Origin of the sequence: Caballeronia sordidicola (genome assembly GCF_000729995.1) — a bacterium.
In the GTDB taxonomy this organism is placed as follows: domain Bacteria; phylum Pseudomonadota; class Gammaproteobacteria; order Burkholderiales; family Burkholderiaceae; genus Caballeronia; species Caballeronia sordidicola_A.
On record NZ_JNFG01000001.1, the window covers coordinates 115,343 to 173,013 of the forward strand.

The 57,671-nt window shown below is 61.2% G+C and carries 49 protein-coding genes, 1 other RNA gene and 1 pseudogene; 28 read left to right on the forward strand and 23 right to left on the reverse strand.

Features of this window, described 5'->3' with window-relative positions:
• Positions 1-140 precede the first annotated feature (140 nt).
• Positions 141-839, forward strand: a complete 699-nt coding sequence (locus FH08_RS0100510; protein ID WP_031356430.1) for a Bax inhibitor-1/YccA family protein — start codon at positions 141-143, stop codon at positions 837-839.
• 94 nt (positions 840-933) lie between these two features.
• Here FH08_RS0100510 and rlmD read toward each other — a convergent pair whose 3' ends face one another.
• The 6 genes from rlmD to surE form a co-directional block, all read right to left on the reverse strand.
• Complete coding sequence (gene rlmD, locus FH08_RS0100515) at positions 934-2,295, reverse strand: 23S rRNA (uracil(1939)-C(5))-methyltransferase RlmD (protein ID WP_051887610.1); 1,362 nt, start codon at positions 2,293-2,295, stop codon at positions 934-936.
• 199 nt (positions 2,296-2,494) lie between these two features.
• Complete coding sequence (locus FH08_RS0100525; RefSeq protein ID WP_031356432.1) at positions 2,495-3,271, reverse strand: 3'-5' exonuclease; 777 nt, start codon at positions 3,269-3,271, stop codon at positions 2,495-2,497.
• 39 nt (positions 3,272-3,310) lie between these two features.
• Positions 3,311-4,405, reverse strand: coding sequence for an RNA polymerase sigma factor RpoS (rpoS, locus tag FH08_RS0100530; protein ID WP_031356433.1), 1,095 nt, complete (start codon positions 4,403-4,405; stop codon positions 3,311-3,313).
• Between the two features lie 11 nt (positions 4,406-4,416).
• Positions 4,417-5,418 carry a peptidoglycan DD-metalloendopeptidase family protein gene (locus FH08_RS0100535; RefSeq protein ID WP_031356434.1) on the reverse strand — a complete coding sequence of 334 codons (1,002 nt, stop codon included), beginning with the start codon at positions 5,416-5,418 and terminating at the stop codon, positions 4,417-4,419.
• A 5-nt stretch (positions 5,419-5,423) separates the two neighbouring features.
• Complete coding sequence (locus FH08_RS0100540; protein ID WP_031356435.1) at positions 5,424-6,632, reverse strand: protein-L-isoaspartate(D-aspartate) O-methyltransferase; 1,209 nt, start codon at positions 6,630-6,632, stop codon at positions 5,424-5,426.
• Positions 6,629-7,387: a 5'/3'-nucleotidase SurE gene (gene surE, locus FH08_RS0100545; protein ID WP_031356436.1), complete on the reverse strand. Its 759-nt coding sequence runs from the start codon at positions 7,385-7,387 to the stop codon at positions 6,629-6,631. The genes FH08_RS0100540 and surE overlap by 4 nt, the downstream gene beginning before the upstream one ends.
• A 196-nt stretch (positions 7,388-7,583) precedes the next feature.
• On the opposite strand from surE, the gene FH08_RS0100550 reads away from it, so the two are divergent.
• On the forward strand, positions 7,584-8,558 hold the full coding sequence (locus FH08_RS0100550) for an NADPH:quinone oxidoreductase family protein (protein ID WP_031356437.1): 975 nt from the start codon (positions 7,584-7,586) through the stop codon (positions 8,556-8,558).
• 286 nt (positions 8,559-8,844) lie between these two features.
• Here FH08_RS0100550 and FH08_RS0100555 read toward each other — a convergent pair whose 3' ends face one another.
• The 6 genes from FH08_RS0100555 to ffs all read right to left on the reverse strand — a co-directional run bounded on the left by FH08_RS0100555 (position 8,845) and on the right by ffs (position 15,010).
• Entirely contained in the window at positions 8,845-10,050 is a 1,206-nt protein-coding gene (locus FH08_RS0100555; protein WP_031356438.1) for a CaiB/BaiF CoA transferase family protein, read from the reverse strand.
• Between the two features lie 80 nt (positions 10,051-10,130).
• Entirely contained in the window at positions 10,131-10,355 is a 225-nt protein-coding gene (locus FH08_RS0100560; RefSeq protein ID WP_031356439.1) for a DUF1653 domain-containing protein, read from the reverse strand.
• Positions 10,356-10,399: 44 nt separating this feature from the next.
• Positions 10,400-10,996, reverse strand: a complete 597-nt coding sequence (gene recR / locus FH08_RS0100565) for a recombination mediator RecR (RefSeq protein WP_031356440.1) — start codon at positions 10,994-10,996, stop codon at positions 10,400-10,402.
• A 35-nt stretch (positions 10,997-11,031) separates the two neighbouring features.
• Positions 11,032-11,358 (reverse strand): YbaB/EbfC family nucleoid-associated protein, encoded by a 327-nt coding sequence (locus tag FH08_RS0100570; protein ID WP_031356441.1) that lies wholly within the window; start codon positions 11,356-11,358, stop codon positions 11,032-11,034.
• A 392-nt stretch (positions 11,359-11,750) separates the two neighbouring features.
• Positions 11,751-14,609 carry a DNA polymerase III subunit gamma/tau gene (locus FH08_RS0100575; protein WP_031356442.1) on the reverse strand — a complete coding sequence of 953 codons (2,859 nt, stop codon included), beginning with the start codon at positions 14,607-14,609 and terminating at the stop codon, positions 11,751-11,753.
• A gap of 302 nt (positions 14,610-14,911) precedes the next feature.
• Positions 14,912-15,010: signal recognition particle sRNA small type (ffs, locus tag FH08_RS49955), an RNA gene on the reverse strand.
• A 394-nt stretch (positions 15,011-15,404) separates the two neighbouring features.
• Between ffs and trxA the strand changes: the two genes are divergently transcribed.
• From trxA to FH08_RS0100635, 12 genes are all read left to right on the forward strand, one after another.
• Entirely contained in the window at positions 15,405-15,731 is a 327-nt protein-coding gene (gene trxA / locus FH08_RS0100580; protein ID WP_031356443.1) for a thioredoxin TrxA, read from the forward strand.
• Between the two features lie 379 nt (positions 15,732-16,110).
• Positions 16,111-17,376 carry a transcription termination factor Rho gene (rho, locus tag FH08_RS0100585; protein WP_031356444.1) on the forward strand — a complete coding sequence of 422 codons (1,266 nt, stop codon included), beginning with the start codon at positions 16,111-16,113 and terminating at the stop codon, positions 17,374-17,376.
• A gap of 174 nt (positions 17,377-17,550) precedes the next feature.
• The gene (locus tag FH08_RS0100590; RefSeq protein WP_031356445.1) at positions 17,551-18,030 is read left to right on the forward strand and encodes a MerR family transcriptional regulator; all 480 of its coding nucleotides are present in this window, start codon (positions 17,551-17,553) and stop codon (positions 18,028-18,030) included.
• On the forward strand, positions 18,030-19,577 hold the full coding sequence (locus FH08_RS0100595) for an MFS transporter (protein ID WP_031356446.1): 1,548 nt from the start codon (positions 18,030-18,032) through the stop codon (positions 19,575-19,577). The genes FH08_RS0100590 and FH08_RS0100595 overlap by 1 nt, the downstream gene beginning before the upstream one ends.
• A 36-nt stretch (positions 19,578-19,613) precedes the next feature.
• Positions 19,614-20,444: a zinc-dependent peptidase gene (locus FH08_RS0100600; RefSeq protein WP_031356447.1), complete on the forward strand. Its 831-nt coding sequence runs from the start codon at positions 19,614-19,616 to the stop codon at positions 20,442-20,444.
• Between the two features lie 185 nt (positions 20,445-20,629).
• Entirely contained in the window at positions 20,630-20,884 is a 255-nt protein-coding gene (locus tag FH08_RS0100605; RefSeq protein WP_031356448.1) for a type B 50S ribosomal protein L31, read from the forward strand.
• A 318-nt stretch (positions 20,885-21,202) separates the two neighbouring features.
• Positions 21,203-22,966, forward strand: a complete 1,764-nt coding sequence (locus FH08_RS0100610) for an ArnT family glycosyltransferase (RefSeq protein WP_031356449.1) — start codon at positions 21,203-21,205, stop codon at positions 22,964-22,966.
• Between the two features lie 2 nt (positions 22,967-22,968).
• Entirely contained in the window at positions 22,969-24,348 is a 1,380-nt protein-coding gene (locus tag FH08_RS0100615; RefSeq protein WP_031356450.1) for an MATE family efflux transporter, read from the forward strand.
• 131 nt (positions 24,349-24,479) lie between these two features.
• On the forward strand, positions 24,480-30,461 hold the full coding sequence (locus FH08_RS0100620; RefSeq protein ID WP_031356451.1) for an Ig-like domain-containing alpha-2-macroglobulin family protein: 5,982 nt from the start codon (positions 24,480-24,482) through the stop codon (positions 30,459-30,461).
• 7 nt (positions 30,462-30,468) lie between these two features.
• Positions 30,469-32,679: a penicillin-binding protein 1C gene (pbpC, locus tag FH08_RS0100625; RefSeq protein WP_031356452.1), complete on the forward strand. Its 2,211-nt coding sequence runs from the start codon at positions 30,469-30,471 to the stop codon at positions 32,677-32,679.
• Between the two features lie 343 nt (positions 32,680-33,022).
• Positions 33,023-33,631 carry a ComEA family DNA-binding protein gene (locus FH08_RS0100630; RefSeq protein WP_031356453.1) on the forward strand — a complete coding sequence of 203 codons (609 nt, stop codon included), beginning with the start codon at positions 33,023-33,025 and terminating at the stop codon, positions 33,629-33,631.
• Between the two features lie 214 nt (positions 33,632-33,845).
• Positions 33,846-34,295, forward strand: a complete 450-nt coding sequence (locus FH08_RS0100635; RefSeq protein ID WP_031356454.1) for a YidB family protein — start codon at positions 33,846-33,848, stop codon at positions 34,293-34,295.
• Positions 34,296-34,412: 117 nt separating this feature from the next.
• On the opposite strand, the gene clpB is transcribed toward FH08_RS0100635, so the two are convergent.
• A complete protein-coding gene (clpB, locus tag FH08_RS0100640) occupies positions 34,413-37,010 on the reverse strand; it encodes an ATP-dependent chaperone ClpB (protein ID WP_031356455.1) in 2,598 nt (865 codons plus the stop codon).
• A 343-nt stretch (positions 37,011-37,353) separates the two neighbouring features.
• Positions 37,354-37,845, reverse strand: a complete 492-nt coding sequence (locus FH08_RS0100645) for an Rrf2 family transcriptional regulator (protein ID WP_031356456.1) — start codon at positions 37,843-37,845, stop codon at positions 37,354-37,356.
• Positions 37,846-38,083: 238 nt separating this feature from the next.
• Here FH08_RS0100645 and FH08_RS0100650 point away from each other — a divergent pair, with 238 nt between their 5' ends.
• Positions 38,084-38,695 (forward strand): group III truncated hemoglobin, encoded by a 612-nt coding sequence (locus tag FH08_RS0100650; RefSeq protein ID WP_419177972.1) that lies wholly within the window; start codon positions 38,084-38,086, stop codon positions 38,693-38,695.
• 92 nt (positions 38,696-38,787) lie between these two features.
• Here the strand turns inward: FH08_RS0100650 and moaE are convergent, their stop codons facing one another.
• Genes moaE through glp form a run of 3 tightly spaced genes read right to left on the reverse strand, consistent with a single transcriptional unit; the run spans position 38,788 to position 40,821 of the window.
• Positions 38,788-39,267 (reverse strand): molybdopterin synthase catalytic subunit MoaE, encoded by a 480-nt coding sequence (moaE, locus tag FH08_RS0100655; RefSeq protein ID WP_031356458.1) that lies wholly within the window; start codon positions 39,265-39,267, stop codon positions 38,788-38,790.
• A gap of 1 nt (position 39,268) precedes the next feature.
• A complete protein-coding gene (gene moaD, locus FH08_RS0100660) occupies positions 39,269-39,526 on the reverse strand; it encodes a molybdopterin converting factor subunit 1 (protein WP_031356459.1) in 258 nt (85 codons plus the stop codon).
• Positions 39,527-39,576: 50 nt separating this feature from the next.
• Positions 39,577-40,821, reverse strand: coding sequence for a gephyrin-like molybdotransferase Glp (gene glp, locus FH08_RS0100665; protein ID WP_031356460.1), 1,245 nt, complete (start codon positions 40,819-40,821; stop codon positions 39,577-39,579).
• Positions 40,822-41,152: 331 nt separating this feature from the next.
• Between glp and FH08_RS0100670 the strand changes: the two genes are divergently transcribed.
• The 6 genes from FH08_RS0100670 (at position 41,153) to FH08_RS0100700 (ending at position 46,449) form a co-directional block, all read left to right on the forward strand.
• Positions 41,153-41,698 carry an NUDIX hydrolase gene (locus FH08_RS0100670; RefSeq protein WP_031356461.1) on the forward strand — a complete coding sequence of 182 codons (546 nt, stop codon included), beginning with the start codon at positions 41,153-41,155 and terminating at the stop codon, positions 41,696-41,698.
• Between the two features lie 15 nt (positions 41,699-41,713).
• Positions 41,714-42,463: a leucyl/phenylalanyl-tRNA--protein transferase gene (gene aat / locus FH08_RS0100675; protein WP_031356462.1), complete on the forward strand. Its 750-nt coding sequence runs from the start codon at positions 41,714-41,716 to the stop codon at positions 42,461-42,463.
• Between the two features lie 269 nt (positions 42,464-42,732).
• A complete protein-coding gene (locus FH08_RS0100685) occupies positions 42,733-43,605 on the forward strand; it encodes an arginyltransferase (protein WP_031356463.1) in 873 nt (290 codons plus the stop codon).
• 119 nt (positions 43,606-43,724) lie between these two features.
• The gene (locus tag FH08_RS0100690) at positions 43,725-44,765 is read left to right on the forward strand and encodes a quinone-dependent dihydroorotate dehydrogenase (protein WP_031356464.1); all 1,041 of its coding nucleotides are present in this window, start codon (positions 43,725-43,727) and stop codon (positions 44,763-44,765) included.
• Between the two features lie 131 nt (positions 44,766-44,896).
• A complete protein-coding gene (locus FH08_RS0100695) occupies positions 44,897-45,688 on the forward strand; it encodes a cystine ABC transporter substrate-binding protein (protein WP_031356465.1) in 792 nt (263 codons plus the stop codon).
• Between the two features lie 101 nt (positions 45,689-45,789).
• Positions 45,790-46,449 (forward strand): amino acid ABC transporter permease, encoded by a 660-nt coding sequence (locus FH08_RS0100700; RefSeq protein WP_031356466.1) that lies wholly within the window; start codon positions 45,790-45,792, stop codon positions 46,447-46,449.
• 39 nt (positions 46,450-46,488) lie between these two features.
• On the opposite strand, the gene lepB is transcribed toward FH08_RS0100700, so the two are convergent.
• From lepB to FH08_RS0100735, 6 genes are all read right to left on the reverse strand, one after another.
• Positions 46,489-47,190, reverse strand: coding sequence for a signal peptidase I (gene lepB / locus FH08_RS0100705; RefSeq protein ID WP_031356467.1), 702 nt, complete (start codon positions 47,188-47,190; stop codon positions 46,489-46,491).
• 88 nt (positions 47,191-47,278) lie between these two features.
• Complete coding sequence (locus FH08_RS0100710) at positions 47,279-48,259, reverse strand: Gfo/Idh/MocA family protein (protein ID WP_031356468.1); 981 nt, start codon at positions 48,257-48,259, stop codon at positions 47,279-47,281.
• Positions 48,260-48,635: 376 nt separating this feature from the next.
• Entirely contained in the window at positions 48,636-49,403 is a 768-nt protein-coding gene (locus tag FH08_RS0100715) for a FadR/GntR family transcriptional regulator (protein ID WP_031356469.1), read from the reverse strand.
• Between the two features lie 358 nt (positions 49,404-49,761).
• Positions 49,762-51,330: a mannose-1-phosphate guanylyltransferase/mannose-6-phosphate isomerase gene (locus tag FH08_RS0100720; RefSeq protein WP_051887585.1), complete on the reverse strand. Its 1,569-nt coding sequence runs from the start codon at positions 51,328-51,330 to the stop codon at positions 49,762-49,764.
• Positions 51,331-51,983: 653 nt separating this feature from the next.
• Entirely contained in the window at positions 51,984-53,090 is a 1,107-nt protein-coding gene (locus tag FH08_RS0100730) for a glycosyltransferase family 4 protein (protein ID WP_031356471.1), read from the reverse strand.
• Between the two features lie 329 nt (positions 53,091-53,419).
• Positions 53,420-53,950: a GNAT family N-acetyltransferase gene (locus FH08_RS0100735; RefSeq protein WP_031356472.1), complete on the reverse strand. Its 531-nt coding sequence runs from the start codon at positions 53,948-53,950 to the stop codon at positions 53,420-53,422.
• Positions 53,951-54,175: 225 nt separating this feature from the next.
• Between FH08_RS0100735 and FH08_RS50150 the strand changes: the two are divergent.
• The 7 genes and pseudogenes from FH08_RS50150 to FH08_RS49250 all read left to right on the forward strand — a co-directional run.
• Positions 54,176-54,404 (forward strand): annotated as a pseudogene (locus tag FH08_RS50150) (acyl-CoA dehydrogenase); the annotation flags it as partial.
• Positions 54,405-54,661: 257 nt separating this feature from the next.
• A complete protein-coding gene (locus tag FH08_RS0100745) occupies positions 54,662-55,672 on the forward strand; it encodes a DUF1839 family protein (RefSeq protein ID WP_235210250.1) in 1,011 nt (336 codons plus the stop codon).
• 43 nt (positions 55,673-55,715) lie between these two features.
• Complete coding sequence (locus FH08_RS49235; protein WP_152602694.1) at positions 55,716-55,979, forward strand: hypothetical protein; 264 nt, start codon at positions 55,716-55,718, stop codon at positions 55,977-55,979.
• Positions 55,963-56,424 carry a hypothetical protein gene (locus FH08_RS49240; RefSeq protein WP_152602695.1) on the forward strand — a complete coding sequence of 154 codons (462 nt, stop codon included), beginning with the start codon at positions 55,963-55,965 and terminating at the stop codon, positions 56,422-56,424. The genes FH08_RS49235 and FH08_RS49240 overlap by 17 nt, the downstream gene beginning before the upstream one ends.
• Positions 56,421-56,750, forward strand: a complete 330-nt coding sequence (locus FH08_RS51575; RefSeq protein ID WP_152602696.1) for a hypothetical protein — start codon at positions 56,421-56,423, stop codon at positions 56,748-56,750. Before FH08_RS49240 ends, FH08_RS51575 begins: the two co-directional genes overlap by 4 nt.
• On the forward strand, positions 56,686-57,072 hold the full coding sequence (locus tag FH08_RS49245; protein ID WP_152602697.1) for a hypothetical protein: 387 nt from the start codon (positions 56,686-56,688) through the stop codon (positions 57,070-57,072). The genes FH08_RS51575 and FH08_RS49245 overlap by 65 nt, the downstream gene beginning before the upstream one ends.
• Before the next feature lie 88 nt (positions 57,073-57,160).
• Entirely contained in the window at positions 57,161-57,394 is a 234-nt protein-coding gene (locus FH08_RS49250; protein WP_051887593.1) for a hypothetical protein, read from the forward strand.
• Positions 57,395-57,671 lie beyond the last annotated feature (277 nt).

Below are 57,671 nucleotides of genomic sequence, written 5' to 3' on the forward strand. Positions count from 1 at the left end.
TTCGCGGCAAATCGTCCAACGAGCCCGACCGACCGACAAAAGCCGTGTATTCGCACAGCACAGCGTCGGCGTTTTAGGGCAAAACAAGCCGGTGTTTTTGGAACCAGATGGCTTTACACAAGTTTAGGCAAGGAGAAACCATGAACGAATCCCCTTACGGTTTTGGCCGCAGCGGTAGCGTCACGTCGTCCGAAACCCGCAACCGCGTACTGCGGAACACCTACTGGCTGCTCGCGCTGTCCATGGTCCCAACCGTGTTGGGCGCTTGGGTCGGTGTAGCAACAGGGTTCTCCCTGTTCGCGGCAACCAGCCCGGCCATGAGCTTCATCGCCTTCATGGCAATCGCGTTCGGCTTCATGTTCGCCATCGAGCGCACCAAGAACAGCAGCATTGGCGTGTTCGTGTTGCTCGGCTTCACGTTCTTCATGGGCCTGATGCTGTCGCGTTTGCTGAGCTTCATTCTCGGCTACACGAACGGGCCGCAGCTCATCATGATGGCGTTTGGTGGCACTGGTGTGATCTTCGCTGCCATGGCGACGATCGCGACGGTCAGCAAGCGCGACTTTTCCGGTCTCGGAAAGTGGCTCTTCATGGGCGTACTGGTATTGCTGCTCGCCGCGTTCGCGAACGTGTTCCTGCACCTGCCGGCCTTGATGTTGACGGTATCGGTGCTGGCTATCGTGATTTTCTCGGCGTACATGCTGTTTGACGTCCAGCGCGTGGTGAATGGCGGAGAAACGAATTACATCAGCGCCGCACTCGCGATCTATCTGGACTTGTACAACGTATTCACGAACCTGTTGATGCTGCTCGGTATCTTCGGCGGCAACCGGAACTGATTGCGCGTTAATTCTGCTTCGCTCGCAAAAAACCGGCCTTTTCGAAGGCCGGTTTTTTTATGCTCGGAAAGCTGGGAGATGCAAAACCCCGGGATCAATCTCGCTCGAACAGCGCAATCGATTCAACGTGCGATGTATGCGGAAACATGTTCACCACACCCGCGCCCTTCATGCGATAACCGGCATCGCGCACGAGCACGCCCGCGTCCCGGGCGAGTGTTGCCGGATTGCAGGAGACGTACACAATGCGCTTGGGCAACACGCCCTCACCGCTGTGGGCAATCTCCCCCAGCGCCTTTGATACCGCCAGCGCACCCTCACGCGGTGGATCGATGAGAATCTTGTCGAAGGGACCTAGCGCGCGAAAATCGTCGGCTGTGATCTCGAACAGGTTTCGGCATGCGAACGACGTATGCTCATGGACACCATTTGTCCTGGCGTTTTCCAGCGCACGTTCTGTGAGGCCCGCGCTACCCTCTATTCCCACCACCTCACGTGCCACCCGCGCGAGCGGCAGCGTGAAGTTGCCGATACCGCAAAACAAATCCAACACCCGATCCGTGCGCTGCGCGGCAAGCAGCCGCAACGCGCGGCTGACGAGCACCCGGTTGATCTGATGATTGACCTGGGTGAAATCGGTTGGCTTGAACGGCATGCGGATACCGAATTCCGGCAGCGTGTAAGCCAGTTCCTGCCCGAGAGGATAAAACGGATAAGCCGTTTCCGGTCCCTTTGGCTGCAGCCAGAACTGGACACCATGGGTATCGGCGAACGTACGCAGCAGCGCTTCATCCGCTGGCGTCAACGGCTCGAGTACCCGCAGGACCAGCGCGGTTGTCTCAGCGCCAACTGCCACTTCAATCTGCGGCAGGCGGTCGCGAATGGACAAATCCCGGACGAGCGCGCGCAGCGGCATCAATAGCGCCGACACATTCGGGTGCAGGACGTCGCACGTTTCAATATCGGCGACGAAACTGCTCTTTTTCTCGTGGAATCCCACCAGCGCGCCGCCCTTTCCCGCGATCAGCCGCACCGCCAGCCGCGCCCGGTACCGGTATCCCCACGACGGCCCGTGAATAGGCCGGTAGATCGTTTCGGCGTGGAGCTTGCCGATGTGCTGGAGGTTGTCCTCGAGGACGCGTTGCTTGACGGCAATCTGCGCCCGCACATCGAGGTGCTGCATGGAGCAGCCGCCGCATTTACTAAAATAGGGGCATTTCGGCCGCGTGCGCATGACGCTTTCACGCAGGATTTTTATCAGCAGCGCCTGCTCGAATGCGGCCTTCCTACGAAAGCTCGCGTACAACACGCGTTCACCCGGCAGCGCACCTTCCACGAAAATAACCTTGCCTTCCGAGCCGTCCTCGGCCGTCGCGCGGCCGACACCTTGGGCGTCCATATCGAGCGATTTGATTTCGATCTCGAGCGGTGCAGCCGAAGGGTCCAGAGGAACGATCCGGACCGGCGGATTCCAGCGATTACGCGATTTTTTTCGAGCGTGAGACACCTGCGGACTTCCTGGCTAAAGAGAAAATAAAGTGAAAAGAATGAACAATCGGGAAGTGGAAGACGAAACGAAAAGCGGGGCCAACACCCCGGAAAAGAGCAGCAAAGGCGAGATTGTAGACGATGCCGGGTGAGCCCCGGCGCGGCGCTCAGTCGTCGAATGCCGCCAGATATTCAGCCCAATGGGACGCCGGTTCAAGCGCGAGCGCATTCTTTACAAAGCTGATCTCGTCGGCATACTCCTCAGGGGAAAACCCGCCGCGCATCAGTTGAAAACGGCAGTACATCAGGTACGTGTTGACCACGTCCGTCTCGCAATAATTGCGGATCTCTTCTATGCGTCCTTCCGAGTACGCCTGCCAGACCATGCCCCCGTCCATGCCCAGCTTGCCGGGAAAACCGCACAGCTTGGCGAGCGCATCGAGCGGCGCGCTCGCGCGCGCCTGGTACATCGCTAGCACGTCCATCAGGTCGGTGTGGCGCGCGTGGTAACGGCTGAGGTAGTTGTTGTAGCGAAACTCGCGATCGTCGTTGCCCTGGTCCCAATAGCGGGACGCCGCCACGCCGTGCACCATCGCTCGGTAGTGCAGCACGGGCAGATCGAAACCGCCGCCATTCCATGAAACGAGCTGCGGCGTATATTTTTCGATCACGCGAAAAAACGATTGGATCAGCGACGCCTCGGAATCGGTCGTTGCGCCGAGCGAACGCACGCGAAAACCCGTGTTATCTCGAAACACGCACGAAATGGCGGCAATGCGCTGCAGATGGTGCGGCAGGAAGTCGTTGCCTACCTTTTCGCGGCGCGCGGCGAACGCATGCTCCGCTACTTCGATGTCGGTCAGCGTGGCGGGAAGGGTGTCGAGACGGCGAATACCGTCGACATCGGGAATCGTCTCGATGTCGAATACGAGAATTGGAGTCATTACTTTTTTAAGGACAGCATTGCAAGGACGACGCTGCGCCTAAAGCACGGCGTCTTTTCGCACACCGTTCGATGCAAAGAAACGCTTGAGCCGGACCAGCGCTTCCTGCTGGATCTGGCGCACGCGTTCGCGCGTCAGACCCATTTCGTCGGCGAGTTCTTCGAGCGTGGCCGGCTCAATATGGTTCAGGCCGAAACGGCGCTCGATCACGTGCCGGTGTTTGTCGGAGAGACGGGAAAGCCACAGCTTCGTGAGCGTTTCAAGTTCACGATGTTGAACTTCCGAATCCGGCGACTGGCTCGCGTCGTCGGACAGCAAATCGAGCAAACTGCTCGCCGGATCGAGATCGAGCGGCGCATCCAGCGACGCCGTGTGTTCATTGAGCGCGAGGATGTCTGTCACTTCCTCGGGCGTTTTGCCAGTGAGATGCGCGATGTCATCGATACTCGCGTCGCGCCGGTCCGGCGCAATGGCCGCCGTCGAGTTCGCCGAGCTTTTTTCGAGATGACGTTTCGCGCGCAGCACCTGATTGAGTTCGCGTATCACGTGCACGGGTAAACGCACAGTGCGCGCCTGATTCATGATCGCGCGCTCGATGCTCTGCCGGATCCACCACGTGGCATAGGTCGAAAACCGGAAACCACGCGTGGGATCGAATTTTTCGATAGCGTGCATCAAGCCGAGATTGCCCTCCTCGATCAGATCGAGCAGCGGCACGCCACGGTTCAAATACCCCTTCGCGATACTGACCACCAGCCGCAGATTGCGCTCGATCATGACCTGGCGCGCTTCGAATTCGCCGGCTTTCGCCAGCCGCGAATAGCGCTGCTCTTCCTCGACGGTCAGCAACGGTTTCACGCTGATGCGATTCAGATAATGCTGGATTGTGTCGGCCGTGAGTTCGGCCTGCAAAATAGACTTGAAGTCGTCGACGTCAGGTACGGAATCAGCCGCACCCTCGACGGCATCCTTGCAGTTTACGCCACCTTCTTCATCTGAATCGAGCTCGGCGTCGGCCGTTTCGCTTTCAGATTCGTCTGCCTGGCTCGAAGCGCCGTCGTCCACCGTTGTCTGCGTGGGTCGGCTGATTGTCTCAGTCTCGGCTTGCGGCGGGCGGCGCTTCGATTTAGGCATGATGATTTCGCTTATTGCGGCGGCAAATACTTCAGAGGGTCGACAGGTTTGCCCTGCCGGCGAACTTCGAAATGCAACATCACACGGTCCGAATCACTGTTGCCCATCTCGGCGATTTTCTGCCCTTTTGTCACCGCGTCTCCTTCTTTTACCATCAAAGCACTGTTATGTGCGTACGCGGTAAGAAAAGTTGCGTCGTGCTTGATGATGACCAGATTTCCATAGCCGCGCAGACCGTTGCCGGAGTAGACGACCCGTCCATCGGCCGCTGCATTGACCGGATCTCCGCTTGCGCCGCCAATGTTCAAACCTTTGTTCTTCGCTTCGTCGAACGTGCCGAGAATCGGTCCACGCGCCGGCCAGATGAACGCCGGTTGCGCAGCCGGAACCGCGGCCGCGCCATTGTCGACACCCGTTCCCGGCGGCTGCGTCATGGCCAAGCCTGGCGCCGCTGTGCCCGGCATGGCCCCCATGCCGGAAGACGTACCGTAATTCGGTGCCGGCGGGGTACTGCCGTTTGCGTACCCATTCGTGCCAGGCGCCGTACCGGGGGCCGCCGCCGAATTCGCTCCGTACGTATTGTTGAGCGGCTGGGCCTGCACCCCACCGCCAACAATCGGAGCGGTAGAAACGCCCGGTGTTGCAGCCGCGAGATTGGCGCCCGGAGGCGCCACGCGCAGCAACTGGTCGACTTCAATCTGGTTCGGGTTCGTCATGTTGTTCCACGACGCGATATCCCGATAATTCTGGCCGTTTTCCAGTGCGATCCGGTATAGGGTGTCACCCGGCTTCACCCGGTAGTAACCCGGCGGCGGCGGACCCGGCGGCAACGCGGCTCCATCCTGGGCGGTCTGCGTGCCGATAGCGGATCCAGTCCGGTCGACGACGGGCGCCTGATCCATCCGGGTCGCGCAGGCGGCCAGTGCGGACAGCGCCACGACGCATACACCGCGCTGAACCACCGACAGACCGGGGTTCGCGCTCACTTCTCGTTTAGCACGCAACATACTCATCGGTGTCAAATCACTCCGGATTTTAAGGGTACAAAGAAAACCCGATCGAGCTGCGACTCGCGCCACTGAGTGGGCGAAACGCGCTCGACGAGTGTCAGTATCTGCGCTTGCGCCGTCTGGGATCCGACGGGCGCAACAAGTCTGCCGCCTACAGCGAGTTGATCGAGCAACGCCTGCGGAACGTCGAGGCCGGCACAGGCAATCACAATGGCGTCGAACGGCGCGACCGCCGGTAATCCGAGGCGCCCATCGCCGTAATGCAGACGGATGTTCGGCACACGCAATGGCCGCAGGTTCAGCTTCGCCCGCTCGGATAACGGCCGGATCCGCTCAATGGAATACACGTCAGTTGCAACCTGCGACAGCACGGCCGCCTGATACCCGCAGCCCGTGCCGATTTCCAGCACATTCCTGAGCGTGCGCCCGGTGGCGACCAGCTCGATCATCCGCGCGACCACCGACGGCTTCGAGATAGTCTGATGATGACCGATGGGCAGCGCCGCATCTTCATAGGCCTGCGTGGCAAGTCCGGGATCGACGAACATATGGCGCGGAACGGCGGCCATGGCGGCTAGCACGCGTGCGTCCGTAATGCCGTTGGCACGCAGCCGTTCGACCATGCGCTCGCGCACTCGTTCCGATGTCAGCGCGTGGGTGCTTTGCTGCCCGGCCTGTGATGCAGTCTTTCGGACGGCGCTCGATTTGACCTCTGGCTGCGGCGCCGGTTGTGACTTCGATTTTGCATCCAGCTTTATGTTCGTCCTGGACTTTGGCTGAGCATCGCGTGTGTCGTTCGGACGCGCACCCGAGCGCAACGCGCCAGGCTGATGATGCGCGACCACCGTGGAAGGCTTCGACGCAGCATGCAATCTTGCTGCCGAACGATGTCCATCTCCCGCCGATGCAGCCTGACTCCCCGCCACGCCTCGCGCCGCCGTGTTGCCCGCGAGCGCCTTTGATTCAGGTTTCGCCGCCACACTCGCCTTCATCCCGGCATGCATGCCAGCCGATGGTTTTACTGCCCTTCCGGCCGCGAGCTTCGGGGCGGCTGCAGAGACCTTGTGCGTGCCGGCCGCGGATTTCAAAACGCCGCCACCCGAAATCGCCTTCAATGCCGGCTTGCTGCGCGCATCGGGACGCGCAGTCGCCTTGCGCGGCTCGCGCACCAGATCGGCGAGCGCCAGCGGAAAGCGTTTCGCGCGTTCGTCCGTCATGAACGGCGGCTCCGTGCTTCAGCCCACTCGCGCGTAGCCGGCAGCAGCTTGGTGTGTGTCAGATCGAGTTGCAGCGGCGTAATCGATATATGGCCGTTCGCGACCGCATGGAAGTCCGTGCCCTCGCTCGCATCGAGCGCGTCGCCGGATGGCCCGATCCACCAGATCGGGTTACCGCGCGGATCGATTTGCCGAACGACCGGCTGCGACGGATGGCGTTTGCCCAGCCGCGTAATGCGCCACTCGCCCATCTCGTCATACGGCAGACTCGGAATGTTCACGTTGAGCAGCGGATGGCCGGGCATGGGGTGCGCGAGATAATGCGCGACGATGTCCGCCGCCACGCGCGCCGCGTCCTCCAGATGCAGCCAGTCGCGCCCGACCAGCGAGAAGGCAATGGCCGGCACGCCGAACATGAACCCTTCCGTGGCCGCCGCGACCGTGCCGGAATACAGCGTGTCCTCGCCCATGTTCTGGCCGTTGTTGATCCCCGATACGACCAGATCCGGCTGCTCGGCCAACATGCCCGTCAGCGCGATGTGCACCGAATCCGTTGGCGTGCCGTTCACGTAGTTGAAACCGTTCGCCGCGGTGTGAATGATGAGCGGGCGCGACAGCGTCAGTGAGTTCGAAGCGCCGCTGCAGTTTTGCTCCGGCGCCATCACAGTGACTTCGCCAAGCGGCTGCATGGCCTCGTGCAGCACGTTAAGGCCGCGGGCCAGATAACCGTCGTCGTTGCTGAGTAGGATTCGCATCCGACGATTGTAACCGAGGAAGGAAGGCCCGCGGATCGACGTCGGGGCCCTCGGCCAAACGGTCTGCTACAGCGCTTTACAGTGGGCAAATTGCGCGCGTTTTATAGACCGTCCGGCCAACGCGACAGCGGCAGCAGCACGCTCACGCAGCCCTGATCTACACTGCCAGATCACGATAATTTCACCCGGAGACACCATGCGCGCCATTCGATGCAACCAGTACGGACCACCGGAGTCCCTCGTCCTCGAAACACTGCCCGATCTGCAGCCCGGGCCGGGCCAGGTTGTGATCGACGTACGCGCCGCCAGCGTGAACTTCCCTGACGTCCTCGTGATCCAGAACAAGTATCAGATGAAACCCGAACTGCCGTTCACGCCGGGTTCCGAATTCGCCGGTGTGGTGCGGGCCGTGGGTCCGGACGTCAAGCGGCTGAAGGCCGGCATGCGGGTCGCCGCCTACACGGCGCAGGGCGCGTTCGCCGAGCAGGCGCTGGCAAGCGAGGCGGCATGTATGCCGTTGCCCGACGACATCGACTTCGCCAGCGCTGCAGCCATTACGCTCGCGTACGGCACCTCGCACCACGCCGTGGTCGACCGGGGTGCACTGAAGGCCGGTGAAACCATGCTCGTGCTGGGCGCGGCGGGCGGCGTCGGGCTGGCAGCGGTGGAAATTGGCAAGGCGCTCGGTGCGCGCGTGATTGCGGCGGCGTCGAGTCCGGAGAAGCTCGCGTTGTGCGTGAAACATGGTGCGGACGCCACCATCGACTACACGAGTGAAAACCTGCGCGAACGGATCAAGGCGCTGACAGACGGGAACGGGCCCGACGTCATCTACGATCCGGTCGGCGGCGAGTACGCGGAGCCGGCTTTTCGCAGTATCGGGTGGCGCGGCCGGTATCTCGTGGTCGGGTTTGCGAACGGCGAGATTCCGAAGCTGCCGCTCAACCTCGCGCTGCTCAAGGGCGCAAGTATTGTCGGCGTGTTCTGGGGCCAGCATATCCAGCGGGAGCCCGGATTGGCGAGTGCCGCGTTGCAGCAGATTTTCGGTTGGATCAAGGAAGGCCGGGTACGGCCGCATGTCACGAAGCGCTACGCTCTTGAAGAGACCGCCGCCGCGTTGAACGAGATGGCTAGCCGACGGGTGTCGGGGAAGATCGTGATCGAACCTTGATGGATCGTGAGGTGGCGGATGACGGTTGCGTGTTCTCACAACGTTGAACAAGCTGGCCGCCGATCTCACATCTTTTCGATATCGCAGGTGCTCGGCTGGCGTTTCATCGAATGTCGCGCTCACTCCGGCGTTGCACAGGGTCTCCTCAAGCACCAGCGCTCATGCCGTCTGTACCCGGTGCTGGCGAGCACGGCGTTGATGTCGAAGCTACCTTTAGCTTGCAGGATCAGCTAGCCGACCCCGCGTGCCGAGTTCTGTGTTTTGCGGACCGTTGACGTGGAAATGCTTAAATCGCCTTGCTCGCCCGCAGTCGCGCAATCTCGTCAGGCTCATACCCGAGAGATTGCAGGACTTCATCGGTGTGTTCGCCGAGTTGCGGGCCGAGCCAGCGTGTCTCGCCCGGGGTCTCCGACAACTTCGGTGTGACGTTCGGCAGCGCAATCTCCCGGCCATCCTGCCAGGGAAAATGCTGGATCATCTGGCGCGCGATGTATTGCGGATCGGTGAACATATCGGCCACGCTGTAGATCCGGCCGGCAGGAACATCCGCGGCGTTCAGCACGGCGAGCGCCTCATCGATGGAACGGGTACAAAGCCATACGCGGATAGCATCGTCAATTTCCCGCGTGCGCGGCACACGCCCGTCATTCGATGCCAGCGTGGGATCGTTGCCCAGGTCCTCGCGGCCGATGGCAAGCATCAGCCGTTTGAAGATTGGATCGCTGTTGCCGCCAATCACAATGCTGCCGTCGCGGCACGGATACGTATTCGACGGCACGATGCCCGGCAGCGACGCGCCCGTGCGCTCGCGGATCATGCCGTACACGCCGTATTCGGGGACAACGCTTTCCATCATGTTGAAGACGGCTTCGTACAGCGCGACATCGACTACTTGTCCTTTGCCGCCATTCGCTTGCCGGTGATGCAACGCCATCAGCGCGCCGATCACGCCATGCAGCGCTGCAATGGAGTCACCAATGGAAATGCCGATGCGCGGCGGCGGCAGGTCCGGGTAACCGGTGATGTGGCGCAATCCGCCCATCGATTCGGCGATGGCGCCAAAGCCCGGCCGGTCGCGATACGGCCCGGTCTGCCCGTAGCCCGACAGGCGCACCATCACGAGACCGCGGTTCTCGGCCGACAACACCTCGTAACCCAGCCCGAGTTTCTCGAGCAAGCCCGGCCGGAAATTCTCGACGACGATATCGGCTTCCTTCGCCAGCCGCCGGACGATTTCCTTGCCTTCGGGGGACTTGAGGTTGACCGTCACCGACTTTTTATTGCGTGCCTGGACGGCCCACCATAGAGATGTCCCACCCACTTCCGGATACAGCTTGCGCCATTTGCGCAGCGGATCGCCGCCGTTAGGATCTTCGATCTTGATCACGTCGGCGCCAAACTCGCCCATGAAGCGTGCGGCGAACGGCCCGGCGATCAGCGTACCGAGTTCGAGCACCTTGACGCCGGCGAGCGGTCCCGAAGAAACGCTCATGGTGTCTCCTTCGTTGTCAGTTTCGAAGCGGTTTGAAGTGGTTTATCTGGGCCGGAAAGGCCTTCAGTGCGCATCGCCTTTTACAGCGGAATGTCGAGCGCCTTGAACCGCGGCGACCCGTCGGCGAGTGTGCCGTTGAATAATTCCGCCGGACGCACCCACAGGCCATGATCGTGCGGCCAGAGATGCTCATAGACGATCATCGGCTCTTCCGTCTCTGAATGCCTCGCCACGCCGATCACGCGATATAAACCGCCCTTGTAATGCCGGTGCGTGGCGAGCGCCAATGCTTCTGCTTCAGTCATATCGTTGCCTTGTTGCGGTGTGACTAACGCCTACAAACTGCTGTCTAAACTGAGCGCCGGTCAAGCATTGCACGCGCAATCGTACCCGCGTCAACGTATTCGAGTTCGCCGCCTACCGGCACTCCGCGCGCCAGGCGCGTCACCTTCAGGCCCTTCGACTTGAGCGTCTGTGCGAGGTAATGCGCAGTCGCCTCGCCTTCGTTCGTGAAGTTCGTAGCGAGCACGATTTCCTTCACGAGGCCGTCAGTGGCGCGCTGGATCAGGCGATCGAAATGGATCTCTTTCGGCCCGATGCCATCGAGCGGACTCAGCCGTCCCATCAACACAAAATATAGCCCGCGATACGTCAGCGTCTGTTCGAGCATGATCTGGTCGGCGGGTGTTTCGACCACACAAAGCAGTTCAGGATCGCGTTCGGGGTCGATGCAGACTTCGCAAATCGCCGCCTCGGTGAACGTATTGCACTTCTCGCAATGCTGCAGATGCTCGGTGGCGAACATCAGAGAGCGGCCGAGCTTTTCAGCGCCCGGCCGATCGTGCTGCATCAGGTGATAGGCCATGCGCTGCGCCGACTTGGGACCCACGCCCGGCAGCGCGCGCAGCGCTTCGACGAGCGCCGACAAGGCGGAAGGTTGTTTCATGCGCTTGGGACCCTATGCTCTGAGGGTTGAGGTGTTTAGAACGGCAGCTTGAAACCCGGCGGCATCGGCATGCCGGCCGTCATGCCGCTCATCTTTTCCTGCGTGGTGGCTTCGGCTTTGCGCACGGCGTCGTTGAACGCAGCGGCAACGAGGTCCTCCAGCATGTCCTTGTCGTCGGCGAGCAGGCTCGGGTCGATCGATACGCGGCGGACGTCGTTTTTGCACGTCATGGTCACCTTCACGAGGCCGGCGCCGGACTGTCCTTCCACTTCGACCAGGGCGAGTTCGTCCTGCATCTTCTTCATGTTGTCCTGCATCTGCTGAGCTTGCTTCATCAAGCCGGCGAGTTGGTTCTTCATCATGGTCGGGCTCCTTGCTGGAAACGGGGTAAAGAGAATGGGTGCATGCCGCGCGGTTCGGGATCGGCTCGCCTGCGCGCGGGCTGTGAATGGGTGATGGTTGTTGCTTTGTGTGCTTTATATGTTTTGCAGCGGGTGTTTCGATGTTCGTTCAAGCCGTCCAGCATGAAGGAGTTCCTTACCTTCGTGCTTGCCCAACCCTCTCGGGCGGGCGCTTTAACGCTCTGACTGGTTCGCTCCGCAGGGGTTCTGGCTGTATCGCTTTCCAGCGTTCTCATGGGCTGCGTAGCTTAACGGCTCTCGGCGCTTGAGCACTGTGTGCTTGCCTGCGGCGCAGCTCACCATGATGTTCCGCCCTGCACCACGCTATTCCTTCTTCGCCCACCGAAAAAACGTCAATTCGCCGATGCCGCGTTCTGGCTGCCATCCTGCGCGTTACCCAATGCCAGCGGCTTGATCGAACCTTGCACGATACTCGCGCCAAAATCGCGGATCAGCGACTGCACGAACGGGTTCTGCGTAATCTCCTGCTCCGCCTCCTGCTGGCGCTGCGCGCGAACGGCGGCATCGACCGCCGCGGCCGTGCGACGCGCCGGACCGACACTCACGTTCACGTCGATCGACCGGCCGAGCTTATCGGTTAATGCAACCTTCAGCTTCGCGACCTGCGCGCTTTCGGCGTATTGCGGGACCGGCACGGCAAGCGTGATGGACGTGTCGTCGCACGCGGTCAGTTCGCTATTGAAGGCGAGTTGGTACGCGATCCCCTTCAGCGGCAAATCCACGGCAAGCGATGGCCAGTCACCACTCACTCCAATGGCATCGAGCGCGACGGCGGGCGGCAGCGGACGTGCATCGACTTTGGGTGCAGGCTTGGCGGCGGGCGCATCGTTAAAGCGCAAGTCATCCGGGCCGCTGTCAAACGCCGGCATGAAACCGTCGTCGGGCGGCATGAAATAGCCATCTTCCGACGACACCGGTTGATAGTCGTCCAGCGGCATTTCCTCCCACGGAGGGGTTGCGCCGCCGCTGTTCTTGCCGGGGATAGCACCAGTGCCGTTAGCGTTACGCGGCGCTACGCCATTTGTATCATTGCCGTTCGCGTTGGGCTGCGCGCCACCGAACCTGGAGTCGCCCGCGGCAGGTGCTGCGCTTTGATCGGCTGAAGCAGCAGGCCGGCGCGGCACAGGAACCTGCACGGCAGGCGCCACTTTGGCGGCTGCGGGTTTGCGCACGGGTTCGGGAACACGCGATACCCGATCGGACGATACCCGATTGCCGGCGCTGCGCAACACATCGAGCGCGGCGCTAGCACCGCCCGCCGGACGTGGCGACGCGTTTTTTTCGGCCGACGGCACGGCCCGGTTGTCGACGCGATTCCCGGGCCGATCGGCAGCGGCGCGATCGACGAGTTCCTGGGCGGCGGCTGCCAGCGTCGCCGGACTGGAATCGGGTTCGGCCGCCGGAGTGGCTAATACGCCATCCGGCGATGCACCGGGGCCGGTAGGTGACGAAGGCGTGTCGCCGGAAGACTGCGAATTCAAAGGATCTGAGGATAGCGCGGTCACTTCGGGCGATTCGGGTGCAGCAGGAATGGCCGCCGACGCGCTTCGAGCATCTGCCGCGCCTGCCTCCTCTGCACCAACTTCATGCCCGGCCACAAGCGTGTCCATCGGCGCTTCAGTCTTCCCGTACGCGGTATCGTTTGGAGCGCTTTCGAGGGCCAAGGAAACAGCGGGATTATCGACAACCGCAGCCGCTTGACCAGGCTCCGTGACAGCCCGCGGCTTCGCAACCGGCTCAGGCTCAATGGCAAGGCTTTGCACGGTATCGTCGCTAGTCGCTGCACGATTTTCGCTCGGGACGGATACAGAATCCACCGTCGGTGCCGCAGCCGAATCGCGCCCATCCGCAGCAGCACTACGCCCGGTCAACGCTGCTTGACCCGCATCCTGCGAGAGCGGCGCTTTTTCGCGCTCCGAACCCGGTGCGGCCGGTCCTTTCGAAGCGACATCAGCCGCGCGACCCACCACGGGCTTTGCAGCCCCCGCTACCGACAAACCCGTCCCACCGGCTACAACACCGCTCGGCGCCGATTCACGTGTGCTCGCACCGGCCGAACCCACAACCGCCTGCCTGACCCGCGCGCCGCCACCGCCGCCCGGACCACCAGCGGGTTCGAACGCAAGCATGCGCAGCAGGGTCATGGTGAAACCGGCGTATTCATCGGGTGCCAGACCCATCTCACCGCGCCCGATCGTTGCAATCTGATAGAACAGCTGCACGTGCTCGGCGCTGAGCAAGTCGGCGAAACGGCGGATATCGGTTGCCTCCGGCCATTCGTCCAGCACCGAAGCAGGCGCGAATTGCGCCCAGGCGATCCGGTGCAACAAGCCGGCCAAATCCTGCAGCGCGGTGGAGAACGACAAACTGCGCAACGCCATCTCGTCCGCGATGCCAAGCACCCCCTCCCCGTCGCCGGCGGCAAGGGTATCGAGCAAGCGGATCAGATAACTCTGGTCGAGCGCGCCGAGCATGCCGCGCACGGCCTCCTCGGTGACCTGATTGGCCGAATACGCGATGGCCTGATCGGTAAGCGAAAGCGCGTCGCGCATGCTGCCGTCGGCGGCACGCGACAAGAGCCGCAACGCTTGCAGCTCGAACGGGATCTGCTCTTCACCGAGCACATGTTCCAGATGCCCCACGATCTGCCCCGCCGGCATCTGCTTCAGATTGAACTGCAGGCAGCGCGACAGCACGGTGACCGGAATCTTCTGGGGATCGGTGGTGGCCAGGATGAACTTGACGTGTGCAGGCGGCTCTTCCAGCGTCTTCAACATGGCGTTGAACGCGTGGTTCGTGAGCATGTGCACTTCGTCGATCATGTAGACCTTGAAACGCGCGTCGACCGGGGCGTACACCGCGCGCTCGAGCAGCGCGGCCATTTCGTCCACGCCGCGATTACTGGCCGCGTCCATCTCCACATAATCGACAAACCGCCCCTCATCAATCTCCTTGCACGCCCGGCATACGCCGCACGGCGTGGATGTCACGCCGGTCTCGCAGTTGAGCGCCTTGGCGAAGATCCGCGACAGCGTCGTCTTGCCGACCCCGCGCGTGCCGGTGAACAGATAGGCGTGGTGCAGCCGTCCGCCGTCGAGCGCGTGCGTAAGCGCGCGTACCACGTGCTCCTGGCCAACGAGCGAAGCGAAAGATTTGGGCCGCCACTTGCGTGCGAGAACTTGATAGGTCATGCCGAAATTGTATCAGCAACGTCAAGGGGCAAAGCGTTTCGCCTAGTGGCACACGCCCGTGGAAGCGACGAGTCAAAACCTCCCGCGCATACCTGCAGAATGGCTTCTTCAAGGGCGAAAATCGTGAGCAATAAAGGTGAGAAGTAAGCGTATGAAAAACGCAAACCTTAACAGGACGCAAGAAACCTGGAAGACAGGAGATTCGAAACGAGGGACAAAACGATGAGAACTGAGGAGATGCTCGGGAAACTACGGGGGGTACGGCGAAGAACTGAGGACAGCGGATAACGACAAAAAGCGAAGGTGACGAGCCCGACCCTCGGCACTGGTAGAAAACGGCTGTGGCTGCTTCGTTCCCGACCTGACCAGGTTGACCGCGCCACCATGCGAGGAGGCCCGTCACGGAGAATCATATCAGAGAAGGATCGCCACGCCCACCATGCTATTGCAATTCAGGCGCGCAATCGCAATATGCGTGACCTGGGGGCAAGCAGCCTTGCCACATGTGCTCGCTGGTTAAAACCGCCGCTGAATAGGTCGCAATATCGCGCGCCGGAGGTTCGTCCCGACGGGGCCTATCGGTACCCGGCAACAGATAGCAAAGTAAGCTAAGATGACATTTTAAAGCACTGGTTAATCACCGTGTGACGGGCAGAAGGCGGCTTTTCCGGCAACGGTATGCGCCCATCCAAGCGAGCGGTTCTACACCCCGCAGCGCGGCGAACTATTTCCTGTTTTGGTGTATCGTGGCGAGCATTCAAACGCGGGCCTCGAATTCATAGAGGTATTCACATAATGAGCGAATCGATCAAACATATCAGCGACGCATCCTTTGACCAGGACGTCACGAAATCGGATAAACCTGTCTTGCTCGACTTCTGGGCGGAATGGTGCGGTCCTTGCAAGATGATTGCTCCGATCCTCGACGAAGTGGCCAAGGATTACGGCGACCGCCTGCAGATCGCGAAGATCAATGTGGACGAGCATCAATCGACACCGGTGAAGTTCGGAGTGCGCGGGATCCCCACGCTGATCCTTTTCAAGAATGGTGCAGTCGCTGCGCAAAAGGTCGGCGCATTGTCCAAGTCGCAACTGACCGCGTTCCTGGACAGCAATCTGTGATTTGAAGCTGGGCCCGAAGTTGTGACTCGAAGCCGGAAAGCCCGCAACGGCATTTCCGGCTTTCGCGCATTAGCTGGCTTCCAGCGACAAGCGCCGGCGTCCGAACCGGGTCTTATCCGGGCAGCGCCGGTGAATACAAGTAAAGACGGCAAAAGCGGTTAACTGCACGTGAGATTTCTGCAGATTGTTGTGATGCCACAACATGAGCGAATCACACTGTCGCCACGGCCACCCGAGGCCCTGTCGGCATGTGCTATGCTAGAATCCTAAGACTGCAAGACGTTTCTTAAGACAGCAATACGTTTAGGTCCTTGAGCGTTCAGCTCACTTCTCCTCCCAAATTCTCTGTTGTACCTCTTCTCCCTGGCGGGAAATCCGTATGCATTTATCCGAGCTCAAGTCTCAGCACGTCTCCGCATTGATCGAAATGGCCAATGGCCTGGAGATCGAAAACGCCAATCGACTGCGCAAGCAGGAATTGATGTTCGCGATTCTTAAAAAGCGCGCCAAAACCGGCGACACGATCTTCGGCGACGGCACGCTCGAAGTTTTACCTGACGGCTTCGGCTTCCTTCGGTCGCCCGAGACTTCATATCTCGCCAGCACAGACGACATCTACATCAGCCCGTCGCAAATCCGCCGCTTTAATTTGCATACCGGCGACACCATCGAAGGTGAAGTACGTACGCCAAAAGACGGCGAGCGCTACTTTGCATTGGTCAAAGTGGACAAGGTCAACGGCCAGGCGCCGGAAGCCTCGAAGCACAAGATCATGTTCGAGAATCTGACGCCGCTGCATCCGAACAAGCCGATGCCGCTTGAGCGCGAAATGCGAGGTGAAGAGAACGTGACGGGCCGGATCATCGACATGATCTCGCCTATCGGCAAGGGTCAGCGCGGGTTGCTGGTGGCATCGCCGAAATCGGGCAAGACCGTGATGCTGCAGCACATCGCGCACGCCATCAAATCGAACCATCCGGATATCGTGCTGTTCGTGCTGCTGATCGACGAACGGCCGGAAGAAGTGACGGAAATGCAGCGCTCGGTGGTCGGCGAAGTGATCGCTTCCACCTTCGACGAACCCGCCGCGCGCCACGTGCAAGTCGCGGAAATGGTGATCGAAAAGGCCAAGCGCCTGGTCGAAATGAAGCACGACGTCGTGATTCTGCTGGACTCCATCACCCGTCTCGCACGCGCCTACAACACGGTTGTCCCAGCCTCAGGCAAGGTCCTTACCGGCGGTGTGGACGCAAACGCGCTGCAACGCCCGAAGCGCTTCTTCGGTGCGGCACGTAATATTGAGGAAGGCGGATCGCTGACCATCATCGGCACGGCGCTGATTGAAACCGGCAGCCGGATGGACGACGTGATCTACGAAGAGTTCAAGGGCACCGGCAACATGGAAGTGCATCTGGAACGCCGTCTCGCAGAAAAGCGCGTCTACCCGTCGATCAACCTGAACAAGTCAGGCACGCGCCGCGAAGAATTGCTGATCAAGCCGGACCTGCTGCAAAAGGTTTGGGTGCTGCGCAAGTTCATTCACGACATGGACGAAGTCGAATCGATGGAATTCCTGCTCGACAAGATTCGTCAAACCAAGAACAACGCTGAATTCTTCGACCTGATGCGCCGCGGCGGTAGCTGAATCCGTAGCTAATCCAACGCACCAGTTCAGAACATGAAAGCCGCCCGCCTTCGCGGGCGGCTTTTTTTCGTCTGTCGAAACGAGGGGCGAGATTTACAACATGTACGTTAACGTTCATGTTGATCTATAATTCCGGGACATCATCATCCGCCGATAAAACCATCGGCCAGCGCCATGTCCAGCGAACTGCTCACCGTACGCGACGCCGCCGAGCGCCTCGGCGTCACCCCGCGCACGCTGAAATACTACGAAGAACGCGGTCTCGTTACGCCCAGCCGCAGCGAAGGGCGTTATCGGCTATATGACGAAAACGATCTGGAACGCTTCGGGCGAATCCTGAGGCTGCGATCGCTGGGATTTTCGCTGCACGGCATCGTGGAAATGCTCAAGCGGCCGCTCGAAAAAACGGAAGCTGGCCAGAACCGCTATTCGCCGGATTCGCTGGCGGACATTCGCCAAGGTCTGCAGCAGCAACTCGATGCAATCGATACCCGCATTGAGTCCGTGCGCCGCGAGTTGAAAGAAGCGCAAGCGGTGCGCGCCGAACTGCGTCTCGACCTGGATTACGTGGAAGCGCGGCTCGCCGGCCAGCCTGCCGACGCGTTGCTCGCACAAAGATCGAAGGCGAGCGCGAAGGCCGGGAGCAAGAAGTAATGAGTGCGCGGGCGCCGGTGTTCACCGTCGAGCGGTTGCGCGGCGACTTTTTCCCGTGGGTGCTCGCGCTCGTGACCGGGCTGGATTACTTCGACAACGCCATCTTCTCGTTTTTCGCCAGCTACATTGCGGGCGGCATCAATGCATCGCCGGATGAACTCGTGTGGTCGTCGAGCGCGTACGCGGTCGCCGCCGTGCTCGGGATCCTGCAGCAGCAATGGTGGGTGGATCGTCTCGGGCACCGGCGTTATGTGGCCGGCTGCATGCTGCTGTACGCGTGCGGCGCAATGCTGTCGGCGCTCACCGAAACCTCGCTGCAACTGATGTTCACGCGCGGTTTGCAAGGCTACTTCATCGGTCCGATGATGGGCGCCTGTCGCATCCTGATCCAGGTGAGCTTTACGCCGCAAAAACGCGCCGGCGCAACGCGGGCGTTCCTGATCCTGATTGTGGGCAGCAGCGCGGTTGCGCCCTTGCTTGGCGGCTGGCTGGTGTCGCACTTCGATTGGCGCGCGTTGTTCGCCTGCACCGCGCCCGCTGGGCTCGCATTCGCCGTCCTGGCCATGCTCGCATTACCTGATTCAGGCAACGTGGTGCGGGAAGAACGTGGCGCGACGAGCTTCTGGCCGTATCTATTGTTTGCATTTGCACAGGGCGCGCTGCAAATCGTGATGCAGCAAGTGCGCTTCGTGCACTTCAGCACGTCGCCCGCGCTCGTGCTGCTGACGATGGCGGGTATTGGCGCCCTCGCCTGGTTTGCGTGGCATCAATGGCATCACCCTGCACCGCTCGTGCGCCTTCACGCGCTACGCGAACGCTCGTTTCGGATCGGTCTCCTGCTGTACATGTTCTATTACTTCGAGTCGACGGGGTTCAGCTACCTGATCTCGCGATTCCTCGAACAGGGACTCGGTTATCCGGTCGAGAACACGGGCCGGCTAGTCGGCATTACGTCGCTGATATCGGGTTCTGCGCTGTTCCTATACTTCAGATATTCGAAGTACGTGAAGCGCAAGAAATGGATCATCGTGCCGGGTTTCGCGATTGCGGCGCTGGTCGGCTGGCTGATGACGCGAATGTCGCCGGACGTGGCCCAAAGCGACCTGATTCTGCCCATGCTGCTGCGTGGCTTGTTGCTGCTGTTCATTGTGTTGCCGGTCGCGAACCTGACGTTCAAAATTTTCGAGATCGAGGAGTTTACGCATGGGTACCGGCTGAAGAATATCGTGCGGCAGTTGACGCTTTCGTTTGCGACGGCGGCAGTGATTATTGTCGAACAGCATCGGGAAGCGCTGCATCAGTCGCGCCTCGCCGAAGCCGTGAATCCGTACAATCCGGAATTTCAGAACGCCGCGAGTGCGCTGACGAATGGCTTCGCGGCAGCGGGTCATTCAGCCGTCGATGCCCACGCGCTCGCTATTGCAACCATCGCCCGCACGGTCGCGCAGCAGGCAAGTTTCCTGGCCTCGCTCGACGGTTTCTATTTCATGATGGCCGTGGCAATTTGCGGCGGCGTGTTCGCCCTCTGGCAAAAACAAATCGATTGAGTTTGCGAAAAACACGGAGAGAACACTACAGACCTCATGGCCAATTTCCTGACCCGACTGATCAGCGGGAATCGACGTGAAAAAGCGCTGCGCAAACACGCGATCGACGACACGCTCTGGCAAGACACACTCGACCGCCTGCCATATTTCGGCCATCTCGATGACGTCGACCGCATCCGCCTGCGCGAATGCACGACGCTTTTCATCGCCGAAAAGGAGTTTTCGACCGCCCACGATCTGGCGCTCACCGACGCGATGATCGTCGCCATCGCGGCGCAAGCCTGCCTGCCCGTGCTGAATCTGAGCCTGGAGTTGTACCGCGGCTGGGTCGGCGTGATCGTGTATCCGGGCGAGTTCGTGATCCGCAAGACGGTCGAGGACGAGGCCGGCGTGGTGCACGAGATCGAGCACGATGCAAGTGGCGAGGCATGGGAAGGCGGGCCGGTCGTGCTGTCGTGGGAAGATGCCCAGATGACCGATGGCGAAGATGCCTACAACGTGGTGATCCACGAATTCGCGCACAAGATCGACATGCTCAATGGCGAGGCGGACGGCCATCCGCCGCTTTTTCGACGCTGGCACGCGCCGCTCGATTCCAATGCCTGGAACGATGTCTTCGATCATGCCTATGACCATTTCTGCGCCCAGGTCGATGCCGTTCCGGCGCGCCGCTGGGGCCGGTTTGAACGCGAATCGCTGATCGATCCTTACGCCGCAGACCATCCGTCGGAGTTTTTCGCGGTCTGCAGCGAGGCTTTGTTCGTCCAGCCCGTGGCGTTCGAGCGGGAATATCCGGAGTTGTATCGCTTGCTCGCGCGATATTACCGGCAGGACCCGGCGGGCGTGGGCGCGCTGAAGCAGGAATGAACGCGGCGCGTCGGTCCAGAAGCCCTGAAAACATGCCAAACGGCTGATTTTCTGGCATAATCGCCGTTTTTCGACCTCAGGCAAGTGGCTCGCGCTCGCAGGATCGGTTTGCAGGATAGCTTGCAAACACGCGCAAAACCCGCAACCCGGGTGGGCTGGCTACCAACAGATACCAAGGAAAGACCATGAAAGAAGGCATTCACCCGAATTACCGCGAAGTGCTGTTCGTCGACATGTCGAATGACTTCAAGTTCATCACACGTTCGACCATCAACACGCGCGAAACAGGCGAGTTCGAAGGCAAGACGTACCCGCTGGCCAAGATCGAAGTGTCGTCGGAATCGCATCCGTTCTACACCGGTAACCAGAAGATTATGGACACGGCCGGCCGCGTCGAGAAGTTCAACAAGAAGTTTGCAGCATTTTCGGCAAAGAAGTAATTAGTCGGGAAAGCCGCCAAGGCTGGATTTGAAGAAAGGCAGCGAAAGCTGCCTTTTTTTCGTCTATGCACCCAGTTTCGGGGCAATTTGGAGCTAAACGGGCGAACTCACCCCGCCGAACCCAGACGCTCACAATCACCGCAATGACGCGCGCAACGCCGCCCGTCTACAATGCCGGATTCGGTAAAAATCGCACGAGCCGCGCGTGACCCGTTAAGTCACGAGATTCGCGTGCCTTGTATGACTTAAGCACGACCCAAGCGCCGCCGCCTTGCTCTATCAGCGCTCCATCAGTTTTGTTCCGTCGCCCCAAAACGCATGCGAAATGTCGTCCGCCTGACCGCCTCCGCCACCAACGCCCTGCCGCGCTGGCTGCTGCTCGCTATTTGTATCGTCTACGCGTCGTTTGGACTGTTCGGTCGCGACCCGTGGAAAAACGAGGACGCAGCGGGCTTCGGCGTGATGTGGACGATGGCCAACGGCAGCATGAAAGACTGGCTGCTGCCGAACCTGCTAGGCAAGGCGCTTACCGGTGACGGCCCGTTCATGTACTGGTTCGGCGCGGGTTTTATCCGCCTGCTAAGCCCGTGGGTCGATGCAAGCAATGCATCGCGCGTGGTAACCGGATTGTTGTTCTGTCTCGCCTGCGCGTTCGTCTGGTACACGGCGTATCTGCTCGGCCGGCGCGACGAGGCACAACCGTTCAAATACGCCTTTGGCGGCGAGCCTGAGCCGCGCGACTACGGCCGCACGCTCGCCGACGGCGCGCTGCTGATCCTGCTCGCGTGCTTCGGCCTGGCCGAACGCGGCCACGAAACCACGCCTCAGCTCGCTCAGTTTGCCGGCACCGCCATGCTGGTCTACGGACTCGTGCGTAGTTGCGACAAGCCGATCCAGGGCGCGCTGATCTGGGGCGCGGCAATCGGCTTCGTGGGTTTGTCGAGTAGTCCGGTGCTGGTGCTCGCGCTGCTGATCTGTACGTTGGCAATGACTGTGATCGTGCGCGAAGTGCGGCCGTTTTATCTGCTCGTGCTCGGCGTGCCCGTGGCCGTGATCCTGATCGGCGCATGGGTGTGGCCGGTACTGCACTTCTACCCGGACGACGGCGAATGGTGGCTGCGTCAATGGTGGCGTAACAGCTTCGATTCGTTTTCCGGTTCGCCGATCCAGGCGCTTTCCTACTCCCTCAAGAATCTGCCGCTCTTCACGTGGCCAGCGTGGCCGCTCGCCATCTGGACGTTTGTGAGCTGGAGCGGGCTGCGGCGCTCGCCGCATGTGGCCGTGCCGTTATCGGTGATCGGGCCGCTGCTGGTGCTGGTGATCCTGCAGAGCCACCAGTCGAACCGACTGTTCATGCTGTTGCTGCCGCCGTTGTCCGTGCTGGCCACGTTCGCGCTGCCCACGCTCAAGCGCGGGGCGATCAACGCCATCGACTGGTTCGCGATGTTGAGTTTCACACTGCTTGCGACCTTCGTATGGCTTGTCTGGACCGCGGGCCTGTTTGGCTTCCCTGCGCCGCTCGCGCGCAATCTCGCGCGTCTCGCGCCTGGTTTCCAGCCCGAATTCAAGATCCTGTCGTTCGTGTGCGCGGTCGCCGTGACGGTGTGCTGGTTCTCGCTCGCGCGCTGGCGTCTCGCGCGCCATCCGAAGGTGTTGTGGCGCAGCGTCGTGCTGTCGAGCGCAGGCACCACGCTGATGTGGGTGCTGCTGATGACGCTGTGGCTGCCGGTGGTGAACTACAGCCGGACGTATCGCGACGTGGCTGAACAGATCGCCGATCATCTGCCGCCCGACTACACCTGCATTTCTCCGGTGCGTTTGGGCGATGCGCAGATTGCGACCTTCGCGTATTTCGGCGGCATGCATTTCGCCTTCGATGAAGACTGCGACGTGATCCTGCGCCAGGACACGCAGGATTACGGCGAACCGTCGTCGATCTCGCAGTTCGAGTGGAAGCTCGTGTGGGAAGGCCGGCGCGTGGCCGACCGCGACGAGCGGTTCCGGCTGTATGTGCGCATCGAGCGGCCGGTGCCGCCGGTCAAGCGACCGCGACCGAAGTCGCTGCATCGCGGAAGCGACTGACCATGTGGCCGGATGTCCGCAAGATCGTGGCTCTCGCGTGGCCGGTGCTGATCGGCCAGTTGGCAATCATCGCGTTCGGCGTGATCGATACGGCCATGGTCGGCCGATATTCCGCCACGGATCTCGCGGCGCTTGGCCTCGGTTCGTCGATCTACATCTCTGTCTATATTGGTTTGACGGGCATTTTGACGGCGTTGCAGCCCATTGCAGGACAATTGTTCGGTGCGCTCCGCGAAGCCGAGATTGGCGAGGAAGTCCGGCAGGCGTTATGGCTGGCGGCGGTGTTGTCGGTGATCGGCTTCGTCTGCCTGTATTTTCCCCAGCCTCTGCTGAGCATCGCCGATGCTCCCCCGGCCCTGCACGAACGCACCCTCGCCTATTTGCGCATCCTGTCGCTTGGGCTGCCCGCGAGTCTCGCATTTCGCGTCTATAGCTCGCTCACGAACGCCGTCGGCAAACCGCGCCTGGTGATGTTTCTGCAAGTCGGCGCGCTGATGCTGAAAGTTCCGCTCAACCTGTGGTTCATCTTCGGCGGTTTCGGCGTGCCGGCGCTCGGTGGTCCGGGCTGCGCCATCGCGAGCACGATGATCAACTGGCTGATCGCCATCGTGGGAATAACTGTGCTTGTGCGCGTCGAGTTCTTCCGGCCGTTCGGCGTGTTTTCACGATTTTGCTGGCCGGTCTGGCATCGTCAGAAGGCACTGCTTAAACTCGGCATTCCGATGGGGTTGTCCTACCTGATCGAAGTGACGTCATACACGTTCATGGCGTTGTTCATCTCGCACTTCGGCACGACCACGCTGGCCGGCCATCAGATCACCGGCAACATTGGCGCGGTGCTCTACATGACGCCGTTGTCCATTGGCGTGGCGTCCGCGACCCTCGTCTCGCAAGCCCTCGGCGCTCAACGTTTCGATGCCGCCCGGTCGCTCGCCCGTCACGGCATTGCGTTGTCGTGCGGTATCGCGTGCGTGTACGGCGCGGCGCTGTTTGCGCTCAGGCCGTACTTGCTCGAGGCCTACACGCCTGACAGTCAGGTGATCGCGGCGGCCATGCCGTTGCTGGCAATCGTCGTGTTTTATCACTTCTTCGATGCCCTCCAGATCACCACGGCTTTCGTGCTGCGCGCCTACAAGGTGGCGGTGGTGCCCACGGTGATCTACGCGGTCGCGTTGTGGGGCATCGGGCTGGGCGGCGGCTACTTGCTCGGATTCGACGTCGGCGGTTACGCGCCGGCCTGGCTGCAAGGCGCACGCGGGTTCTGGGTGGCAAACTCGGTGAGTCTGGGCGTAGCGGGTGTAGGACTGTTCCTCTACTGGCGACGGATCAGCACGCGGCATATCCCGGACGATCGCGTTCGCGCGGGGGCGGAATCGGTTTAGCTTCAATCGCAACAACCGCGCACTGAATGCAATCAATTCACACGTCTTGTCATAAATTGAAAACAATTGGCAAGGATGACGTAACACTCCGGTAGAATCGCCTGCGTTTTGACCACCCTGGAACGAGTGCGATGATCCGCGACATAAAAAAACAACGCTGGCCACTGGCGGTGCTTGCCGCCCTTTCCGTGTTCGTCGTCGGCTTCCTGGGCGCCACGCATCGCGCCGACGCCGCCCGCACAATAAGCGTATCGCCACAGGGCAAGGTCACGCAGGTACGCCAGGTGGTCGTCAAGTTCGACGAAGCGATGATCGCGTTCGGAGACCCCGCAGCCAAGGCCCCGGCTCAGGTCCATTGCAGCGGGGGGACATCGGCAGGTTCTGCGCATTGGATCGACGATAAAACCTGGGCCTTCGATTTCGCCCAAGACCTCACGCCCGGCATGCGCTGCTCGGTCGCGCTGGAAGACGGGCTCAAGTCCACCGCGGGCAACGCGCTTACCGGTCCACGCCAGTTCCGCTTCGAAACCGGCGGCCCGTTTGTCACACAGGTCATGCCCGGCGGCGGCGAAATAGAAGAAAACCAGATCTTCGTGCTGCGCCTGAACGGCCCCGCTACGGAAGCGTCCGCGTTACAGGACATCTGGTGCGAATCGAATGGATTGGGGAACCGGATCCCCGTCAAAACCGTCGATTCCAATTCACGCGCCGCCCTTCTCAAACATTTCCGCCTCGAAAAAGACAGCGCACGCGTGCTCACGCTTGCCTGCCAGCAAACCCTGCCGTCCGCCACGAAGATGCAACTCGTGTACGGCGCGGGCGTAGCCGGCCCGAGCGGCCTCGCGAACGACGTGGAGAAACGCTTCGACTTCGATGTCCGCGAACCCTTTACTGCGAGTTTCTCCTGCGAACGTGAAAACGCGAAGGCGCCCTGCACGCCTTTGCGCCCGCTGCGTATCCGCTTCAGCTCGCCCGTGCCGCGTTCCGACGCCGAGAAAATCACCCTGCACGGCCCGGGCGGCAAGACCTCGCCCCAGTTCGATCCCGATGAAAAGGACAACGACATCACCAGCGTCCAGTTCGCAGCGCCGTTACCCGAACACGCGGATTTATCGATAGAACTGCCGAACGGACTCAAGGATTCCAGCGGCCGCACGCTCTCGAATGCGGACCTCTTCCCGCTGAAGACATCGACGGCGCCCATGCCGCCGCTCGCCAAGTTTTCATCGTCGACCTTCGGGATCATCGAGCGTTTCGCCGAGCCCAACATGCCTGCCATGTTGCCCGTCACGCTGCGCCACGTGGAAGCCGACCTAAAGGTGAACGGGCTCAACGCGGGGTCATCGAGTGTGACGAAACTGCGCGTGGATGCCGACACGGACATCCGTAAATGGATGAAAACCGTCGATCGTTTCGATGGCTTTTCAATGGCCGTCTCGCAGATTAAAGAGGATATGCCGCAGGCGCTGAGCAACGGCATCAAGCCCGTCTACGCCCAGGGCAGCACGGCGAAAGATCCGCAAATCGATATCCGCTCGCTGTCGTTGCTGGCGAAACAACCCGGCGTTGAAAGCCTGAGCGTGCCGCAGGCCGATCCCAAGTCGCTGCGGCCTTTTGAAGTGGTCGGCATTCCGCTCCCGAAACCCGGTTTCTATGTAGTCGAACTGGCATCGCCGGCGCTCGGCGCATCGTTGCTCGGCAAACCGCAAGCCATGTATGTGCGTACCTCGGTGCTCGTCACCAACCTTGGTGTCCACTTCAAACAAGGCCGCGAAAACAGCATCGTCTGGGTGACCGCGCTCGATAGCGGCAAACCTGTGCCGAACGCACAAGTGCGCGTCGCCGATTGCAACGGCGATCAGGTCGCCACCGCGAAAACGGATGCGCAGGGCATCGCGACGATCAGCAAACCGCTGGCATCGGCGCGTGCTTGCGATGAAAAGAGCATCGACGATTCCGGCTTTTTCGTCTCGGCGCGCGTCGATGATCCGAAGACTGGTCCGGACATGGCGTTCGTACGTTCCGACTGGAATCGCGGAATTGAATCGTGGCGCTTCAATGTGCCTACCGATATGAGCCGCGATCAAACCACGCGCGCGACAACCGTATTTGACCGGACGCTGCTGCGCGCAGGCGAAACGGTATCGATGAAACATTTGATGCGCGAAGAAACGCTGAGCGGTTTTGCCTTTCCCTCTCATTTGCCGTCGCGCGTGACGATCCGTCATGAGGGCAGCGGCCAGACCTATCATCTGCCGCTCAAATGGGCGGCCGACCGGAGCGCGGATTCCACCTTCCCGATCCCCGCCGCCGCGAAGCTCGGCGAATACAGCGTGACGCTGGATGACGGCTCGACGAACTCGGACGACGACAGCGATAACAGCAACGACGACCAGGGTTCGACGAGGCACATGAGCATCGAGACGGGCAATTTCCGCGTGGAGGAATTCCGCCTGCCGGTGTTCAAGGGATCGATCGGCATTCGCGATCAGAAGACCGGCGCGCTGGTGGCCGCGACCACGGCGCCGCTTGCGGTGCAGATTGAATATGTATCAGGCGGACCGGCATCGAACCTGCCTGTGCAAGTGTCGGCGCTGATGAAGGACACATCGCCGTCATTTGCTTCGCAGTTCGAATCGTTTAGCTTCGCGCCGTACAAGAAGCCCACCGATGATGGCGCCAGTGCGCCCGCAACCGAAGGCGACGACGACAACAGCAACGCGCAGGAAGATACGTCGACGGCCAAGCTTATCGCCGATAAAACCGCGCTGACACTCGACCGCAACGGCACCGGAACCCTCACGCTGAAATCGCTGCCGATCGTGGAAGCGCCGAAGCAGCTTGCGCTGGAAGCGACCTTCGCGGACCCGAACGGCGAGATCCAGACGCTACGCGGCAGTGCGACGCTCTGGCCCGCGGCGGTTGCCGCCGGCATCAAGGCGGGTGACTGGGTATCCGTCGGGAATGCGGTGCCGGTGCAGGCGCTTGCCGTTGACTTGCAAGGCAAGCCGCGAGCAGGGGTTGCGCTCGAAATTCGCGGCGTTGCACGGACCATGACGAGCTCGCGCAAGCGCATGGTCGGCGGTTTCTACGCGTACGACAACCATACGGAAACCAAGGACCTCGGCACGCTCTGCAGTGGCAAGAGCGACGACCACGGCCTGCTTTCCTGTGAGGCAAAACTGAAGGAACCCGGCAACGTCGACCTGATCGTTACTGCCAAAGACGGCGATGGCCGCGTGGCGAACGCGACCACCTCGGTCTGGGTCACGCGCGAAGATCAACTCTGGTTCGGCGGCGAAAATACTGACCGAATTGATGTGCTGCCTGAAAAAACAAGCTACGAACCCGGCGAAACCGCCCGCTTCCAGGTGCGCATGCCGTTCCGCTTCGCGACCGCGCTGGTGGCCGTGGAGCGCGAGGGGATCGTCGAAACGAAGGTCGTGCAACTCGATGGCAAGAACCCGACCGTCGAATTGAAAGTGCAGAACACGTGGGGGCCGAACGTGTATGTCTCCGTGCTCGCGATCCGCGGACGGATTCACGAAGTGCCGTGGTATTCGTTCTTCACATGGGGGTGGAAAGCGCCGCTCGATTGGGTGCACGCGTTCTGGTATGAAGGGCGGCAGTATGAAGCGCCTACGCCACTGGTCGATTTGTCGAAGCCCGCGTTCCGTTACGGGCTCGGCGAGATCAAGGTGGCGACGGCATCGCACAAGCTCGGCGTCACCGTCACGACGGATGCAAAGTCGTATGCCGTGCGTTCGAAGGCGCATGTGAAAGTCCGCGTGACGCTACCGGACGGCAAGCCCGCACCGGCCGGCACGCAGATCGCGCTCGCCGCCGTCGATGAAGCCCTGCTCGAACTGATGCCAAATCAAAGCTGGAACGTTCTCGACGCCATGTTGCAACGGCGCGCATATGGCGTGGAGACATCGACGGCGCAAATGGAGATCATCGGACGCCGTCACTTCGGGCGTAAAGCCGTGCCCGCGGGCGGTGGCGGCGGACATAGCGCGACACGCGAACTGTTCGATACGCTCCTGCTCTGGAACCCGCGCGTGACGCTCGATTCAAACGGCGAGGCCTCAGTCGATGTACCACTCAACGACGCGCTCACGAGCTTCCGTATTGTCGCGATCGGCGCTGTGGGCGCAGGTCAATTCGGTACCGGAAGTGCATCGATACGCAGCACACAGGATCTGCAATTGATCTCCGGTCTGCCGCCGCTCGTGCGTGTAGGCGACCAGTTCCGCGCCTTGTTTACGCTGCGCAATACGACCGCACGGACGATGCAGGTTGTCGTCACGCCACATGTTCCTTCGCTCGATCTTCCCGCGCAGAACGTGACGCTGAAGCCGGATTCATCGCAGGAAATCATGTGGGACGTGAAGACGCCGGATGCTATCGGCATGGCGGCAACGGGCGCGTTGAACTGGGAAGTGAGCGCAACGGAACAAGGCGGTCCGAAAGCCACCGATGCCGTCAAACTCACGCAACGCGTGGTGGCCGCGATTCCCGTGACCGTGCAGCAAGCAACGATCACGCAGGTCGATGGCACGTTCGCGTTGCCCGTGGCGCCGCCTGAGACTGCGGTGGCATCGGCAGATGGTCAAATTCGCGGCGGCATTGCCGTGACGTTGCAGCCGAAACTCGCCGATGGCCTGCCGGGTGTACGACGTTGGTTCGAACGTTATCCGTATAACTGCCTCGAGCAGCAAACGTCGCGCGCGCTGGGTCTCGATGACCTCACGCAATGGCAGACGGTGATCGCGCGCATGCCGTCGTATCTGGACAGCGATGGGCTCGCCAACTACTTCCCGCCTTCGGACGATTCGCGGCCCTACGGGAGCCCGGCGTTGTCGGCCTATCTGCTTGCCGTCAGCGATGAGGCATCGAAAGCCGATCCCCGCTTCGCGCTGCCCGACGACCTGCGCGACAAACTCGCGGGTGCGCTGACGAACTTCGTGGAAGGCAAGATCGAGCGGAAGTTCTGGTCGCCTCGGCAGGACCTGGACTTCGTGAAGCTCTCGGCGATTGAAGCGTTGTCGCGCTACGGGCTGGCTGCACCGCGGATGCTCGGCTCGATCACCATCGCGCCGAATCAGTGGCCGACGTCCGCGCTGCTCGATTACTACTCGATCCTTTCGCGTGTCGATGGCATCCCACAACGCGACGATCAGCGCGCGCAAGTCGAGCAGATCCTGCGGGCACGTCTGACGTATTCGGGCACGCGCCTGACCTTCTCGACCGCCGCCGATGACGATCTCTACTGGCTCATGACCGGCCCGGAATCGAATGCGGCACGCACGGCATTGATCTTCGCCGATAACCCCGCGTGGAAGGATGAAATGCCGCGCCTGGTCGGCGGTTTGCTCGCGTTGCAGACGAACGGCGCGTGGCAAACCACGACGTCGAACCTGTGGGGCAAGCTCGCCGTGCAGCGCTTCTCGCGCGTGTTTGAAAGCACGCCGGTCAGCGGTCAAACGCACATTGCGCTGGGTGCGGTGGAAAAAGCGATAGCGTGGAATGCGCCAGCCTCGCCCGCGAATCCTCGCAACGTAACGTTGCCTTGGGCATCCGGCACGTTGAACCTGACGCAAGACGGCACGGGCAAACCATGGGCGACTATCGAGAGCCTTGCGGCCGTCGCGTTGAAAGCGCCGTTCGCGGCGGGGTATCGGATCACGAAAACCATCACGCCGGTCGATCCTGTGGTCAAGGGCACGCTCTCGCGGGGTGACATCGTGCGTGTGCATCTCGACATCGATGCACAAAGCGATATGACATGGGTCGTCGTCAATGATCCGATTCCGGCCGGCGCAACGATTCTCGGCTCGGGCCTCGGGCGTGATTCCGAAGCGGCGACCGAAGGCGAAAAGAGCCCGCAAGGCGCGTGGCCGGCGTTTGTCGAGCGTGGTTTCGATGGGTATCGCGCGTATTACGACTATCTGCCGAAGGGGAAATTGCAAGTGGAATACACGGTCCGGCTGAACAATGCCGGCACGTTCGGGTTGCCGCCTACGCGCGTGGAAGCGCTCTACGCACCCTCCGTATTCGGCGCGATTCCCAACGCGACGATGGTCGTCGCGCCACTGGCTGCTGCTAAATAACTGCTCCATGAAACGCGCTGCCCTCGCCCTTATCGGTTGCGTCGCCTTCGCCGGGTTTGCCAGCTCGGCTAATGCGCTGCCGAGCTTCGACGAAGTGCGCTCCGGCTGGCGCAGTTCCGATTGGGTGCTGCTCGCCCGCGATGGCGAACCGCTGCAGCGTACGCGTATCGATACAACCGAGCGGCGCGGCGATTGGGTCGCGTTACAGGATGTGTCGCCGGCGTTGCGCGAAGCCATTGTGGTGTCGGAAGACAAGCGCTTCTACGAGCACAGCGGCGTGGATTGGCGCGGCGCAGCGGCCGCCGCCTGGGCGAACCTGTGGAACACGCGTACGCGCGGCGCGTCGACGGTGACCATGCAGCTGACCGGTCTGATCGATGAAGATCGCCGGCCGGGTCGCCGCTCGATAAGCGAGAAAGCGACGCAGACGGTCGGCGCGTTATGGCTCGATCACGCCTGGCGCAAGGACCAGATTCTTGAGGCGTATCTCAATCTCGTGCCGTTTCGCGGTGAGATCGTGGGTTTGTCGGCGTTGTCGCAAACTCTGTTCGGCAAATTTCCATCCGGGTTGAATGAACGCGAAGCCGCGCTCACGGCCGCGCTGGTGCGGGCGCCAAACGCGAATTACGCGAAGGTATCGACGCGGACCTGCGGCATTTTGCGGGACATGAACCGGGCGCGGCTATCGGCAACCGACCCTTGCGCGAACCTCGACAGCTACGTGCAATTGACACTCACGCGCACCGCGTCCGCTTCGCCGCGGTCTTCGGATTACGACGCGCTCGCACCGCACTTCGCGCGCCGTGTGGCCGCCGAAGTGCATCCGGCAGCGGGCGCACGCGTCCAGTCCACGCTCGACGCCTCGCTGCAGCGCTTCGCCCGCGACTCGCTCGCGCGTACCTTGCTCGAACTCAACTCGCGCGCGCATCAGCGCAACGTGCACGACGGCGCGGCGATCGTCATCGATAACCGCAGCGGCGAGATTCTCGCGTGGGTCGGCTCGGCCGGAGGGTTGTCGAACGCACCGGAAGTCGATGCTGTCGTCGCGCTGCGCCAGGCCGGCTCGACGCTCAAGCCGTTCTTGTACGCTCAGGCCATCGACGAAAAGCGTCTCACGCCTGCCTCTCTACTCGATGACGCCCCACTCGATCTCGCCACCGGCGGCGGCCTGTATATCCCGCAAAACTACGATCACGATTTCAAGGGCTGGGTGAGCATGCGCACGGCGCTGGGGTCGTCGCTGAATGTGCCGGCCGTGCGCACGCTGGTGATGGTCACGCCGCACCGGTTCGCGAAAACTCTGGTGTCGCTCGGTCTGCCGCTCACGCAAGCCGGCGATTACTACGGCTTCAGCCTCGCGCTAGGTAGCGCCGACGTGACGCTGGCAACGCTTTCGAACGCGTATCGGACGCTTGCGAACGGCGGTGTTACAGGGCCAATTTCGGATGTCCCGGCGCGCGCCCTGACGCCTCCCGGCACCCAAGTTTTCAGCCCGCAAGCGAGCTTTATCGTGACGAACATCCTCGCCGATAACAATGCTCGCACTCGTACCTTCGGCTTCGACAGCGTCCTCGCCACGCGCTTTTTCAGCGCTGTGAAGACTGGTACAAGCAAGGACATGCGCGACAACTGGGCAGTCGGCTACACGTCGCGTTATACGGTCGGCGTATGGGTCGGAAACGCGGACGGCGCACCCATGTGGGACGTCTCCGGCGTCACGGGCGCCGCGCCCGTATGGGCCGCGCTCGTGAACTACCTGCACCGGCGCACGCCAAGCCGAGCGCCAGCCGCGCCGCCGGGCGTGGTGCGCGCGAGTATCGTTTATCAAAACGATATCGAGCCGGCGCGCGACGACTGGTTCCTGAGCGGCACGCAAATGTCGCGGATCGCGTTGTCGGCGAATGCAGAAGGCGCGGCTGTACGCAACGGCACAGCCCGAATTGCCTCGCCCACCGACGGCACCATTTTCGCGCTCGATCCCGACATTCCCGCCGCGCGTCAGCGGGTCTGGTTCGAGAGCGCGCAAAGCGCGCCCGCGGGCAGCGTGTGGCGGCTGGACGGCAAATCGGCCGGGCCTTCCGCTCAAATGGCACGAATGGCGTGGCTGCCGTGGCCAGGGCACCACACGCTGGAACTGGTCGACCGCCAGGGCGTGGTGGTCGATTCGGTGAAGTTCGAAGTACGCGGCGCGTTTGCGAAAATCAAGACAAAAGGTTGATTACGATCAAAACCCGAACGATCAAACCGGAAGAATCAAATCGCCATAGCATCGATTTCGACAAACTTATATCCGGAAAACGTTAAATCTGAACCCACCCGCCCCCATCCGCCATGAGTCTGGTGATAATCGCTAAACGGAATTGAAACCAGACAGTGGATTGGGTACAACCGGCAAAATAATAGCCGGTGATGTTGTAAAAAATAATCCCAGCCGCACCGGACGGAGGGCGCTGCCATTATCCTGACCCGCGTTTTATCCTATGCTTGTTGGACTTCTGGCCAGGCATCCAGTAAGGCCGGCATCGATTCCACTTTTTATTTTTTAACCTGGAGCACTTGTCATGCTTAAAAAGCTGTTGATGCTATGTCTGGCCCTTGCGTTGTCCATAGGCGCCGCGTTCGCGGCCGTCGACGTGAATACGGCGGACCAAACGTCGCTTGAGGCGGTAAAGGGGCTTGGGCCGGTGAAATCGAAGGCGATCATCGATGAACGGACGAAGAACGGCCCGTTCAAGGATGCCGACGATCTCGCCAGCCGCGTGAAAGGCCTCGGCACAAAGTCCGTGACGAACCTGGAGCAGGCGGGGCTGACAGTTGGCGGTTCATCCGCACCGCCGACCGGAACGAAGGCGAGCAAGACGCCGGCCGCCGCCAATGCAGGAGCAGCGGCGCCCGCCAAATCGACGGTGAAATCGTCAACGGCCGCGACCGCCGCGACCTCACCCGCCGCGACCACGGCTACGACGCCCGCGGTGACGCCGGCAGCAACGGCAGACCCTGCGTCCACCACCAAGGGCAAGAAGGGTAAAAAAGCCAAGGCCGACGCGGCAGCGAGCGCGAGCACGCCGACTGCAGCAACGACCGCCGACGCGGCGTCGGGTGCGAGCGGCGCGAAGGCGTCGAAGAAGTCCAAGAAAAAGAAAGCCGCGAGCGACGCGGCAGCAACCTGAGGACGGCGACGCACTTCGGCGCTGAATCCCGAGCGTGGAACGGCTGTGTGGATCGGCCATCGGCACGTAGCTCGAATTCAAGCAGCCCAGATCGCCTTGCAGCATCGAAACAATTTGGCCGCTCCTTAACGGACGGCATGTTTTCCGTCCGGCAGAAGCAAACCAGCATCACGCCGGACGGCATCTAACCAGCATCGTTTCAAGTGAGACAGCCATGAGCCTATTCGATACCCTCGCCTCCTCCTTCGGCAATTCGTCTGAGGGCGGCGCCTCGCAGTCCGGACTGATCGCCATTGCGACGGAGTTCGTCAATAACCAGCCAGGCGGCCTGAACGGCTTGATTCAACGTTTCCATGAAAACGGCGCGGGCGACATCGTGTCGTCGTGGGTCGGCAACGGCGAAAACAAGCCCATCAGCTCGGACACCGTGAACAACGTGCTCGGTTCGGACGCGGTCGGCCAGTTGGCGCAGAAAGCCGGCCTGTCCGGCGACCAGGTGTCCGGCATATTGGCTGCGGTGTTGCCGCACCTCGTGAACCACGCGACGCCGGACGGCCAGGTGCCGGCGGACGGCAAGCTGGACGTAGGCAGTTTGCTGGGATCGCTCGGTGGGCTTGGCGGTCTGGCAGGCTTGTTCGGCAAGAGCGAAGAACCGAAGGCGTAAGCGTTCCCGACTTAGTCCTCTGTAATAGCAAAAAGGGGCAACGGATCACTCCGTTGCCCCTTTTTGTTGTGACGAACGACGCCCGACCTACGTCGCCGGGCACCTTCCCCACCCGCCTTAATGCACGACGCGATCGAACACCAGCTCGCCGTCCCGCATATCCACGGGGATCACGTCCTTCGGTCCGAACTTGCCGGCCAGGATCAGCTTCGCGACCGGGTTCTCGATCTGCTGCTGGATCGCGCGTTTCAACGGCCGTGCGCCAAACACCGGGTCGTAACCCACCTTGCCGATGTGTTCCAGCGCGGCATCCGACACGTCGAGTTGCATCTCCAGCTTCGCGAGCCGCTCATGCAAGCGCTGCAACTGGATCTTCGCGATCATCTGGATGTTCTCGCGGTCGAGCGAATGGAACACCACGACGTCATCGATACGATTCAGGAATTCCGGCCGGAAGTGCAGCTTGACCTCTTCCCAGACCGCTTCCTTAACCGCTTCGTGCGGCTCGCCGACCATCGCCTGAATCACGTGCGACCCGAGATTCGACGTCATCACAATGACAGTGTTCTTGAAGTCCACGGTGCGCCCTTGCCCATCGGTCATGCGGCCATCGTCGAGCACTTGCAGCAGCACGTTGAACACGTCCGGATGCGCCTTCTCGATTTCATCGAGCAGGATCACGCTGTAGGGCTTGCGACGCACCAGTTCGGTCAGGTAACCGCCTTCCTCATAACCGACATAACCCGGCGGCGCACCAATCAACCTCGCGACGCTGTGCTTCTCCATGAACTCGCTCATATCGATACGGATCATGTGATCCTGCGAATCGAACAGGAACGCGGCGAGCGCCTTGCACAACTCGGTCTTGCCCACACCCGTCGGCCCAAGGAACAAGAACGAACCATACGGACGATTCGGGTCCGACAACCCCGCGCGTGACCGGCGGATCGCATCGGCCACCGCGCCGATCGCTTCATCCTGACCCACCACGCGGTCATGCAGCTTGCCTTCGATCTGCAACAGCTTCTCGCGCTCGCCTTGCATCATCCGCGACACGGGAATGCCGGTGGAACGCGACACCACTTCCGCGATTTCCTCGGCGCCCACTTGCGTGCGCAACAGACGCGGTCGCGTGGGATTGGTCTGCTCCGCGGTCTCGGACTGCGTCACCTGCTTCAGTTGCGCTTCAAGCCCGGGCAGCTTGCCGTACTGCAATTCGGCAACCTTCTCCAACTTGCCTTCGCGCTGCAACCGCACGATATCCGCCCGCACTTTCTCGATCTCTTCCTTCAGCGTCGCGCTGCCTTGCACGGCGGCTTTCTCCGCCATCCAGATTTCCTCGAGATCGGAGTACTCCCGACCCAGCCGCTCGATTTCAGCCTCGATCAACTGCAGGCGCTTCTGCGATGCCTCGTCCTTTTCTTTCTTGACGGCTTCGCGCTCGATCTTCAACTGGATCAACCGGCGATCGAGCCGATCCATCTCTTCGGGCTTCGAATCGATTTCCATCTTGACCCTGGACGCAGCTTCGTCGATCAGGTCGATGGCTTTATCGGGGAGAAAACGGTCCGTGATGTAGCGATGCGACAATTCCGCCGCCGCGACGATTGCCGGATCGGTGATTTCCACGCCGTGATGCAACTCGTACCGTTCCTTCAGGCCGCGCAGGATTGCGATGGTTGCTTCCACCGACGGTTCGTCGACCAGCACCTTCTGGAACCGGCGCTCGAGCGCCGCGTCCTTTTCGATGTACTTGCGATATTCGTCAAGCGTCGTTGCGCCGATGCAATGCAGCTCGCCGCGCGAGAGCGCCGGCTTCAGCATGTTGCCCGCATCCATGGCGCCTTCGGCTTTACCAGCCCCCACCATGGTATGGATTTCATCGATGAAAACGATGGTCTGGCCTTCGTCCTTGGCAATGTCGCTAAGCACGGATTTGAGCCGCTCTTCGAATTCGCCACGATACTTGGCGCCGGCCAGCAACGCGGCCATGTCGAGCGACAGCACGCGCTTGCTCTTGAGCGATTCCGGCACTTCGCCGTTCACGATCCGCTGCGCGAGACCTTCCACAATCGCCGTCTTGCCCACGCCCGGCTCGCCAATCAGCACCGGATTGTTCTTCGTGCGGCGTTGCAGGATCTGGATTGAACGGCGAATTTCATCGTCACGGCCGATCACCGGGTCGAGCTTGCCGGCGCGTGCGCGCTCGGTCAGGTCGACGGTGTATTTCTTCAACGCGCCGCGCTGGCTTTCGGCGTCCTGGCTATTCACCTGGCCGCCGCCGCGAACCGAATTGATCGCCGCTTCAAGCGCCTTGCGCGTGAGGCCGTGCTGCTTGGCAATACGGCCGGCTTCGCCCTTGTCATCGGCGATGGCGAGCAGGTACATCTCGCTCGCGATAAACGTGTCGTTGAGCTTTTGGGCTTCTTTGTCGGCGCTGTTCAGCAAGCCGGCGAGATCGCGGCTGACCTGCACATTACCGTCCGTGCCCCGGACTTGCGGCAGGCGCGTCATGGCGTCCTTGAGCGCGGTTTGCAGCGCCTGGACCTGCACGCCCGCCTGCGACAGCAGCGAGCGCGCCGAACCGTCCTGCTGCGCGATCAGCGCGGAAAGCAGGTGCACCGGTTCGATATATTGATTCTCATTGCCGACGGCGAGACTCTGCGCGTCAGCCAGTGCTTCCTGGAACTTCGTAGTTAGCTTGTCGATTCTCATATTGAGACCTCCAAATCGGGATGTGTTCAAAATGAGGCGTGATCCGGCACTTTCAAGCGTTCCACTGCCCAAAAACCGCACTTTTCTGCGAAATGCCGATTGACGCGCTTGGGTGGTGGCGAACGGTTAATGGCGGTTGGTACCGGTCATGCTGCGCAAAAAATGTCGAGTCGGGAGCCGCAACTTACGCTGGCGTCCGTCGAATGTGCGCGTCATTGGAGAATTGTGACCGGATCGCGACGGCCGCGGACTGATCCAGGTCGAAGAACCAGCACGGGCTGCGCTCGGAATAAACGCGCGTCAGGAAGGTCAGTCAGTCACATCAGTCACGTAAGCAGCTCAGTCAGCTATGTCCGGCGATACGATCTATGCCCGCCGCTGCCGGCATGAACCGCACGATGCCGAGCACGCCCGCGAGCTCATCGGCCGGCGACGCCAGATCGCCGACCGTATGCTGATCGAGTTCCGCGAGGAACGCATCGCGCGCGGCGGCGAACACCCCCCGCAGACGGCAATGTGACTGGATTACGCAATGCCGGTGAGCCTCGCTTTCATCGGCGAAACAGCCGACTATCGAAAAATCGTTCTCCGTCTTGCGCACGACCTCGCCGATGCTCAGCGACAGTGTACGAGGATTGAGCCTCAGGCCGCCGTTACGGCCGCGTACGGTTTCCACCCAGCCCAGCTCCCCCAGCCGCTGCACCACCTTCATGAGATGGTTCTTGGAGATCCCATAGGCGCCGGAGATCTCCTGGATCGTCGACAGCCCCTCGGGCCGGACGGCCAGATAGAGCATGACGCGCAACGAATAGTCGGTGTAATCGGTCAGTCGCATGGGTATTCGCGTTGTTCGCGTAATCAGTCGCGTAATCGTCGCATGGCCGATCGCCCACTTTCTGGCCTGTTCGGCGATACATTGCTAGTTTATTCTGTTTCCGTGAAACACCTGCTGTGCGTGAAATGTTACTGATTTGCTAGTCCGGCGGGTCGAAATTGCATCCACCGATTCGAGAGCCGCTATCAGCATTGCGCCAGCCAGACTAAATCCCCACCGAATCCTGTCATCGAATTTTATGAGCAAGCCCGTGATTGAGTCCTCCAGCGAGCCGGACCCCGAGCTGAATCCCCTACCGACGCCATTCGTCCGCGCCGCGGAACCGGATGAAACCAATATCCGGGAACTGGTCGACGCGTTCTACCGGTGCGTGGACGATGACCTGCTGCTCGGCCCTATCTTCGCCCGTGAACTCGACGGGCGCTGGGACGAGCATCTGGCGAAAATGACGACGTTCTGGTCAAGCCTCGTGCTTGGAACGAAGGGGTACAGGGGCAACGTTCAAGAGGCGCACCGGCCTCTCGGCGCTATTGAACCCCAGCACTTCGCCCGCTGGCTCACGCTTTTCCTCGATACCGTCAACATCCGCTACGAACCCGCCGCAGCCGTGCAGTTCATGGAACCGGCGCTGCGCATTGCGCAAAGCCTGCAACTCAGCAAATTCGGCTGGGACTATGCCATTCCGGACGCGCAAGTCGCTTTGTTGGCGTCGCTCAAGCGCCTGCGCACAGGCGGCAGCGGGAACGCGCCTGCAACGAAAATGCCCGACCGGAGCCACGGCAAATCCTTTCCAGTTGGGCTGTCGGGCGTTGAAAACGACAAACCACGCGACGAATCAAGCGACTCATAGACGGCACATAAACGGCACATAAGCGAGGATTCCCGGTCTGCCTGTGACTCAGCCGAACGGAGCGCCGCTTGCTGCCGCTTAGCCCCAGTTTCCTACGCCCCTGCCGCTTTTCGCGATCCCAGATCCCATCGCGACAGCGCGGCGTCGTCGGATTCGCGGGCATCGACCCATTTCTCGCCGTGTTCTGTCGTTTCCTTCTTCCAGAATGGCGCCTGCGTTTTCAGATAATCCATCACGAACGCACACGACTCAAACGCTTGCGCCCGGTGCATCGCGGTGGTCACAACCAGCACGATCTGGTCGAGCGGCAGGAGTTTTCCCACGCGATGCACGATCAGCACGTCCGAACCCGGCCACCGTTCACGAGCCTGCGCCGCAATACCCTCCAGCGCCTTTTCGGTCATGCCGGGATAATGCTCCAACTCCATTGCCTGAACGGTTTGGCCCTCGTTCAAATCCCGCACCGTGCCGACGAAACACGCCACCGCGCCCACCTTGGGGTTGTCTGCGCGCAACGCGGCGACTTCCGTGCTGAGATCGAAATCGGCTTCCTGCACGCGTACCCGGGTCATCTCAGCCTCCCGTGACTGGCGGGAAGAACGCGACTTCGCAGCCTTCCGTGATGCGTCGCGACGGATCCGTCATTTCGTGGTTGCAGGCCATGCGCAACGAGCGGCCCTCGGCGAGCGTTTCCGCCCATGCACCGCCGCGCGTGCGCAACCACGCCCGCACGTCGCCGACACTGGACACGCTGTCCGGCACATCCACGCTCTCGTTCGCCACGCCCAGCGCTTCGCGCACACCCGCAAAAAACCTTAATTCGACTTTCATGATTGCCGCCCACACAAATTCAACACAAATTCAACGCAACTCAACGCAACTCAACGCATCAATTCTGAAAACGGGATAAACCGCACGCTCTCGCCGGCCTGGATAGCGTGATTCGGCGGGTTATCGATCAGACCGTCGCCCCAGACTGTGGATGTCAACACAGCCGAGCTTTGATTCCCGAACACCTCCAGGCCACCGGCTTCGTTCACGCGGGCACGCAGGAATTCATTACGCCGGTCACCCTTCTTCTGCGTGAAATCGGCGCGCATGGAGTAGACGCGCGGCTCAACCGCTTCGGCGCCCGCCAGCCGCAGGATAAACGGCCGCACGAACAGCAGGAACGTGCAGAAACTGGAAACCGGGTTCCCGGGCAATCCGATGAAAAACGCCTCACCGCTGTTTTCCAAGGCCGATTGATCCACCGACTCGCGCCGCACCGCACCGAAAGCGAGCGGCTTGCCGGGTTTCATCGCGATCTGCCACATGGAAATGCGCCCTTCAGCCTCCACCGCCGGTTTCACATGATCCTCCTCGCCAACCGAGACTCCACCGCACGCGAGGATCAGGTCATGATCGCGCGCGGCCTGCCGCAGGGTCTCGCGGGTTGCGTCCAGCCGGTCGGGCACGATACCGAGGTCGGTTACGTCGCAACCCAGCTTCGCGAGCAACGCACGCAGCGTGAAACGATTCGAGTTGTAGATCGCACCGGGGCGCAACGGCTCGCCGGGCATGGTGAGTTCGTCGCCGGTAAAAAACACCGCCACGCGTACTTTGCGCACCACGTCGAGGGCAGCGCTTCCCACCGATGCCGCGAGTCCCAGCGCCTGCGGCGTAAGCCGCGTGCCGGCAGGCAGAATCACGGAGTCGCGGCGGATATCAGCGCCTTGCTGGGTGATCCATTCACCCTCCGGCGGCACGTTCGAGAACGTCGCACCGGCAGTGTCGGCACGGACCATTTCCTGCATCACGATGGTGTCCGCACCCGGCGGCACCGTGGCCCCGGTAAAGATGCGCGCGACCGTGCCTGCAGCCAGCGGCTCGACCGTCTGGCCAGCCGGCACACGCTGGGACACGGGCAGCGTCACGGAGTTCGCATCAGACGCGCCGGCGAGATCCGCGGCCCGCACCGCGTAGCCATCCATGGAGCTGGTGCGCATGGGCGGGACGTCGAGCGGCGACACGACCGCTGTGGCCAGCACGCGCCCGAGCGCTTCGAAGGTATCGACCGTTTGCGCGCCGTCCACCCGGCGCGCGGCCGCCAGCAAGGTAGCGAGCGCGTCGGCGGTGGACAGCATGGGCGGGCGTGGAGCGGCGGGCGTGGTGGACATCGTCGGGGGAGTTGTATTAGCCGTGGGACGGCAAAATGGTGAAATGGTGAAATGGTGAAATGGTGGAATCGTGAAATGGTGAAAAGGGGCAGCGCAAAAAACCGTTGCACCCGAAGCACTTATTGTAGCGAGAAGCCGGCCGCACGCGTCCGCCCGGTTGTGCCCAATCCGGGCTCATCGGCCATCCGGACAAGTGCTCGGCAATCGCCCACCCCGGCCCTTCTTCGATAGGCGCCCGCGCTGCCTCGCTGACCGGGCTCGGTGATACACTCGCACGACACTTTCAGACTTCTCCTCTATGAAATTCTGTTCCGTCTGCGGCCACGAGGTCAGCCTGAGCATTCCGCCTGGCGACAACCGCCAGCGCTACGTCTGCGCTAATTGCGGTACGGTGCATTATCAGAATCCGCGCAATGTGGTCGGGACCGTGCCGGTCTGGGACGACAAGGTGCTGCTGTGCCGGCGCGCGATCGAACCGCGCTACGGCTATTGGACCCTGCCGGCGGGTTTCATGGAGATGGACGAAACCACCAGCGAAGGCGCGTCGCGCGAAACGCTCGAGGAAGCTGGCGCACGCGTCGAAATCCAGAGTCTCTTCACGCTGCTGAACGTGCCTCACGTGCATCAGGTGCACCTCTTCTACCTGGCACGGCTGCTGGATCTGGACATCGACGCCGGAGAGGAAAGTCTCGAAGTGAAGCTCTTCGACGAGAGCGAGATCCCCTGGGACGAAATCGCCTTCCCGACAGTCGGACAGACGCTGCGCTTCTTTTTCGCCGACCGCGCTGCCGGCAACTACGCGCTGCATACCGGCGACATCTTCCGCTCGCTGCGCGAAGGCTGAGCGCCCCCGAGAATCATGGTTCCATGGCTCGCCTCCGACGATCCGTTCCCTCCCGTCGAGCGCGCGCTCGGCGAGGCAAGCGGCGCGCCCGGATTACTCGCGGCCAGCGCTGAATTGCAGAGCAGCCGTCTGGTGGACGCGTATCAGCGCGGCATTTTTCCGTGGTATTCCGATGGCCAGCCGGTGCTCTGGTGGAGTCCCGATCCGCGCATGGTGCTGATTCCCGACGAATTCAAAGTCTCCGATTCGCTGCGGAAAACCTTGCGGCGCGTGCTGCGCGAGGCGTCGTGGGAAATTCGCGTGGACGATGATTTCGCCGGCGTGATGCGTGCGTGCGCCCAGACGCCGCGCGAAGGCCAGCGCGGCACGTGGATCACGGCGGATATCGTGGAAGCGTATTCCTCGCTGCATCGCGAAGGACGGGCGCACAGCATTGAAACGTGGTTCGAGGGCAAGCGCGTGGGCGGTCTTTATGGCGTGTCGTTCGGGCGCATGTTTTTCGGCGAATCAATGTTCGCGCATCGCACCGATGCCTCGAAAATCGCGCTCGCGGCGCTCATCGGACACTTGCGCCACCATAAAATAGAGATGATAGACTGCCAGCAGAACACGTCGCATCTGGCGTCCCTGGGCGGCCGGGAGATCTCCCGCAAGACATTTGTGAGACATCTGCGCGGGGCAGTCGGCGAACCGCCGGTCCCGTGGGGCTTCGACAAAACCGCGCTGCTCGAGACGCTTCGGCCACCTGTGTTGCCGCCTGAATGAACAAGTCGCCTATGAACGCGGCGGTTTTGAAAAGCGGCTGTTTTGAACGAGGTCCGGAACACCAGCCGATGCACCCTTTGGTATTCGCGAACGAATCCTGAGATATCGAACGTGATGGTTAGACGTGATGCAAAGCACGCAAGATAAAGATAGCGAAACAGATAGCGACACAACCGAGGTTTTCCGCCCTGCATCGAACCGCTGCGGCACGGTTGGGGCGGTCAACGAGATAGACGCGAAGATAGACGCTTAGAACGAGAGCTGCCAACGTGACTCACCCCAATGAGCTGCCGCTTTCTCCGCTTTCGGCGTTGCAATTCTATGCAACGGCGCCGTACCCCTGCAGCTATCTGGATGGACGCATTGCGCGCTCCCAGGTGGCAACGCCCAGCCATCTGATCAACTCTGACGTCTATACCGAACTCGTCAAGGCGGGTTTCCGGCGCTCCGGTGTGTTTACCTATCGGCCGTATTGCGACGGCTGCCGCGCCTGCGTGCCGGTGCGCGTGGCCATCGACCACTTCAAGCCGAACCGCACCCAGCGGCGTATCTGGAAGCAGCATGGCGGGCTGGTGGCGAGCGTCGCACCGCTTCACTACGACGAAGAGCATTACGCGCTCTATATGCGCTATCAGTCGGCGCGGCACGCGGGCGGCGGCATGGATCGCGACAGCCGCGACCAGTACGAGCAATTTTTGCTGCAGAGCCGGATCAACTCGCGCCTGGTGGAATTCCGCGAACCGGTGCGCACCGGCAATCTCGACGACTCCGATACCAGCCTGTCCGGCAGCCTCGTCGACGATCCGCCGGAACGCGGCACGCTGCGCATGATCAGCATGATCGACATTCTCGGCGACGGACTTTCGTCGGTTTACACATTCTTCGAGCCCGGCCTGCCGCACACCAGCTTCGGCACCTACAACATCCTGTGGCAGATCGAGCAGGCGCGCAGCCTGGATCTGCCCCACGTCTATCTCGGATACTGGATCCGTGAGAGCGACAAAATGGCGTACAAGGCCAATTTCCGGCCGCTGGAGGGCTTGATCGACGGCCACTGGGATCTTCTCGATCCCACTACCATGCACTCCGCCGGAACGCCGCCCATGCCCGGCAAAATGCCTTTGGACAGACCGCGGCGCTAAAGGCTAAAGCCGGCGCCAGCGAGGCCCTTTTCATCCACTTGTCATCGCTTTTCGGCGCGCCTCCTCAAAGCCGTTAAAATGGCGCGTCTCAATTTACGCCGCTCCGGCCTTTCCTCCTCGTGTTCAGCTCCCTCTACCCGCTCGCCCGCGCGCAACTTTTTCGCATGGATGCGGAAGACGCCCATCACCTGACGCTGCGTATGCTTGGCGCCGCCGGCCGCACCGGCCTGGCCGGCATGCTCGCCGAGCGCGCCGCCGATTCGCCGCGTACCGTCATGGGCCTGAACTTTCGCAACCCGGTCGGGCTGGCCGCTGGGCTGGACAAGGACGGTGCCTGTATCGACGGGCTGGCGTCGCTCGGGTTTGGATTCATCGAAGTGGGAACGGTCACGCCGCGCGCGCAGCCCGGTAACCCACGCCCGCGCATGTTTCGCCTGCCTGACGCACAGGCGCTGATCAACCGGCTCGGGTTCAACAACCGCGGTGTCGATCAGTTCGTCGAGAACGTCAAGGCTGCGCGATATCGCGGCGTGCTGGGGCTGAATATCGGCAAGAACGCCGATACCCCCATAGAACGCGCCGCCGAAGATTATTTGTATTGCCTCGAGCGTGTCTACCCGTTCGCGAGCTACGTAACGATCAACATCTCGTCGCCGAATACGAAAAACCTGCGCCAGTTGCAAGGCGCCGGCGAACTCGACGCGCTGCTCGGCGCGCTGAAGGACAAACAGCAACGGCTCTCCGACATGCACGGCAAGCTCGTACCCCTCGCGCTGAAGATCGCCCCCGATCTCGACGATGAGCAGGTCAAGGAGATTGCCGCCACCCTGCTACGCCACAAGATTGATGGCGTGATCGCGACCAACACCACGCTGTCGCGCACCGCGGTGACGAACATGAAACACGGCGATGAAGCCGGCGGTTTGTCGGGCAAGCCGGTATTCGAAGCATCGAATGCCGTGATCCGCAAATTGCGCGCGGAGCTGGGCAGCGAGGTGCCGATCATTGGCGTGGGCGGCATCATGTCGGGCGACGACGCGCGCGAGAAACTCGCAGCGGGTGCGTCGCTCGTGCAGATCTACACCGGCCTGATTTATCGCGGCCCGGCGCTCGTGACGGAATGCGTCGAAGCGCTGGCCCGCACGAGCGCAGCTGCGTGATGCGTCTTTCTTATTCACCACGCTTGGGCTCATATCCACATGAGCAAACGATCTGAAAAAGGGCATTGCGTTTTAGCACTCATCGCCGCACTTCAGATCACTGACAAAAACCAGTACAAAGGCAAACATTCATGAAACTCTCCCTCCTCAAGAAAGTGCTCGTGGCAGGCTTGATCGGCGCATCGCTCTCGGCCGTCGCCCACGCGGAAGACCTGCTGGATTCGGTCAAGCAACGCGGTACGTTGCGCATCGGCCTGGAAGGTACGTTCCCCCCGTTCAACTCGAAGACCCCGCAAGGTGAACTGGTCGGATTCGACGTGGATATCGCGAAGGCGGTTGCAGCGAAGCTCGGCGTGAAGCCTGAGTTCGTGACGACCGAATGGAGCGGCATCATTGCGGGCTTGCAGGCTGACAAGTTCGATGTGATCGTGAACCAGGTCGGCATTACCGATGCCCGCAAACAGACGCTCGATTTCTCGCCGGCCTACACGTATTCGAATGCGCAACTGATTCAGCGCAAGGACGATACCCGGGACTTCAAGACGCTTGAAGACCTGAAGGGCAAGAAGCTCGGCGTGGGTCTGGGCACGAACTACATGGACATGGCGAAGGCTGTGCCGGGTATCGATGTGAAAACGTATCCGGGCGCACCCGAGTACTTGCGCGATCTCGCTTCGAACCGTCTGGACGCTGCGTTGAACGACCGCCTGATGCTTGCGTACCTGATGAAGAATTCGCAGTTGCCGCTGCGTACGGGCGCGAATGTGGGCCCGGGCAATCCGTCGGGCATTCCGTTCAAGAAGGGCAATCCGAAGTTCGAGAAAGCCATTGATGACGCGATGACCCAGCTTGAAGCCGATGGAACGTTCACAAAGATCTCGGACAAATGGTTCGGTATCGACGTGACGAAGCCGGCGAAATAAACCCCGGACCCTCAAGCGTTCGGCATCGGGGCGGCTTCTTGAGAGATGCCGCCCTTTGCATTTGATGCCCGCCTCCGACGTTACGCCTACTCAATTCCTCCATGTCCACGACCTCCCTGCTCGTTCAATCCATACCGGCCCTCGCACAAGGCGCCGTCCTGACGATCAAGTTCGCGGTCTATTCGATGTTCTTCGGCCTGATCGCCGGCACGATACTCGCGACGATGGGCATCAGCCGAAACCGCACGCTGGTCGGCATAGCGCGCGTTTATGTGAGTGTGATGCGCGGGACGCCGCTGTTGGTGCAGATCTTCGTGATCTATTACGGACTGCCGAGCCTGGGTATTTCGCTCGATCCTACGCCGGCGGGGGTCATCGCGTTGTCGGCGAATGCGGCGGCTTATCTTTCCGAAAGCATGCGCGGCGCCATCCTCGGGATTCAGAGCGGACAGTGGCTCGCGGCTTATAGTCTGGGCTTGTCGAGGATGCAGACGCTGCGCTATGTGATTGGTCCGCAGGCACTGCGGATTGCCGTGCCCAGTCTTTCCAATAGCCTGATCAGCTTGATCAAGGATACGTCGCTGGTTTCCGTGATTACGGTGACCGAATTGCTACGTAGCGCGCAGGAAGTGATTGCCGCGACGTATCAGCCATTGCCGTTGTATCTTGCTGCCGCCGTGGTGTATTGGGTGCTGTGCAGCGTGCTGGAAGTGGTGCAGCGGGTGTTTGAACGGAGATTGGCGTTGCCGGGGAGGCATTGAGAAGGGGGCGTTCACGCTCAGCGTTCCGGCGCCGCTCCCTCAGGACCTGTCGACCGGTGCGACCGCCCCATCGAGCTTCGCCCCGAACCTGTCCATTCGCGGCATATGATGCCGATCCGGGTCCAGGGAATATGCAACCCGACGGGCCCTTCCCATCAATTCATTGCGGGGGAAAAATCCAAAATACCGTGAATCCGCGCTGTCGTCGCGGTTATCCCCTAGCATCAGATACTCGCCCTTAGGCACCGTCACGGGCCCAAACGAACGCCGCGGACTCGGCGCCAGCACCGACAACCTCACCACATGCGTAACATGCCCGAGCTTCTCGTCGAGATACTCGCCGGGCGAGGACGCATCGCCCTCCACTCCCGTGATATCGACCGGCTGATAACCCGCCCGCTTGCCATCGATATAGAGCACGTTGTCGCGCATGGCAACCACATCGCCAGGCACCCCGATCAGCCGCTTGACGATCAATTCATGTGCCGCCGATGAATCCACCGTCACAATGTCCCCACGCTGCGGATCATGCAGATGCGCAATCGCAATGTGCGTGAACGGAATACGCAGGTCGTACGCCATCTTGTCAACGACGATCCGGTCGCCCTCGCGAATGGTCGGCAGCATGGAACCGCTCGGCACCACATTCCAGTCGGCGATGGCGCTGCGAAACAGCGCCATCAGCACGAGGAAAGCAATCAGGTTCCGATATTCGCGCCAGAGTCGGGGTAACAGTCGCATGGTGGAGAATGCCGGCGGTTGAGGACGACGCAGCTTAACGTTCAAACCTGAAACGACGCTTAAATCAAGTCGACCGATCAGCCCGCGCTCATTCAGTTTCGAAAGGAAACCGCACGCCAAGGTCGCGGCGAGCGGCATCGGTGATGGATATCATCTGCATGGATATGGCATGGCGCATGATCGGGCTCTCTGTCGCGCCATCGCGCAGCAGCTCGCAAAAATGCGCGGTCTCGTAGTTCAAGCCTCCTCCCTCGAACGGTGCATCCAACTCAACGGTGCGGCCATCCACATAACGGATCGTCGCGCGCGCCGGGTTCCACCAGTTCTCGTGGATGGTCACCGTACCGCCGGTCGCAGCCAGCAACGCATCGCCTTTGCCTTGCAGATCCAGCCCGCAGAACAACTGCGCAACGCCGCGTTCATGCCGCACATTCAAGCTCGCGAAAGTGTCCACGCCGGTCTGCCCGACCCGCCCAAAAGTCTGCACCTCGAGCGGTTCACCCAGCCAGTCCACCGCGAGAAACGCTTCGTAAATACCAATATCGAGCAACGCGCCGCCACCCATTTCCATCGAGTACGAGGGGTGCGAAAGCGGCACGTTCGCGATCGAACAACCGGCCCGAACCAGCCCGATTTCACCGACAGGGTCGGTCGCAAGATGGTCGCGCAACTGCCTGTAGAGCGGATAGAACGGCGGTTTCATCGCTTCCATGAACAGCAGCTTCGATGACCGCGCCACGTCGATCATCTCCTGCAACGCCCGCGCGTTGACCGCCGCCGGTTTCTCGCAAAGCACGGCACGTCCTGCCTGGAAAGCACGCAGCGCGTACTGGGGATGGCTGTCCTGCATCGTCGCAATGTATAACGCGTCGATGTTGTCGAGCAGCGCATCGAAGCTCTCATACGCGTTGGTATGAAACTGCGCGGCAAACGCAGTTGCCGTCTCGGGCCGCCGCGACCAGACGCCCCCAAGTGTTGTTCCCGGCACAAAGGCCAGCCCCTCGGCGAACCTGCGCGCAATATGTCCCGCGCCAACGATGCCCCAACGGATCGTGCTCTGTGCGTTCATCTGTCCCGCTCCCTGCGTGCGTGGTGAATAGTCGGCCAAAGCCGGCGATGCGCACATTGTCCCATTGTCCGCCTCGCAAGTGCTCTGGTTGAAACCTCGATGAGGCCGGCATGAGGTCGGCAGAACGCATCGCGTTCCGGTCACAAAGAAAGCTCAAGGGAATACACCGGGAGAGTGTTGTTCGACGAACAGGCCATCAGGCGCCGATGTCAGGCAGGTAGATTGAGTGAAACGTTTGCGTATTTAAAAAACCCGAAAAGGGCGCTGCGCGCCCGGCCACGATGAACGTGACCAGAAACTTCGGGCCAGCTTCGTCACGCCGGAACCATCCCGGACGCGAAGCTTCAGGCGCGTGTCAGGCGCCGGCCGATTCGGATCACCGGCCGGTGGAGGCGCGGGCCGATTCGGATTCGCCGACCGGTGGCGACGAACTGTCCTCGCGGCGTTCAAGCGAAAAAGCCCGCCCGACTTCCTCCGCGGTGACATCGATCAACGTGCTCATCGCGCGCTCGGCCACACCGGCATCATGGGCCTCGATCGCTTCCACCACGTGGCGCTGCGCTTCCAGCGTAGCGTCACGCATGGTCACAATGCCCGCCACGATCGGATAGACCGTCACCAGCGCGCCCCGCACGATAGCCGTCATCTGCTGGAAGAACTGGTTACCGCTCGCGGCCACAATACGCGTATGCAGCGCGACATCCGCGGCCTGATACTCGGGCTCGCTGCCGTTGAGCGACGCAAGCGCGTCGAACGCATCGCGAATCCCGCTCACTTCCTCCGGGGTTGCACGGGCCGCCGCCAACGCGGCCGCGCGCGGCTCGATCAACATTCGAAACTCGATCACGTCGCGCAGGAACGCCTGATCAGGCGTCGCACGGAAGCGCCAGCTCACTACGTCCTCATCGATCAGCCGCCAGTCGCTCATCGGCCGGATCCGCGTGCCCGTCTTGGGGCGCACATCCAGCATGTGACGCGCGAGCAGCATGCTCAAGGCCTCGCGCATCACGGTCCGACTCACGTCGAACTCCTTCGACAAGACGTCCTGCGGAGGCAGGATCGCGCCGTACTTCTGTTCGACGATGCCCGATACGAGCCCGTCCATCACCTTAGCCACCAACGATCGCTCTTTGTTTTCGTCCATCACCCCTCTCCCCTTGCCCTACATTGTGTCCCTGCGCATCCGGCAAGCTGCCCCAAGCTCGCCGAAAGGCCCGGTGAGTTCCGCTGATTCATCAGATTAGTAAAATTGACCTGATGAATCGGCAGCCCTGCGCCGTGCACGATAAATTGCGTGTTCAGTACCGCTAGCGCCAGTCGGAATGTCCCTCTCAAGGGTTATCCCTTTACCTCTGCGTTCTTGCGTCTCGCGGTACTGCTTCGGCAACCGCTGTATTAAGCACTTCTTGATATCTTTTTGATTTAAATGCTTCGTCTAAATGCTTCCTAATGCCCGGTCTCCGTGCTCATTGCCCGGCAAATCGCCATGCCTTCCCCGGTGTTCAGCCTGCTGTCTTCTTCTCGGTCACGCGTCCGTACTGATCGTCGAAACGCACGATGTCATCCTCGCCCAGATACGCCCCCGATTGCACCTCGATCATTTCGAGCGGCGTTTTGCCGGGGTTTTCGAGCCTGTGTTTTGTACCGAGGGGAATGAAGGTGGACTGGTTTTCGCTCACCAGGAAGGTCTCTTCCCCGCGGGTGACGAGCGCCGTGCCGCGCACGACGATCCAGTGTTCCGCACGATGATGGTGCATCTGCAGGGAGAGCCGCGCACCCGGTTTCACCACAATACGCTTTACTTGAAAACGCTCACCATGATCGATGGAGTCATAGAAACCCCAAGGCCGCTGAACCTTACGATGATCCTGCGCCTCCGCGCCTTTGGCGGCTTTCAGGCGTCCAACCATCGTCTTCACTTCCTGCACACGATCCTTCGATGCCACCAGGATCGCATCCGCGGTTTCCACGACGACTACACCCGTCACTCCCACGCACGCCACCAGCCGGCCGTCGGAATGCGCGAAACTGTCTGCTGACCCTTCGAAGATCACACGGCCGCGAGCAACGTTACCGTCGGCGTCCTTGTTCGACATGTCCCATACGGAGTCCCACGCGCCGACATCGGACCAGCCGGCGGCGAGCGGCACCACGACGCCCGGAAACGCCGGCTCGTGCGCAATCCGCTCCATGACGGCGCAATCGATTGAATCGGAGGGGCATGCTTCGAACGCGTCGACATCGAGTTGTGTGAAGCCGTCCTGATGCAGGCCACGTTCAAACGCGATCACGCACGCGGCGTGAATAGCGGGCTGGAAGTGCTCGATGGCGGCAAGCCAGACCGAGGCCCGGCACACGAAAATGCCGCTGTTCCACCAGTACTCGCCGGACGCCAGATACTGTTCGGCAATTTCCCGCCGCGGCTTTTCGACGAACCGTTCAAGCACCCGCGCTTGAGGGGCGCCATCATCTGCAGTTCCCAGGTCCGCGCCGGCCTTGATATACCCGTAGCCTGTTTCGATCTTGTCGGGCACGACACCAAGCGTAACGAGCGCACCATTTGCGGCATGTTCGATCGCCTTGGCGATCGTGCGACGGAACGCATCAAGGTCGGACACGGCGTGATCAGCGGGCATGACCACCATGACCGGGTCGTCGCCGGAGCCGGCCGCCAATGCAGCGAGCGTAAGCGCCGGTGCAGTGTTGCGGGCGCAGGGCTCGAGCACAATGCGCGCTCGGCGGCCATTACGCTCGATCTGCTGGGCCGTCAGCAACTTGTGCTCCGTGCCGCAGACCACGATCAGTTCATCGGCGCTCGCGAAGTGCACCGTGTCGTGGCCATGCGTTGCCACATCAATTCCGTCAAGACTGTCAAGACCGTCAAGACGGCGCAGCGTGGCTTCGAGCAGCGATTCCGCGCCCATGAGTCCGATGAGTTGCTTGGGGAACTGCTGCCGCGATAAGGGCCACAGACGCGTGCCGGACCCTCCGGCGAGAATGACCATTTGTATGCGAACACTCGCCGCGCCCGTCTTGGGGGTGCTGGTAAGCGGATAGTGGGACACGTCCACGGTGACTCCTGAAGCCTGAAGCTGATTGAGGGCCGAACGCGTCTTATAGGTGCGGGCGCGTGAAAAGCACGCATCGATTGATGCGCTATTTAAGCAGGCAAATCTTTTCCGTTGTGTGCGCGTGCGAACGCCCGCACGCTATTCGGTCGATCTGCTGTTCAAGGCACCCGGCGGCCGAGCGTGACCGGGATGCGCGCGTCGCCTATCCGATGGGGCGCGCCCAAGTGAACGACACGACCGAGCTGCGCGGCGGCGTGCATTGCACAATGCCCACCCTGATATTTCCGCCATCGCAAGCACTTCTCCGCCACCGTTACTCCCCCGGGTGTATATGCAAACGCAACCACGTTCCTTGATTTCAAGCCGCAGCCCTGCCGCACCAGCGACAAACACGACACCGTGGTCATCAACCGCGCCGTCTTCGCTGCCTGACTCTTCAAGCTGATCCGCCTCGACGAGCATCTGGTCTACGGTAATGACGAAGTGGATATCGCCGTGCGCGCCGAGGCATTGCCTTGCTGCGGCTCACTGTCCGTCGGACGCGGCTTCGCGGCGTGATCGAATCGCGCGGCCGGTCGTGTACAGCATTTGTTGAAAAGGGCGATCAGGATGAGTTGATCGCCCTTTTCATCTTCCGCAACACAAACGACCCGTCACGCCACCGGCGCACGCCGTGTCGACGGACGGTTTTGTCTGTGTTCACACTGGGAAATTGCTTGTTCATAGACCGCCAGATGTTCCGTGCACACGCGCTGCACCGAAAAGCGCTCCAGATCTCGCTTCGCACGCGCGCCATATTGCGCACGCATCGGCGAATCCATCAGCAACCATCCCAGCTTGGCTGCCAGTTGCATCGGTTCCTGGGGCGCCACGAGCACCCCCGCACCGCCGTTCTCCAGCATCTCCGGAACGCCACCCACCTTCGTTGCGACGATCGCACAACCCGCCTCCCGCGCTTCGCTGATCACCAGCGGCCCGGGTGCCTGATGCGCGGCGAACACGAAGACATCGGCTTCGGCCAGGTACGCACGGGGATCCGCGACGAACCCTGTGAACGTAACATGGTTCGCAATGCCAAGTTGTTCGGCAAGACTTTCCATCAAGCCTCGATCAGTCCCCTCTCCTACCAGATAAAGCTGCGCGTCTTGCGTCTGCCGCACATGCGCAAACGCTTGCAGCAGGTCGGCAATGCCGTTGCGCTCGAACATCGCTGCCACGCACACCACGTTCGGATGCTGCAACTGCAATGGCCGCGGCGGCTGTTGCCCGGTAAAACGCGGGGAACCGATGGTGCCGCTTGTCACTACACTCAATCTGTCCGCCGGCACGCCGCATTCCAGCATGGCGTCGCCTACCGCGTGACTCGCCACGATCACGCGATCACCAAACCGCACCAGCGAAGCGCTTTTCTGGATATCGTGATGGACGGTGGTCACCAGCGCGAAGCGGCGGCGCATGCTGCCGAAGCGCGAGATCAACGCGCCGGTCATCATGTGCGCGTGCACGATATCGGGATTGAAGCGCTCGATCAACCGGCTGAAGCCTGCAATCATGGCCGGCACGCGCCAGGGCTGGCGCGACTGGTGCAGCAGCGAATGCGTGACGCCATGGCGCCGCAGCAACGACTCGAAGGCGCCGCCCGCTGAAGCGACTACGACGTCGTGTCCGGCACGCGCCTGCATGCACGCCAGATCGACCATCGCGTTGACGGTGCCGTTGCCGATGCATTGCGCATGCGTGGCCAGGTGAACGATTTTCATGACTAGATCGGGTTCGAGGTTGAGCGGCGCCTGGGGCGCCGGGGCCCTTCTTTCTATCTGCTTTTGACCAGCGACTACTGCTGGTTACTTCTCTTTCATTCAGTACGAATCGATAGATTCGCGATACACCGACACCACCGGGAGGTTCATCGAACCAACACTCGACATCGATAAATTCTGTGAAGGCGAGGTCGGCATCGTGTTCGTGCAATGCACGGCACCCGCGTCCTCTGTGTCATTTGGAAACGTCCGATGCCGACATCAGGCCCTTGCGGATACGTATTTCAGGAACCTCATGTGCTTTTTGCGCGACTGCGTTCTGGACAACTTCACACTTCTTCGACCATATCGACGAAATCCGCTTCGCCGGCACGCTGGTTCATCCGGCCGTTATGACGGCTCTTGCGTATCAGCCCAATCAAGCGAACCCCGCGCTCGACGAACGGCCCCTCATCCTTGCGAAATCCGAATGCTTCGTAAAATCCGCGCAGGCTCACCGGCGCCAGCAAGCGCACACCACGTCCGGGCCACCGTTCGCCCGCTGCCGCAAGGACACGTGCAATCAGCGCCGCAGCCGTCCCGTCGCCGCGCCGTAGCGGGCTCGTGAGGATCTTGTCCACCACAACCACGTTCGACGCCTCCGGCCCCATGCAGCGTTCGTGCAAGCGCGCATAGGCCATAACGGGCATCGGCCGCGAGATGTCGTCGACTGCAAACACATGGAGGGACGATTCATCGCGCCCGTCCGGGTCCAGATGCACATTGGACTGTTCGACGACGAATACGGCGCTACGCGCCCGCAGGATCAAATACAGCTCCCGTGCGGTGATTTGCTCGAAGTCGAGTGTTTTCCAGTTCATGTGCCCACCCTGCTCCAGATAAAGCCGGCAGCACCGGCTTGTTCAATGTTCATACCTTAAGTCTCCGATCGCATAATTTCCGTGCGCTATCGCACCGACCCAACCCCTTGCCAATTCGTTAAATACGGTCAATCGATCCGCACTCGGCGCATAACGAACTGCGGCGAGAAAAAGCCTGAGGCCAGCCACACGGTATGAGCCTCCAGGCTTCAAAACAAACGTGCGGCAGGTTGCATGAACACGCTGAAGCTCAGCATCTCGTCGACTGCGTTGCAGGTCGTACAGGAGACGCTGATGATCTGCGGCATGGCGGGGGTACCAGAACAACACCGATTACAGCGTCAGGCGTCATCTGCGCGATCTTTTTTCAGCACCGCTGATGATCAGCAACGACCGCATCCAATTGAACACGGCGAACCCGCTGCTTGTGCAGTGCACGCCGGCTACGGGGAAAATCCAGGACATGAATGCGCTAACGGAACACGCGGCCATCGCAGCCGCCAATGCTCAAGATGTGTCCACCTGCCACGCGCCGGACATCACGTTGCGCGATCGTTTGATCGATGCGGGAATCGAGATCGACACCGGCGGAGACGGGTCGGTCAAAGCCTGGCCCGCAGACGTGCGTGAGTTCCTGTGGAACGATACGCAGTCGCCTATCAGCGCCGGCCTCGAGGTACTGTCATGACAGCCGTCCATAGCGACAGCGCGATGGATTCCGGCCGCGAGCGCGCGCGGGTCGTGCAACTGCACCCATCTCCCCTGCGCGTGCGCAAACACCAGTCGCACTCGCTGCATCAGGGCGAACGGGTCTGGGCGGAAACAAACTGCTACGTGGATTTGTGGATCGAGCTGCTGCACGGCTATGGACTTGATCCGCGCGCAGCGCTTGCCTTTACGGTGACGCAAGACTTCGAAGGCGACCAGTTCACGTTCTTCAAGTTTCCGCTGGAAGACCTCGACAAGCTCTACGGTTTGCAGGTCCAGGAACTGGCCATCTACGATTCACTGGAAGACCGCGTGCGCACGCAGACCCAGCGCGGCCATACGGTGCTGGCTGAAGTCGATGCGTTTTACCTTCCCGATACGCGCGCCACGTCATACCGGCGCGAGCACACGAAGACGACCATCGGCGTGGATTACATCGATCCGCGCTCGCACCGGCTTGGTTATTTCCACAACACGGGTTACTTCGTGCTGGACGGCGAGGACTACGAAGGCGTGTTTCGGCGGCTGCCGGAACTCGATGGCCGTCCCGAGCTGCTGTTTCCCTACGTGGAATTCTGCAAGCGCGCCCGGGCGCCGCTGAGCGGCACGGCGCTGGCGGAAGCATCGGCGGATCTCCTGGTGGCGCATTTGCAACGGCGTCCGGCGCGCAATCCGATTGCGCAATGGCGTTCGGTTTTTCCCGAGCATCTCGAGATGTTGTTCGAGCGCGGCCCGGACCACTTCCACCTGTACACCTTCAACGTCATGCGGCAACTCGGCTCGAACTTCGAGTTCATGTCGAGATACCTCGTCTGGATGCGCGAGCGTGGTTTCGCTATCCCTGACGCGATGCCAACAGCCGCGCAACGCATCGCGACCGAGTCAATGGTTATGCAGTTCCGGCTGGTGCGGGCCATTGCTCGTGGCCGGAAGGACCCCTGTCACGAGTGTTTCGACGTGCTGGAAGAGTCCTACGACAAGATCGTGGAACCGCTTGCCGCGCTGATCCGCTAGCAGATAGTCGCTCATCGCCGGCGCCTATGCCACGCCCGCTGCGTTGAGTGCTCGCGGATGGCTAGCCGCGCCCGTGCCGCGCACGGTTGCATCGGCTTGGCGAGAGGCCGGCACGTTCGATCCGCAGACCCCGCAAGTACTCGCTTTTGATAACCATTGGTATCGACTGGTCCTATGCGAAAAAGGGCTGCGCCGACTGCGCATGCACGGACTTGCAACACTTTCGGAAGTCTGGCTCGACAATACAAAACCGCCCGATTCGATGTTCGTCGCGCACGATCTCGACCTGCATGTGGATGGCGATTGATCGCGTGGACCTGCATTCGAGCCTCGATGGCAACGACGGCCTGATCCAACTGACGCTCCGGTTTGTCCATCCGCAACACGAACAGACGGCTCGACTTGTTTGCAACGATGCATCAATAACACTGCAACGGCGCGATACGCAAACGCTTGCGGGCACGTTGCGCGTTCCTGATGCGCCGCGCCGGTGCCCGCATACGCATGGTGAACCGGCCTTGCATCGCGTCGCGCTGGAATTTACTGACAATGAAGTGATCGAGCGTGGGCGCATCGGCTTCAGGGAACTGCGCGTTGACCGCGGCCCGTTGGGCGATGGCTTTCAGCAAATTGAAACGGCGTACCTGTTTTTGCGAGCGGCGCATGCTGGACGCACGCGGATCTCGTATCGTTCAGCGGTTCGCGTGAACAGGCGCAAACGTTTTTCCAGCCCGCTCGTGACGCCGGCATGAACCTCTTGCGAGTGGGCGGCACGATGGTCTATGAGTCCGATGCCTTCTATGCATTGGCGGATGAATACGGACGTTTGATCTGGCAAGATTTTGGATTTGCGAATTTCGACTATCCGACGGATACGGCCTTCACGGCCAGTGTCCAGCGCGAAGCCGAACAATTCCTGTCGCGCACACGGCCTTCGCTTGGCGTTCAATGCTGTGGCAGTGACGCCGACCAGCAAGGGGCCATGCTTGGCCTGCCGCTCGAAGACGCTCGTCGTGCGCGGCGGGATCGTCTGGCAGTTGCAGGACCTGCGGCAGGGTGCGGGCTTGGGTGTAATTGATGCCCTGGGAACGCCCAAAAGCGCTTGGCACGGCCTCGCGCTGGTTTTGCTTCCCATCACAGCACTCATTACCGACGAGGACCTTGACGGCCTCGCTGTGCATTTGATCAACGAGACTGCCGCGCCCATCTACGCCCATCTCGAACTCGCATGCCTTCGTGACGGCGCAACGAAAGTGGCCAGTGCGTGGAAGGAGGTCACACTCGCCGCACTCAGCACGGCGCGTATCCGGGCCTCTGACCCGCTCGGCCAGTTCTTCGACTTCACCTACGCGTACAGAGTCGGTCCGCGCCCACGATGCCACCGTGATTACCTTGCGTGACAAGGTCAGCGGTGACGTGTTGAGCTAAGCATTTCACTTCCCCGAGCGCGCCTTCACGCAGCGCCACGAACTCGGACTCGAGGTTCGCGTGAAGCAAACCGGCAGCGAGAACTGCGCGCTGGTAGTGGGCGCCAAACGTTTGACACGCTGCGTTCATATTGTCGATCCGCGCTATCGCGCGACGCTCGACTGGTTCCATCTTTCACCGCGCCACGAACGCCGTATTCCGCTGATTGGTCGCCAGCGCAGCGCGTCTCATCCGCCAGAAGACGAGGTTCGTGCACTGAACGCAACGTTTTCAATTTATTGCCAGCGCGATTAGAAGGCGATGCTGACCAAGACGAGACGCGTTCCATCAGGCCGTATAAGCGTGTCAAGCGGTGCTGCGAAGCAAATGCGTTCGCTAGCGCACCAAGTTGATAGAACAGTTCTGAATCAATTTTAAAACAACCGACGAATGGTGCCTCCCCCCCTCAACGCACAAGCTCACGGGCCCACTTTGCACGTCTGGAAAAAAACTCGAATGGGCCACCAGCAAGGCATTGCGCAGACGAAAGCATGGACTGCATCAATCGCATCAATAGCGTCTGTCTACTGAC

Excerpts from the sequence above, each read along its gene's own strand:
- FH08_RS0100510 (WP_031356430.1), top strand. The coding sequence starts at position 141 with ATGAACGAATCCCCTTACGGTTTTGGCCGCAGCGGTAGCGTCACGTCG.
- FH08_RS0100525 (WP_031356432.1), bottom strand. The coding sequence starts at position 3,271 with ATGACTCCAATTCTCGTATTCGACATCGAGACGATTCCCGATGTCGAC.
- rpoS (WP_031356433.1), bottom strand. The coding sequence starts at position 4,405 with ATGCCTAAATCGAAGCGCCGCCCGCCGCAAGCCGAGACTGAGACAATC.
- FH08_RS0100535 (WP_031356434.1), bottom strand. The coding sequence starts at position 5,418 with ATGAGTATGTTGCGTGCTAAACGAGAAGTGAGCGCGAACCCCGGTCTG.
- FH08_RS0100540 (WP_031356435.1), bottom strand. The coding sequence starts at position 6,632 with ATGACGGACGAACGCGCGAAACGCTTTCCGCTGGCGCTCGCCGATCTG.
- surE (WP_031356436.1), bottom strand. The coding sequence starts at position 7,387 with ATGCGAATCCTACTCAGCAACGACGACGGTTATCTGGCCCGCGGCCTT.
- FH08_RS0100550 (WP_031356437.1), top strand. The coding sequence starts at position 7,584 with ATGCGCGCCATTCGATGCAACCAGTACGGACCACCGGAGTCCCTCGTC.
- FH08_RS0100555 (WP_031356438.1), bottom strand. The coding sequence starts at position 10,050 with ATGAGCGTTTCTTCGGGACCGCTCGCCGGCGTCAAGGTGCTCGAACTC.
- FH08_RS0100560 (WP_031356439.1), bottom strand. The coding sequence starts at position 10,355 with ATGACTGAAGCAGAAGCATTGGCGCTCGCCACGCACCGGCATTACAAG.
- recR (WP_031356440.1), bottom strand. The coding sequence starts at position 10,996 with ATGAAACAACCTTCCGCCTTGTCGGCGCTCGTCGAAGCGCTGCGCGCG.
- FH08_RS0100570 (WP_031356441.1), bottom strand. The coding sequence starts at position 11,358 with ATGATGAAGAACCAACTCGCCGGCTTGATGAAGCAAGCTCAGCAGATG.
- FH08_RS0100575 (WP_031356442.1), bottom strand. The coding sequence starts at position 14,609 with ATGACCTATCAAGTTCTCGCACGCAAGTGGCGGCCCAAATCTTTCGCT.
- trxA (WP_031356443.1), top strand. The coding sequence starts at position 15,405 with ATGAGCGAATCGATCAAACATATCAGCGACGCATCCTTTGACCAGGAC.
- rho (WP_031356444.1), top strand. The coding sequence starts at position 16,111 with ATGCATTTATCCGAGCTCAAGTCTCAGCACGTCTCCGCATTGATCGAA.
- FH08_RS0100590 (WP_031356445.1), top strand. The coding sequence starts at position 17,551 with ATGTCCAGCGAACTGCTCACCGTACGCGACGCCGCCGAGCGCCTCGGC.
- FH08_RS0100595 (WP_031356446.1), top strand. The coding sequence starts at position 18,030 with ATGAGTGCGCGGGCGCCGGTGTTCACCGTCGAGCGGTTGCGCGGCGAC.
- FH08_RS0100600 (WP_031356447.1), top strand. The coding sequence starts at position 19,614 with ATGGCCAATTTCCTGACCCGACTGATCAGCGGGAATCGACGTGAAAAA.
- FH08_RS0100605 (WP_031356448.1), top strand. The coding sequence starts at position 20,630 with ATGAAAGAAGGCATTCACCCGAATTACCGCGAAGTGCTGTTCGTCGAC.
- FH08_RS0100610 (WP_031356449.1), top strand. The coding sequence starts at position 21,203 with ATGCGAAATGTCGTCCGCCTGACCGCCTCCGCCACCAACGCCCTGCCG.
- FH08_RS0100615 (WP_031356450.1), top strand. The coding sequence starts at position 22,969 with ATGTGGCCGGATGTCCGCAAGATCGTGGCTCTCGCGTGGCCGGTGCTG.
- FH08_RS0100620 (WP_031356451.1), top strand. The coding sequence starts at position 24,480 with ATGATCCGCGACATAAAAAAACAACGCTGGCCACTGGCGGTGCTTGCC.
- pbpC (WP_031356452.1), top strand. The coding sequence starts at position 30,469 with ATGAAACGCGCTGCCCTCGCCCTTATCGGTTGCGTCGCCTTCGCCGGG.
- FH08_RS0100630 (WP_031356453.1), top strand. The coding sequence starts at position 33,023 with ATGCTTAAAAAGCTGTTGATGCTATGTCTGGCCCTTGCGTTGTCCATA.
- FH08_RS0100635 (WP_031356454.1), top strand. The coding sequence starts at position 33,846 with ATGAGCCTATTCGATACCCTCGCCTCCTCCTTCGGCAATTCGTCTGAG.
- clpB (WP_031356455.1), bottom strand. The coding sequence starts at position 37,010 with ATGAGAATCGACAAGCTAACTACGAAGTTCCAGGAAGCACTGGCTGAC.
- FH08_RS0100645 (WP_031356456.1), bottom strand. The coding sequence starts at position 37,845 with ATGCGACTGACCGATTACACCGACTATTCGTTGCGCGTCATGCTCTAT.
- FH08_RS0100650 (WP_419177972.1), top strand. The coding sequence starts at position 38,084 with ATGAGCAAGCCCGTGATTGAGTCCTCCAGCGAGCCGGACCCCGAGCTG.
- moaE (WP_031356458.1), bottom strand. The coding sequence starts at position 39,267 with ATGACCCGGGTACGCGTGCAGGAAGCCGATTTCGATCTCAGCACGGAA.
- moaD (WP_031356459.1), bottom strand. The coding sequence starts at position 39,526 with ATGAAAGTCGAATTAAGGTTTTTTGCGGGTGTGCGCGAAGCGCTGGGC.
- glp (WP_031356460.1), bottom strand. The coding sequence starts at position 40,821 with ATGCTGTCCACCGCCGACGCGCTCGCTACCTTGCTGGCGGCCGCGCGC.
- FH08_RS0100670 (WP_031356461.1), top strand. The coding sequence starts at position 41,153 with ATGAAATTCTGTTCCGTCTGCGGCCACGAGGTCAGCCTGAGCATTCCG.
- aat (WP_031356462.1), top strand. The coding sequence starts at position 41,714 with ATGGTTCCATGGCTCGCCTCCGACGATCCGTTCCCTCCCGTCGAGCGC.
- FH08_RS0100695 (WP_031356465.1), top strand. The coding sequence starts at position 44,897 with ATGAAACTCTCCCTCCTCAAGAAAGTGCTCGTGGCAGGCTTGATCGGC.
- FH08_RS0100700 (WP_031356466.1), top strand. The coding sequence starts at position 45,790 with ATGTCCACGACCTCCCTGCTCGTTCAATCCATACCGGCCCTCGCACAA.
- lepB (WP_031356467.1), bottom strand. The coding sequence starts at position 47,190 with ATGCGACTGTTACCCCGACTCTGGCGCGAATATCGGAACCTGATTGCT.
- FH08_RS0100710 (WP_031356468.1), bottom strand. The coding sequence starts at position 48,259 with ATGAACGCACAGAGCACGATCCGTTGGGGCATCGTTGGCGCGGGACAT.
- FH08_RS0100715 (WP_031356469.1), bottom strand. The coding sequence starts at position 49,403 with ATGGACGAAAACAAAGAGCGATCGTTGGTGGCTAAGGTGATGGACGGG.
- FH08_RS0100730 (WP_031356471.1), bottom strand. The coding sequence starts at position 53,090 with ATGAAAATCGTTCACCTGGCCACGCATGCGCAATGCATCGGCAACGGC.
- FH08_RS0100735 (WP_031356472.1), bottom strand. The coding sequence starts at position 53,950 with ATGAACTGGAAAACACTCGACTTCGAGCAAATCACCGCACGGGAGCTG.
- FH08_RS0100745 (WP_235210250.1), top strand. The coding sequence starts at position 54,662 with ATGGATTCCGGCCGCGAGCGCGCGCGGGTCGTGCAACTGCACCCATCT.
- FH08_RS49240 (WP_152602695.1), top strand. The coding sequence starts at position 55,963 with ATGTGGATGGCGATTGATCGCGTGGACCTGCATTCGAGCCTCGATGGC.
- FH08_RS51575 (WP_152602696.1), top strand. The coding sequence starts at position 56,421 with ATGAACCTCTTGCGAGTGGGCGGCACGATGGTCTATGAGTCCGATGCC.